The organism is Methanobrevibacter sp., from assembly GCF_045646045.1.
Taxonomy (GTDB): Archaea; Methanobacteriota; Methanobacteria; order Methanobacteriales; family Methanobacteriaceae; genus Methanocatella.
In genome coordinates, this window is sequence record NZ_JAZRJY010000087.1 from 1 (window position 1) to 57,671 (window position 57,671).

At 29.8% G+C, this 57,671-nt stretch carries 55 protein-coding genes and 1 riboswitch (1 of these 56 running past the window's edge); of the genes, 27 read left to right on the forward strand and 28 right to left on the reverse strand.

From position 1 onward, the window contains the following. Nucleotides 1-436: 436 nt before the first annotated feature. Nucleotides 437-2,551 (forward strand): right-handed parallel beta-helix repeat-containing protein, encoded by a 2,115-nt coding sequence (locus ACKI5C_RS05590; protein WP_407432193.1) that lies wholly within the window; start codon nt 437-439, stop codon nt 2,549-2,551. Nucleotides 2,552-2,912: 361 nt separating this feature from the next. Here ACKI5C_RS05590 and ACKI5C_RS05595 read toward each other — a convergent pair whose 3' ends face one another. From ACKI5C_RS05595 to ACKI5C_RS05605, 3 genes are read right to left on the reverse strand one after another with little or no spacing between them, the layout of a single operon-like run. Then, on the reverse strand, nt 2,913-3,446 hold the full coding sequence (locus tag ACKI5C_RS05595) for a nitroreductase (RefSeq protein ID WP_407432194.1): 534 nt from the start codon (nt 3,444-3,446) through the stop codon (nt 2,913-2,915). After that, nucleotides 3,443-3,859: a MarR family winged helix-turn-helix transcriptional regulator gene (locus ACKI5C_RS05600; RefSeq protein WP_407432195.1), complete on the reverse strand. Its 417-nt coding sequence runs from the start codon at nt 3,857-3,859 to the stop codon at nt 3,443-3,445. Before ACKI5C_RS05600 ends, ACKI5C_RS05595 begins: the two co-directional genes overlap by 4 nt. Continuing rightward, the gene (locus ACKI5C_RS05605; RefSeq protein WP_407432196.1) at nt 3,849-5,222 is read right to left on the reverse strand and encodes an MATE family efflux transporter; all 1,374 of its coding nucleotides are present in this window, start codon (nt 5,220-5,222) and stop codon (nt 3,849-3,851) included. Before ACKI5C_RS05605 ends, ACKI5C_RS05600 begins: the two co-directional genes overlap by 11 nt. Before the next feature lie 100 nt (nt 5,223-5,322). Here ACKI5C_RS05605 and purD point away from each other — a divergent pair, with 100 nt between their 5' ends. Beyond that, nucleotides 5,323-6,633: a phosphoribosylamine--glycine ligase gene (gene purD, locus ACKI5C_RS05610; protein WP_407432197.1), complete on the forward strand. Its 1,311-nt coding sequence runs from the start codon at nt 5,323-5,325 to the stop codon at nt 6,631-6,633. A 156-nt stretch (nt 6,634-6,789) separates the two neighbouring features. Beyond that, nucleotides 6,790-7,905: a helix-hairpin-helix domain-containing protein gene (locus ACKI5C_RS05615; RefSeq protein WP_407432198.1), complete on the forward strand. Its 1,116-nt coding sequence runs from the start codon at nt 6,790-6,792 to the stop codon at nt 7,903-7,905. 4 nt (nt 7,906-7,909) lie between these two features. Here the strand turns inward: ACKI5C_RS05615 and ACKI5C_RS05620 are convergent, their stop codons facing one another. The 3 genes from ACKI5C_RS05620 to ACKI5C_RS05630 all read right to left on the reverse strand — a co-directional run bounded on the left by ACKI5C_RS05620 (nt 7,910) and on the right by ACKI5C_RS05630 (nt 11,065). After that, entirely contained in the window at nt 7,910-8,422 is a 513-nt protein-coding gene (locus ACKI5C_RS05620) for an AAA family ATPase (protein WP_407432199.1), read from the reverse strand. 1 nt (nt 8,423) lies between these two features. Further along, complete coding sequence (locus ACKI5C_RS05625) at nt 8,424-9,200, reverse strand: ParA family protein (protein ID WP_407432200.1); 777 nt, start codon at nt 9,198-9,200, stop codon at nt 8,424-8,426. A gap of 563 nt (nt 9,201-9,763) precedes the next feature. Next, a complete protein-coding gene (locus ACKI5C_RS05630) occupies nt 9,764-11,065 on the reverse strand; it encodes a TrpB-like pyridoxal phosphate-dependent enzyme (protein WP_407432201.1) in 1,302 nt (433 codons plus the stop codon). Nucleotides 11,066-11,158: 93 nt separating this feature from the next. On the opposite strand from ACKI5C_RS05630, the gene ACKI5C_RS05635 reads away from it, so the two are divergent. Continuing rightward, nucleotides 11,159-12,196 carry a DUF1786 domain-containing protein gene (locus ACKI5C_RS05635; protein WP_407432202.1) on the forward strand — a complete coding sequence of 346 codons (1,038 nt, stop codon included), beginning with the start codon at nt 11,159-11,161 and terminating at the stop codon, nt 12,194-12,196. Beyond that, a complete protein-coding gene (locus tag ACKI5C_RS05640; protein WP_407432243.1) occupies nt 12,189-12,845 on the forward strand; it encodes a CehA/McbA family metallohydrolase in 657 nt (218 codons plus the stop codon). Before ACKI5C_RS05635 ends, ACKI5C_RS05640 begins: the two co-directional genes overlap by 8 nt. Here ACKI5C_RS05640 and albA read toward each other — a convergent pair whose 3' ends face one another. After that, complete coding sequence (gene albA, locus ACKI5C_RS05645) at nt 12,846-13,112, reverse strand: DNA-binding protein Alba (RefSeq protein WP_407432203.1); 267 nt, start codon at nt 13,110-13,112, stop codon at nt 12,846-12,848. A gap of 2 nt (nt 13,113-13,114) precedes the next feature. Further along, nucleotides 13,115-14,692: a 2-isopropylmalate synthase gene (locus tag ACKI5C_RS05650; RefSeq protein WP_407432204.1), complete on the reverse strand. Its 1,578-nt coding sequence runs from the start codon at nt 14,690-14,692 to the stop codon at nt 13,115-13,117. A gap of 307 nt (nt 14,693-14,999) precedes the next feature. Here ACKI5C_RS05650 and ACKI5C_RS05655 point away from each other — a divergent pair, with 307 nt between their 5' ends. The 3 genes from ACKI5C_RS05655 to ACKI5C_RS05665 all read left to right on the forward strand — a co-directional run bounded on the left by ACKI5C_RS05655 (nt 15,000) and on the right by ACKI5C_RS05665 (nt 17,652). After that, on the forward strand, nt 15,000-15,230 hold the full coding sequence (locus tag ACKI5C_RS05655) for an MATE family efflux transporter (RefSeq protein WP_407432244.1): 231 nt from the start codon (nt 15,000-15,002) through the stop codon (nt 15,228-15,230). Between the two features lie 142 nt (nt 15,231-15,372). After that, nucleotides 15,373-15,525: a hypothetical protein gene (locus ACKI5C_RS05660; RefSeq protein ID WP_407432205.1), complete on the forward strand. Its 153-nt coding sequence runs from the start codon at nt 15,373-15,375 to the stop codon at nt 15,523-15,525. Nucleotides 15,526-15,558: 33 nt separating this feature from the next. Next, nucleotides 15,559-17,652 (forward strand): hypothetical protein, encoded by a 2,094-nt coding sequence (locus ACKI5C_RS05665; RefSeq protein ID WP_407432206.1) that lies wholly within the window; start codon nt 15,559-15,561, stop codon nt 17,650-17,652. Between the two features lie 23 nt (nt 17,653-17,675). On the opposite strand, the gene ACKI5C_RS05670 is transcribed toward ACKI5C_RS05665, so the two are convergent. From ACKI5C_RS05670 to ACKI5C_RS05685, 4 genes are read right to left on the reverse strand one after another with little or no spacing between them, the layout of a single operon-like run. Next, on the reverse strand, nt 17,676-18,881 hold the full coding sequence (locus ACKI5C_RS05670) for a PQQ-binding-like beta-propeller repeat protein (protein WP_407432207.1): 1,206 nt from the start codon (nt 18,879-18,881) through the stop codon (nt 17,676-17,678). A gap of 11 nt (nt 18,882-18,892) precedes the next feature. Next, nucleotides 18,893-20,053: an ABC transporter permease gene (locus ACKI5C_RS05675; protein WP_407432208.1), complete on the reverse strand. Its 1,161-nt coding sequence runs from the start codon at nt 20,051-20,053 to the stop codon at nt 18,893-18,895. After that, a complete protein-coding gene (locus ACKI5C_RS05680; protein WP_407432209.1) occupies nt 20,040-21,083 on the reverse strand; it encodes an ATP-binding cassette domain-containing protein in 1,044 nt (347 codons plus the stop codon). The genes ACKI5C_RS05675 and ACKI5C_RS05680 overlap by 14 nt, the downstream gene beginning before the upstream one ends. Before the next feature lie 10 nt (nt 21,084-21,093). Next, nucleotides 21,094-21,483, reverse strand: coding sequence for a PadR family transcriptional regulator (locus tag ACKI5C_RS05685; protein ID WP_407432210.1), 390 nt, complete (start codon nt 21,481-21,483; stop codon nt 21,094-21,096). A 69-nt stretch (nt 21,484-21,552) separates the two neighbouring features. Here ACKI5C_RS05685 and ACKI5C_RS05690 point away from each other — a divergent pair, with 69 nt between their 5' ends. Then, nucleotides 21,553-22,275 (forward strand): sugar phosphate isomerase/epimerase family protein, encoded by a 723-nt coding sequence (locus ACKI5C_RS05690; protein ID WP_407432211.1) that lies wholly within the window; start codon nt 21,553-21,555, stop codon nt 22,273-22,275. Here ACKI5C_RS05690 and ACKI5C_RS05695 read toward each other — a convergent pair. Beyond that, entirely contained in the window at nt 22,272-23,066 is a 795-nt protein-coding gene (locus tag ACKI5C_RS05695; protein ID WP_407432212.1) for an HAD family hydrolase, read from the reverse strand. The two genes, ACKI5C_RS05690 and ACKI5C_RS05695, sit on opposite strands and share 4 nt — an antisense overlap. A gap of 166 nt (nt 23,067-23,232) precedes the next feature. Here ACKI5C_RS05695 and gatA point away from each other — a divergent pair, with 166 nt between their 5' ends. The 5 genes from gatA to ACKI5C_RS05720 all read left to right on the forward strand — a co-directional run bounded on the left by gatA (nt 23,233) and on the right by ACKI5C_RS05720 (nt 27,373). Beyond that, entirely contained in the window at nt 23,233-24,603 is a 1,371-nt protein-coding gene (gene gatA / locus ACKI5C_RS05700; RefSeq protein ID WP_407432213.1) for an Asp-tRNA(Asn)/Glu-tRNA(Gln) amidotransferase subunit GatA, read from the forward strand. A 168-nt stretch (nt 24,604-24,771) separates the two neighbouring features. Beyond that, nucleotides 24,772-24,912, forward strand: coding sequence for a hypothetical protein (locus ACKI5C_RS05705; protein ID WP_407432214.1), 141 nt, complete (start codon nt 24,772-24,774; stop codon nt 24,910-24,912). Next, nucleotides 24,878-25,333: a hypothetical protein gene (locus ACKI5C_RS05710; protein WP_407432215.1), complete on the forward strand. Its 456-nt coding sequence runs from the start codon at nt 24,878-24,880 to the stop codon at nt 25,331-25,333. The genes ACKI5C_RS05705 and ACKI5C_RS05710 overlap by 35 nt, the downstream gene beginning before the upstream one ends. A gap of 124 nt (nt 25,334-25,457) precedes the next feature. Next, nucleotides 25,458-26,948 (forward strand): cobyrinic acid a,c-diamide synthase, encoded by a 1,491-nt coding sequence (locus ACKI5C_RS05715; protein WP_407432216.1) that lies wholly within the window; start codon nt 25,458-25,460, stop codon nt 26,946-26,948. Further along, nucleotides 26,948-27,373, forward strand: a complete 426-nt coding sequence (locus ACKI5C_RS05720; protein WP_296794187.1) for a hypothetical protein — start codon at nt 26,948-26,950, stop codon at nt 27,371-27,373. Before ACKI5C_RS05715 ends, ACKI5C_RS05720 begins: the two co-directional genes overlap by 1 nt. On the opposite strand, the gene ribB is transcribed toward ACKI5C_RS05720, so the two are convergent. Next, nucleotides 27,370-28,056, reverse strand: a complete 687-nt coding sequence (gene ribB / locus ACKI5C_RS05725; RefSeq protein WP_407432217.1) for a 3,4-dihydroxy-2-butanone-4-phosphate synthase — start codon at nt 28,054-28,056, stop codon at nt 27,370-27,372. The genes ACKI5C_RS05720 and ribB overlap by 4 nt on opposite strands. Before the next feature lie 47 nt (nt 28,057-28,103). Continuing rightward, nucleotides 28,104-28,232, reverse strand: a riboswitch (FMN riboswitch). Nucleotides 28,233-28,270: 38 nt separating this feature from the next. Then, entirely contained in the window at nt 28,271-28,645 is a 375-nt protein-coding gene (locus tag ACKI5C_RS05730; RefSeq protein ID WP_407432218.1) for a DUF120 domain-containing protein, read from the reverse strand. Between the two features lie 94 nt (nt 28,646-28,739). On the opposite strand from ACKI5C_RS05730, the gene tfrA reads away from it, so the two are divergent. Then, on the forward strand, nt 28,740-30,383 hold the full coding sequence (gene tfrA / locus ACKI5C_RS05735) for a fumarate reductase (CoM/CoB) subunit TfrA (protein WP_407432219.1): 1,644 nt from the start codon (nt 28,740-28,742) through the stop codon (nt 30,381-30,383). Here the strand turns inward: tfrA and ACKI5C_RS05740 are convergent. Then, nucleotides 30,376-31,680: an amidohydrolase family protein gene (locus tag ACKI5C_RS05740; protein WP_407432220.1), complete on the reverse strand. Its 1,305-nt coding sequence runs from the start codon at nt 31,678-31,680 to the stop codon at nt 30,376-30,378. The genes tfrA and ACKI5C_RS05740 overlap by 8 nt on opposite strands. A 47-nt stretch (nt 31,681-31,727) precedes the next feature. Next, complete coding sequence (locus ACKI5C_RS05745) at nt 31,728-31,940, reverse strand: histone family protein (protein WP_296888026.1); 213 nt, start codon at nt 31,938-31,940, stop codon at nt 31,728-31,730. A gap of 184 nt (nt 31,941-32,124) precedes the next feature. On the opposite strand from ACKI5C_RS05745, the gene hisG reads away from it, so the two are divergent. Genes hisG through pyrB form a run of 3 tightly spaced genes read left to right on the forward strand, consistent with a single transcriptional unit; the run spans nt 32,125 to nt 34,401 of the window. After that, entirely contained in the window at nt 32,125-32,985 is an 861-nt protein-coding gene (hisG, locus tag ACKI5C_RS05750; protein WP_407432221.1) for an ATP phosphoribosyltransferase, read from the forward strand. Beyond that, nucleotides 32,982-33,473 (forward strand): flavodoxin domain-containing protein, encoded by a 492-nt coding sequence (locus ACKI5C_RS05755; RefSeq protein WP_407432222.1) that lies wholly within the window; start codon nt 32,982-32,984, stop codon nt 33,471-33,473. Before hisG ends, ACKI5C_RS05755 begins: the two co-directional genes overlap by 4 nt. Next, nucleotides 33,466-34,401 carry an aspartate carbamoyltransferase gene (gene pyrB, locus ACKI5C_RS05760; protein ID WP_407432245.1) on the forward strand — a complete coding sequence of 312 codons (936 nt, stop codon included), beginning with the start codon at nt 33,466-33,468 and terminating at the stop codon, nt 34,399-34,401. Before ACKI5C_RS05755 ends, pyrB begins: the two co-directional genes overlap by 8 nt. Here the strand turns inward: pyrB and ACKI5C_RS05765 are convergent. The 3 genes from ACKI5C_RS05765 to ACKI5C_RS05775 all read right to left on the reverse strand — a co-directional run bounded on the left by ACKI5C_RS05765 (nt 34,394) and on the right by ACKI5C_RS05775 (nt 37,457). Further along, complete coding sequence (locus tag ACKI5C_RS05765; RefSeq protein WP_407432223.1) at nt 34,394-35,548, reverse strand: Cdc6/Cdc18 family protein; 1,155 nt, start codon at nt 35,546-35,548, stop codon at nt 34,394-34,396. The genes pyrB and ACKI5C_RS05765 overlap by 8 nt on opposite strands. 453 nt (nt 35,549-36,001) lie before the next feature. Further along, nucleotides 36,002-36,520 carry a hypothetical protein gene (locus ACKI5C_RS05770; protein ID WP_407432224.1) on the reverse strand — a complete coding sequence of 173 codons (519 nt, stop codon included), beginning with the start codon at nt 36,518-36,520 and terminating at the stop codon, nt 36,002-36,004. 442 nt (nt 36,521-36,962) lie between these two features. After that, on the reverse strand, nt 36,963-37,457 hold the full coding sequence (locus tag ACKI5C_RS05775; protein ID WP_407432225.1) for a DUF2299 domain-containing protein: 495 nt from the start codon (nt 37,455-37,457) through the stop codon (nt 36,963-36,965). A 69-nt stretch (nt 37,458-37,526) separates the two neighbouring features. Here ACKI5C_RS05775 and ACKI5C_RS05780 point away from each other — a divergent pair, with 69 nt between their 5' ends. After that, nucleotides 37,527-38,498, forward strand: coding sequence for a cobalamin biosynthesis protein (locus ACKI5C_RS05780; protein ID WP_407432226.1), 972 nt, complete (start codon nt 37,527-37,529; stop codon nt 38,496-38,498). Nucleotides 38,499-38,558: 60 nt separating this feature from the next. Here ACKI5C_RS05780 and ACKI5C_RS05785 read toward each other — a convergent pair whose 3' ends face one another. Then, nucleotides 38,559-42,011: a C1 family peptidase gene (locus ACKI5C_RS05785; RefSeq protein ID WP_407432227.1), complete on the reverse strand. Its 3,453-nt coding sequence runs from the start codon at nt 42,009-42,011 to the stop codon at nt 38,559-38,561. Between the two features lie 361 nt (nt 42,012-42,372). Between ACKI5C_RS05785 and ACKI5C_RS05790 the strand changes: the two genes are divergently transcribed. Next, a complete protein-coding gene (locus ACKI5C_RS05790) occupies nt 42,373-43,401 on the forward strand; it encodes a cobalt-precorrin 5A hydrolase (RefSeq protein ID WP_407432228.1) in 1,029 nt (342 codons plus the stop codon). A 1-nt stretch (nt 43,402) separates the two neighbouring features. Here the strand turns inward: ACKI5C_RS05790 and ACKI5C_RS05795 are convergent, their stop codons facing one another. Further along, a complete protein-coding gene (locus ACKI5C_RS05795) occupies nt 43,403-43,651 on the reverse strand; it encodes a UPF0147 family protein (RefSeq protein WP_296794146.1) in 249 nt (82 codons plus the stop codon). A 144-nt stretch (nt 43,652-43,795) separates the two neighbouring features. Here ACKI5C_RS05795 and ACKI5C_RS05800 point away from each other — a divergent pair, with 144 nt between their 5' ends. Further along, on the forward strand, nt 43,796-43,951 hold the full coding sequence (locus ACKI5C_RS05800; protein ID WP_296794143.1) for a Met repressor: 156 nt from the start codon (nt 43,796-43,798) through the stop codon (nt 43,949-43,951). Nucleotides 43,952-43,953: 2 nt separating this feature from the next. On the opposite strand, the gene ACKI5C_RS05805 is transcribed toward ACKI5C_RS05800, so the two are convergent. From ACKI5C_RS05805 to ACKI5C_RS05820, 4 genes are all read right to left on the reverse strand, one after another. After that, nucleotides 43,954-44,526, reverse strand: a complete 573-nt coding sequence (locus ACKI5C_RS05805) for a class II aldolase/adducin family protein (protein ID WP_407432229.1) — start codon at nt 44,524-44,526, stop codon at nt 43,954-43,956. Between the two features lie 7 nt (nt 44,527-44,533). Beyond that, entirely contained in the window at nt 44,534-46,144 is a 1,611-nt protein-coding gene (locus ACKI5C_RS05810) for a DNA-directed DNA polymerase II small subunit (RefSeq protein WP_407432230.1), read from the reverse strand. A gap of 233 nt (nt 46,145-46,377) precedes the next feature. Then, nucleotides 46,378-47,787: a transposase gene (locus ACKI5C_RS05815; protein WP_407432231.1), complete on the reverse strand. Its 1,410-nt coding sequence runs from the start codon at nt 47,785-47,787 to the stop codon at nt 46,378-46,380. 340 nt (nt 47,788-48,127) lie between these two features. Beyond that, a complete protein-coding gene (locus ACKI5C_RS05820) occupies nt 48,128-49,339 on the reverse strand; it encodes an MATE family efflux transporter (protein ID WP_407432232.1) in 1,212 nt (403 codons plus the stop codon). 681 nt (nt 49,340-50,020) lie between these two features. Between ACKI5C_RS05820 and iorA the strand changes: the two genes are divergently transcribed. From iorA to ACKI5C_RS05835, 3 genes are read left to right on the forward strand one after another with little or no spacing between them, the layout of a single operon-like run. Then, nucleotides 50,021-51,913, forward strand: coding sequence for an indolepyruvate ferredoxin oxidoreductase subunit alpha (gene iorA / locus ACKI5C_RS05825; RefSeq protein ID WP_407432233.1), 1,893 nt, complete (start codon nt 50,021-50,023; stop codon nt 51,911-51,913). Then, nucleotides 51,910-52,488, forward strand: a complete 579-nt coding sequence (locus ACKI5C_RS05830) for an indolepyruvate oxidoreductase subunit beta (protein WP_407432234.1) — start codon at nt 51,910-51,912, stop codon at nt 52,486-52,488. The genes iorA and ACKI5C_RS05830 overlap by 4 nt, the downstream gene beginning before the upstream one ends. A gap of 55 nt (nt 52,489-52,543) precedes the next feature. Then, a complete protein-coding gene (locus ACKI5C_RS05835; RefSeq protein WP_296806418.1) occupies nt 52,544-52,822 on the forward strand; it encodes a hypothetical protein in 279 nt (92 codons plus the stop codon). 82 nt (nt 52,823-52,904) lie between these two features. Here ACKI5C_RS05835 and ACKI5C_RS05840 read toward each other — a convergent pair whose 3' ends face one another. Then, complete coding sequence (locus ACKI5C_RS05840; RefSeq protein ID WP_407432235.1) at nt 52,905-53,333, reverse strand: amino acid-binding protein; 429 nt, start codon at nt 53,331-53,333, stop codon at nt 52,905-52,907. A gap of 8 nt (nt 53,334-53,341) precedes the next feature. Then, nucleotides 53,342-54,640 carry a phenylacetate--CoA ligase family protein gene (locus tag ACKI5C_RS05845; RefSeq protein ID WP_407432236.1) on the reverse strand — a complete coding sequence of 433 codons (1,299 nt, stop codon included), beginning with the start codon at nt 54,638-54,640 and terminating at the stop codon, nt 53,342-53,344. Between the two features lie 251 nt (nt 54,641-54,891). Here ACKI5C_RS05845 and ACKI5C_RS05850 point away from each other — a divergent pair, with 251 nt between their 5' ends. The 3 genes in view from ACKI5C_RS05850 to ACKI5C_RS05860 are tightly spaced (at most 30 nt apart) and all read left to right on the forward strand, a layout consistent with a single transcriptional unit that may run on beyond the window. After that, nucleotides 54,892-56,502 (forward strand): sodium:solute symporter, encoded by a 1,611-nt coding sequence (locus tag ACKI5C_RS05850; RefSeq protein WP_407432237.1) that lies wholly within the window; start codon nt 54,892-54,894, stop codon nt 56,500-56,502. Beyond that, nucleotides 56,502-56,615 (forward strand): symporter small accessory protein, encoded by a 114-nt coding sequence (locus ACKI5C_RS05855; protein ID WP_407432238.1) that lies wholly within the window; start codon nt 56,502-56,504, stop codon nt 56,613-56,615. Before ACKI5C_RS05850 ends, ACKI5C_RS05855 begins: the two co-directional genes overlap by 1 nt. A gap of 30 nt (nt 56,616-56,645) precedes the next feature. Next, on the forward strand, nt 56,646-57,671 hold the 5' portion of the coding sequence (locus tag ACKI5C_RS05860; RefSeq protein ID WP_407432239.1) for an MFS transporter. The gene runs 153 nt beyond the window's last position; 1,026 of the gene's 1,179 nt are visible here — the first part of the coding sequence; its start codon is at nt 56,646-56,648; the stop codon falls past the right edge of the window.

Sequence of the window (57,671 nt, forward strand, 5' to 3'; positions counted from 1 at the left end):
ACTACGATAATAATATAAATATTATCTATATTTTATGGAGATAACAATGAAATACAAAAAAATTATAATGATTTCAATATTATTATTGATTTTATCAGTGACTGCTGTTTCAGCTGCTGATTTTGATAATAATTATGTAACTGAATCATAAGATGTTGATGGTTCTTTAAATTCGGAGGATTCTTTTTTAAAATCTTCAAAAATTCAAGATGCAAATGATTTAAGTGCTTCAACAGGTACTTTTGATGATCTTCAAATTGAGATAAATAATGCACCTGCAGGTTCTGTTTTAAATTTAACCAGGGATTATAATGGTGCTTATGGTTCTAGAATTCAATTCAATGAAGATTTAACTATTGATGGTCAAGGACATACACTTGATTGTTTAAACACTGAATGTACTGCTTTTTATTCCAGTAGTGGAAATATCACTCTAATGAATCTTAAAATAATAAATGGTCATAATGATGATAATTATAAAGGCGGTGCTATTCATATTGAAGGTTCTGCTCAATACACAATTATAAACTGTACTTTAAATAATAATTGGGCAGATGACTATGGTGGAGCAATATACAATGGTGTAAATAAACCTCTAACAATTATAAATTCTAGTTTCAATAATAATGAAGCTGACGATTATCATGGTGGAGCTATATACTCTGTAGGGGATGTATATCTTGAAAATTCAAGGTTTGAATCAAATCATGCAAATATTTATGGCGGTGCTATTTATTGTGAAAAAACTGTAAATATGAAAAAATCTATATTTAAATCCAATAAGGCATTAGGAAGCAGCGCGACTAATGAACGAGGCGGTGCAATAAATGCTAATGAAGTAAATATAATTAATTCTACATTTGAGAATAATTATGCAGAAGAGCATGGTGGAGTTATTAATGCTAAGGTCATAAATATCAATGTTAATCAAAGTAAAAATCAATCTTTCAATACATTTTTCATTAATAATGAAGCAGAAAATTATGCTGGTGGAGCAATAACTGGAATTGGAGCTACTGGAAATATATTTAATGCTGTATTTATTGGAAATAAAGCAGAAAGAAGTGGTGGAGCTATTGATATTGATAATTTAAATGTAACTCATTGTTTATTTAAATCTAATGTCGCATCAAGATTAGCTTATGAATCTGAGGGTGGGGCAATATATTCTATGATCAGACTAAATATTGATAACTGTACATTTGAGGATAATTATGCTTATGATAATGGTGGAGCAGTAAATGCTAGATATGTAAACATTAATGTTGGTCAAATTCCTGGAGAACCTTATTCTTCTTTCTTCATTAACAATAGAGCAGATGATGATGGTGGGGCTATTTTCTGCTGTGATAATGCCTATATAACTCATTGTTTATTTGATTCGAATAAAGCTGATGGAGCTATATCCGCCCAATCTGAAGGTGGAGCTATACACTGTAAAGATGATTTAACTGTTGAAAATTCCACATTCAAGAATAATTATGCTTATGATTATGGTGGAGCAATTTATGCAGACACTTTAGCATTAAAATCAAATTGTATTTTCGACAGCAACACCGCATATGACAACCATGGTGGAGCAATATGGGTTAACAAATTTAGAGAAGATGTAAAATATGCAACATTCATCAATAATAAAGCAGGTGAAGGTTCAACCGATGATGGTGGTGCGATATACATTGACGATGAAAACTGGTTGACTTTTTCACAGTGTGTCTTTGTTAACAATCATTGTAATGGTGAAGGAGGAGCAATTTATTTGGATTCCACTAGTTCTCATTTAACTTTATCTAATAACATTTTTGTCTCTAATTCTGCAGGTAAAAAAGGTCAAGTAGTATATAATTATGGTAAATATGATTCAATTTATGAGAATTGGTGGGGAGGAAAGAACCCTTCATCCAGTAATGATGAATTAATTGAATGGAAATTGATTTCAGATGACCACCATAGTGACAGCAGTCCTTTAAAATTGGCTTTAAAATTATCTAAAGATACTTGTAAAGTAAACACAGCAATATGTGCGACAGCAGGATTCTATAAAAATGATGGAAGCCTATCTTCTGGTGTAATGCGTACTGATTATATTTCATTCATGCCAATTTCAAATATTGAATTCTATAATAGAGTAGACAATAAATGCTATGTAGATACATTAGTATCACCTCAAAAAGCAGGACAATATACCATAACTGCTAATTTGTTTGGTCAATTCGCATCAGCCGTGTTGTCTGCTGTAGATGATTTCCAATTTTCAAATAACACACCACAAAATGCACCGATTAATTCCAATAAGGTAGCTGTTGATGGGTATTATAATGTTGGTTTCGATAGTGAATATGCTAGTGTAAATAATGGAAATACTAATCCATTAGATGGAATCCATAATGTAAATAATACCAATTCCACAAATAAAACTCCAAATAATAACACTGTTGCTAAAACCACTGCCAACAATTCAAATGGTGGTAATTTTAATTACCTTTGGGTTTTATTAGCGATAGTAATAGTTGCTGGAGCAGTTGTGTTAATCAGGAAATATAAAAATTAAATAACTATATAATGTAGCAGTACCCAATTTTTACTGTTACATTTTAATTTTTTACATTAATTAGGAAGTAATGTGTCTCTCAATTTAATTAGATTATCTATTTCTATTCTATTATTTTCCAATTTATCAAAAATCAGCTTTTGAATAGAAATGATATTTTATATTAGGATTGTTGAGTTTTTTTAAACTTATTTAGGATTTTTTCTGCTTGTTTTAAAGTTTTAAACTTGAAGAACGTGATTTATTTTTGTTTTTATTATTTTTAGAAGATTTTTGAATTTCTTTTATTGTTTCTTTGAATTCTAAAACTCAATAATTCTGCCAACACTCTAAACATTAAAAAAAAATATTGTAGAAAAAGTTAATCTACAAATTGAATATAATCTTCTTTTCTAGGTAACGGTTCCGGTGCTTCCATGTCAGGATAGCCTAATACTACATGACCGATTCCTTCATAAGTATCAGGAATACCCCATTCTTTTAAGAGTCCCTTTCCTTTAGAAGAAGCAAACTCATCTCTTGCACGATGAATCCAGCATGAACCTACGCCAACAGCATGAGCAGCATTGACCAATACGCATAATACGCTGGAACCGTCTTCAACATATGTTGGAAATTCACTATTTGCAAGAACTATCAATAATGTTTTAGCACCATATAACGGATCAAAATCTTCGGGAACATCAACAGGGAAATAGCTCCTGTTCCATGCTGAAAACTCTTTAATAGTATCTGGGTTTTGAATAACAACTATTTTTGGACTTTGTGCACCCTGACCGGTTGGCGCATAAGTACCTGCTTCCAAAATTGTTTTTAAATCTTCATCTGAAATTTGCTCATCCTTAAACTTACGGATACTTCTTCTTGATTTTAAATCTTCAATAGTTTGATTCATACTAGACCCTCACAAATTTTTATTAAAGTTTTTTTGAAGATATTATATTCCTCTTCACTTAAATCTTTTTTAATAATTTCATCCCATTTTTCATCATAATCCATAACCATTTTGGCAACTTTTTTACCTTCATCCGTAATAGTAATAATCTTTTTTCTTTTTTGAGGAGTTCTGATGATAAATCCTCTTTTTTCAAGTTTTTCAAGATTTCTAGTTACAGTACTTTCATTTAAATATAGAAGTTTAGCCAAATCCTCCTGGCTAATACCGTCATTATTATAAATTTCAATTAAAAAAGGAAATAAACCAAAGGTTAAGTTAACAGATTCCATTTTATTATTTAAATACTTGGCATGCTTTCTATAAATTAATGAAATAAAGGGATTGGTTGGCATCTCTTTTTTAAATTCCATGAGAATCTCTCCCTTTAATTAATTTATTAATGTATAATTCAATACATGAATAACATATTAGTGAACCTATTCCTCCACCTAAAAGCATTCCGCAATATATTCCAAACTCGCCCATGTTGAAGACAAAACCTAAAAGGTATGCAAATATTAATACAAGTATGAATTCCCTAAATAAAGTTAAAACAAAAGATATTGTTCCTTTTCCAACACCCTGGAATACGTTAGCCGCACTTGCACCAAATGGAACATATAAAATAAATAAACACATTATTTTAAGGAAATCGGCTATTAAAGGCTCTAGTTGTGCACTGTTTTCGGAATATGAGAATATAAATGCAATTTGATTTGAGAAGAAAAATAATATTATACAAACTATTATTGATGCTATTAAAGCAACTTTTACAGCATATCGTGCAGTAACTCTTAAATTTTCATATTTTCCTGCTCCGAAAGCAACTCCTGCAACAGAAATTGCTGCTGTTCCAACCCCTATTGCTGGAAGCATACCAATGTTTATTATTCTCCATCCTGCAGTATATACCGCTACTGAGATTGGTCCTGATACAATAGTAAGCATGTAATTAACAAAGATTGTTAAAACAGACAGTACCAACTGTTCCAAACTGGCCGGAATTCCAACAACCAAAATATCCTTATACATTCCCCAGTCGTTTGTAAAATCTTTTAAATTATATGATAGATAGGTATCTTTTTTCACAAATATCCAGTAGAACATTAAAAGTAAGCTAATAAATGGTCCTAGTGCTGTTGCCCAGGCAGCTCCGGCAATTCCCAAATTAAAAGTATAAATTAATATTGGGTCTAAAATCATATTAATAATGGCTGCAAGCGCTATTGGTAATGTAGCTCTTTTGATATCTCCTTCTGCTCTAAATGCTCCACCAACGATAGGAGGCATTAATATTGCAAAAGTCCATGAAAATATAATAAAACCATATTCCATTGAATAGTCAATTACACTGCTTGCTCCCATTATATTAAGCAATGACTCCATAGACAATATAAAAAGAATAGAAACTATAACTGATACAATGATACTTAAAATCAAATTGTGTATTGCTGCATTATTTGCAGAAGCTCTATCTTCTGCTCCAATATAACGTGAAATTAATGAATTACCACCTGCACCAATTCCATTTCCAAATCCAACAAGAACCATAAATAGTGGGGTAATATATCCAAGAGCAGCTAAAGGTTCTGGCCCCAATCCTGCTACCCAAATACTGTCAATAATATTATTTGCAAAAATTAAAAACATACTAGCAATAATAGGAATAGATAATTTGTTTATTGCTTTTTTAGGATTTCCCGTAATCATTTCTATATTTGAATTTTTTTCCATATTCTACCTCTCTTGCATATGCAACTATACACTTGTATATGCAAGTGTTAGTATATAAATATTTTTAAAGACATATATAAAAAATAAGGAGAATCTTATTATGAAAGTCTTAGTTGTTGGAACCGGAGCTCGTGAACATGCGATAGCTGATGGTTTAAAAGATGATGTTGACCTATACTGTTATATGAGTAAAGTAAACCCTGGAATGAGTAAAATTGCAGAGTTTAAACAAGGTAACGAAGGAGAAGTTGAAAAAGTAGCCGAATATGCTAAAGAAAATAATATTGACATTGCATTTATTGGTCCTGAAGCTCCCCTTGAAAAAGGAATCGTAGACGAGCTTGAAAAAAATGGAATTAAATGTGTCGGACCATGCAAAAGTGCAGCAAGAATAGAAACTGACAAATCCTTCATGAGAAAATTATTTGAAGATTATGATATCGAAGGATCATTAATCTACAGAGTATTTGATAACTACGATGATTTGAGTGCATTTTTAGATGATTTTGACCAGGATGTTGTCGTTAAGCCTGTAGGATTAACAGGTGGGAAAGGAGTTAAAATTGTTGGAGACCATTTGAAAGACAATGACGAAGCAAAAGAATATTCAAAAGAAGTTATTGATAATGCAATGGGTGGATTTGCACAGGTAATTATTGAGGAAAGAGCAATAGGTGAAGAATTTACTATCCAAGCATTTTGTGATGGTGAACACTTAGCTCCAATGCCTGCTGCTCAAGACCATCCTCATGCATTTGAAGGTGATGTCGGTGCAATTACTGGTGGAATGGGTTCATATTCAGATGCAAATGGATTATTACCATTTTTAACTCAAAAAGATTATGATAAAGCAGTTAAAATAATGGAAGACACAATAAAAGCTATTGCTAAAGAAGCAGAACCATATAAAGGTATCTTATATGGTCAATTTATGTTAACTGCTGACGGACCTCGTGTAATTGAATACAATGCAAGATTTGGTGATCCGGAAGCAATGAATGTATTGCCATTACTTAAAACTCCATTGATTGATGTTTGTCAGGCAATTGTTGATGGTACTTTAGACAAAGTGGAATTTGAACCAAAAGCAAGCGTGTGTAAATACATTGTACCTGACGGATATCCGGAAACAGAACATGCAGGCGAAATCATCGAAGTGGATGAAGAAGGTATAGGCGGCATGGGTGCAAAAGTATTTTATGCTGCAGTTGGTCTTGAAGATGATGGAATTCATTTATCAGGATCCAGAGCTCTTGGTATAGTTGCAAGCGGAAATACTATTGCTGAAGCCGAAAAAATCGCTGAAAAAGCATGTGACTGTGTTAAAGGTAACGTTTATCACAGAAGCGACGTTGGAACAGAAGCGTTAGTTCAAAAACGTGTCGAACATATGAAAGAAATTTTAAATTAAATTTCTTTTATTTAATTTTTTTTAAACCATCACTTAGGATTGATATCAAAATAATAACCCCAAAAAATATATTGTAAAAATATATTATTCCTGTAAGGAAAAAAGCAATATCAAATATTAAATGTTTTATATATTAAAAGCAATAAAATTATATTTATGAGTACTTTAGAGAAGATGAAAATTTTAACTGATTCAGCACAATATGATTTATGTGATTATGTAAATCATAACAAGAGCTCTCAAGTTAATCTACCAGGAATTTATCATGCAACTGGACATAATGGCTGTCAGATTCCTCTTTTCAAAACTCTTCTAACAAACAACTGTAAAAACGACTGTAAGTACTGCATTAACCAATCCAAAAGAAATTTTACAAGACTTGAACTTGCACCATCCGAACTTGCAAAAGCATTCCTTAGTTATTACAACAGAGGATTGGTAAACGGATTATTTTTAAGTTCAGGCATTGATAAAGATGAAGATCTCACAATGGAAAAGACAATAGAAACCATTAGAATATTAAGAAAAGATTATGGTTATGATGATTATATTCATTTAAAAGTTGTACCTGGAGCTTCTAAGGATTCAATAAAAAGAGCAATGGCTCTTGCAAATAGAGTAAGCATTAACATTGAAGCTGCAACACCATCAGGACTTGCAGAATTATCATCCACCAAAGACTATAATAAAGATATTTTAAAACGTCTGCATTGGATAGATAATTTACATGGAAAAAGTACAACCTACCCAAATTCTACTCACACCACACAATTAATTATCGGTGCAAATGATGAAAGTGATAGGGAAATTCTACACAGAATGGAAAAAATTTACAGTAAAACAAAATTAAAGAGGACATACTTCTCTGCATTTTCACCAATTAAAGAGACAGATTTTGAAAATAAAGAAGCATGCAGTACAGATAGAACTGCAAAATTATATAATGCCGATAGTTTACTCAATGATTATCATTTTAAATTAAATGAATTAGTATTTGATGAAAATAATCAACTTTCATTAACACAAGATCCGAAGATTTTAGCTGCAGAAAATATGGATATATTTCCTGTAGAAATTAACACGGCACCATTTGTAGAACTAATTCGTGTCCCTGGTATCGGTGTAAAATCTGCTAGAAAAATAATTTCTATTAGGAAAAAAATTCCTTTCAAAAATATAAATGAATTAAAAAAATTAGGTGTGGTTATAGATAGGGCTGAAAAGTATATTAGAATAGATGGAGCTTATCAAAGTCTATTAGAAAATTTCTAATATATTATAAATCATCAAATAATTCCCAGATTTCAGGGTATTTTTTAGATACTGCTTCATCAATTAATATGGAAGCTTCTCTACTAATACTAAATTCAGGCTCAGTTTTTCTAAGATATCTGAATACTGCAGCTGATCTTGAAGACCATAATGTAATCCTTGGATTCTTATCAACAATATCTAAAACTTCAGCTACATTTTCTTTTGTTTTGATGTCTTGTACATCTGATACGCTTTCTTTGCTGCGAATATCGCTAGAAACATCTTCGGATGTTTCGCTATCTTTATCGCCTTTTTTACCGGATGTTCTTTCTTCTTTCCTATCATTTTTATCATCAGTTATTATTTCTTCACTAGATTCTACTGTTTCATCAACGATATCATCTTTAGATTCATTTAAATTCTCTTTATCATCATTCAACATATCTTCTAATGATTGTGCCCCATTACTGTCAAAATTTTCATCATAAAACTCCGGAATTAAAGAATCTAATCCTTTACCAAGCCCACGAGTCATTCTAATCACTTCCATCTCTTTCTAAAATTTCTTTAGCCAAATTTAAATAAGATTTAGTTCCAGTACTTTCTGGATCGTAAATTAAACATGGCTTTCCAAAACTTGGTGCTTCTGCCAATCTAATATTTCTTGGAATGATTGTTTTAAAGAGTAAATTACTTTCACCGAAGTAAATTTTTAATTCTTTATAAACATCTTTACTTAACCTAGTCCTTCTATCATATAAAGTGAGTAAAACACCTTTAATAGGAGTAGGACTTTTAAGTCTTCGTTCTACAAGTTTAATAGTATCTATTAAATCAGCAACACCTTCAAGTGCATAATACTCTGCCTGAATAGGTATCAATACACTATCTGATGCAACTAATGCATTTACAGTTATTACTCCTAATGAAGGAGGTAAATCAATGAATATATAGTCAAATAACGGAATAACATCCTTAAGTGTTTCCTTTAAGATAATATGATAATTCTCTTTTTGGCTTAATTCAACACCTACACCACTTAAAGAAATATTACTCGGAATAATGAATAAATTTTTTATAAATGTAGGAATAGTAGCTTTTTTAACATTTATATCCCCAATAATTGCATCATAAATTGTATTATTTAAACTCTTTTTGTCAATTCCAAAACTTGTAGTTGCATTTGCTTGAGGATCCATATCTACTACTAAAACAGTTTTTCCCATTATAGCCAGTGAAGTTGCGGTATTTACAACAGTCGTTGTCTTTCCACATCCCCCTTTTTGATTCATTACTGCTATTACTTCACTCATTAATAATTCTCCTAATTAAAATGAATTTAAGTTAAAGAAGTATGACAAAAAGTCATACCCTCTAACTTAAATGAGATAAATTATAAGTTAACACGAATTTTAAGTTAAAAGGCATAACAATTAAGTTATACCTCCCAACTTGAGATAAATTATAAGTTAACACGAATTTTAAGTTAAAAGGCATAACAATTAAGTTATACCCCCTAACTTAAATGAGATAAATTATAAGTTAACATGAATAACTTCTTTATTTTACCTAAAAACTTCTAAGTTAGCAGGTATAACTTTTTTATTAAAAGTTAGACCCTCGAACTTAAAAGTGATAAATTTTAAGTTAACATGAATAAGTTATATGAAATAACTTCTAACATTTAAGTTATTATGAATAAGTTAAAAGATTTAAGTTTTAACTAATATGTTATAGTTTATAACTTCCACCTTATAAAGTATTTGTTTTCACAAATAAGTTATTAGTTATAAGTGATAAGTTAGAATGAAATAATATTATAAGTTATAAGTTATAACAATAAAAAAATAAAAAAAATAAAAGAGTGAAAATCACTCTATTTAGCGTTTTGCAATGTACCTTCAAAGTATGAAGCATAACCTTTTAAATCAAGCATTCCATGACCTGAGAAATTCATTACAATTGTTTTTTCTTCACCAGTCTCTTTACATTTCAATGCTTCATCTATAGTTGCTTTGATTGCATGAGTTGTTTCAGGTGCAGGCACTATTCCTTCACAGCGGGCAAATTTAATTCCTGCATCAAATGCATCTTTTTGATGAACTGCCCTAGGGGAGATATACCCTTCTTTAGATAAAAGTGAAACAATCGGAGACATACCATGATATCTTAATCCACCAGCATGAACAGATGGAGCAACAAAATCATGGCCTAAGGTAAACATCTTAAGCATTGGAGTAAAACCATTAATATCACCAAAATCATATTCATAACTACCTTTAGTTAAAGTAGGACAAGCATTAGGTTCTACTGCAATAAATTCAGTCTCAGAGTTGCCGTCAAGTTTATCTTTAAGCAATGGGAAAAATGATCCTGCTAAATTACTTCCACCACCGGCACAAGCAATCATTATATCAGGCTCTTCTTCAGCTTTTTCTAACTGTAATTTAATTTCCTGACCAATGATAGTTTGATGTAACATTACATGATTTAAAACACTACCTAAGGAGTATTTCACACCATCATTATTTAATGCCTCTTCCATAGCTTCTGAAATAGCAACACCTAAAGAACCGGGATGATCTGGATTTTCTTTTAATATTTGGCGTCCGATTTCAGTATTTTCACTAGGAGAAGCAAAAACCTGACTGTCATAAATACTCATAATATTTTTTCTGTCCGGTTTTTGATTAAAAGAAACTTTAACCATGTAAACGGTACAATCTAAATCTAACATATTACATGCAAGAGATAATGCTGTTCCCCATTGACCAGCCCCGGTTTCAGTAGTCAATCTTTCAACACCTTCTTTTTTAGCAAAATATGCTTGAGGAATAGCTGAGTTTAACTTATGTGATCCGGTAGGAGAAGTATCTTCTCTTTTATAATAAATTTTGGCGGGTGTATTTAAGAATTTTTCAAGCCTAGTAGCTCTAAATAAAGGAGAAGGTCTTCCAATTTGCATATAAATTTCTCTAACTTCATCAGGAATATCAATATATCTATCAGATGCAAATTCTTGAGCTAAAGCTCCTTTAGTAAAAGCTTTCTCTAAATCTCCAATCTGATTTTTACCCTCACTGTTTTTTGGTTCTGGAAGTGCAACAGGTAAGTCCGCCAGAATATTATACCACTTTTTTGGCACTTCATCAGAATCTAAAATAATCTTATAGTTCATGATAATATTTTAATAAGATGCACTATTTAAAGCTTTTTTGTACAAAAATGTACAATCAATATATTAATAAAATGAAATATAAAAAAAATTAACATGAGAATTTTAGCTATTGATGTGGGTACAGGAACACAAGACATAATGATATATGATGATGAAAAAGAATTAGAAAATTCAATTAAGTTAGTACTGCCTTCACCACACCTATTTATCTCCCAACAGGTAAGGGAAATTGAAAACGATTTGTATTTCAACGGAGAGATAATGGGTGGGGGAAAAATTAAAAAAACCCTACAGGAACATATGGAAAAAGGATATAAAGTTGTAATGGAAGAAATTCCAGCAAAAACGATAAGAGATAAAATATCACAGGTTGAAGCATTGGGAATTGAAATTGCATCACCTGAAAAAGAATACAAGGATTTTACAAAAATAACGCTTGGAGATATAAACATCACTAAATTATCTGAATTTTTACTGGGATATGACTTGGAATTTGATTTTGATGAAATAGCAATTGCTGTTCAAGACCATGGATATAATGAAAATATGGGAGATAGAGATTTCAGATTTGAAAAATTTCGTGAAAAATTGACAGAACCAATGAAACCTGAAGAATTCTCATTTAAAGGAAATGTTCCTGAATATTATACAAGAATGAAAGCCGTTGAAAGGTCATTGAAAAGGGAAGGAATTGAAACAGAACCATTATTAATGGATACGAAATTTGCATCAATAGCTGGAATGTGCTGGGATGAAATAGCAGCAAATTTAAAAAGCTTTATAGCAATAGACATTGGAAACGGCCATACTACAGCAGCATCAATAGAAAATGGCAAAATACAGGGAATATTTGAACATCACACATCCTCATTAACTCCAGAAAGTTTAGAAAATTATTTAAAACGCCTGGCAGATGGAATCATAACAAATGAAGAGGTTTATAATGATTATGGCCATGGTGCTCATGTAATAAATCCAATATCTGAAATTGAAAAAGTGATTGTAAGTGGCCCAAAACGTGAATTAATAGAAAAAACAAATCTAGATTGGCATCATGCCTGTCCTGGAGGAGATGTGATGATGACAGGAACAATAGGATTAATAAAAACATTAGAGGTGTATGATGTATAATATGGACACGCACATTCACAGCGAGTATTCCCCTGATTCAAAAGCAAAACTGGAAGATATTTTTAAAGTTGCTAAAAATAGGAATTTAGATATAATCGCAATTAGTGACCATAACACAGTTGACGGTTCAAAAGAAGCCCAAAGACTAACAAAAAATGATGATTTACTGGTAATTCCATCATTAGAAATATCTTCTCTTGAAGGGCATATTTTAGGTTTTGGATGCCAGGAAAACATAAAACGGGACCTGCCAGCAGCCGAAACTATAGATTTAGTTCATGAGCAGGGAGGCCTTGCAATAATACCTCATCCATACTGTTTTTATAGACATGGACTTTTATGTAAAGTGGATTATAAAGATTTAAAGATTGATGCAATTGAAACAAAAAACGCACGTTTTATAGTAGGTTATTGTAATAATAAAGCAAAAAATTTATCAAAAAAAGAAAATTTACCTGGACTTGGAGCAAGTGACGCCCATTACTTTAAATTCGTAGGTGACTGTTATTCTAAAATCGACTGTGAAAAAGATATTGACAGTGTATTAAAGTCTATTAAAAAAGGTAATGTAGAAGCCCTTGGAAAAGGAACTTCAAATATTCGATTAACCAAATATTTAATCAATTATAAAATATTAAAAAGAATTTAATTATTTTATTAGTTTAATTTCTATTATAGAAACATTAGTTTTTTCATTATTGTAGTTTTCAACTTCTTCTGTTGAAATTTGAATGTCAGCAACATCAGCCTCTTGAACAAAACTGTTTCTAACGATTTCTGCAGTATCAACAGCACGACTAATAGCTTTACCTCTAGCCCTTAAAGTAACAGTGTCATAGTCATTGAATTGTGTTACAACTGCTAATACATAGTTCATAACTGGTTTATTACCAATATAAATAGTGTTTTCTTCCATGATTATATCTCCTGTGATTGTTTTAATTTAATACTTAATTCTTCACTGGATCGTTTTATTAGTAACAGTTTATTGATAGAATCTAATACAGCTAAAATACTTGCCATTACAACATCATCATCAATAGCTCTTCCAGTTGATTTATTACCTTCTTTATCTGAAGATATAACAAAAACATCAGCTAAAGCATCGGTCCCACCATTTATAGCTTCCAAATTATATTCTTCAAGTTCAATGTGCATTGTATCCTTTATTAAATGACGAATAGCATTTAAAGAAGCATCTATTGGACCAACACCAGTTTCAGAAGTTTCTTTTTCAACTCCATCTATCTCTAATTTAACTGTTGCTGTAGGGGAAACAATATTTCCGCATAACAATCCTAATCCCTTTAATTTAATTGGAGTTTCGCGAGCTGAACTTAACTCTGTTAAAGCGATTGCCTTTAAATCATCATCAGTTACACATTTACCCTTATCGCCTAATTCTTTAATTTGAGAAAAAACCTTATCAAATTGATTATCGTTTAAATCAATATGATATTCTTCTAATTTTGATTTTAATGCATTAGCTCCAGTATGTTTACCTAAAATAATTTTTCTAGAATGACCTACAAGTTCTGGAGATATAGGTTCATATGTAGCTGAATTTTTTAAAATACCATGAACATGAATACCAGACTCATGGGCAAATGCATTATCTCCAACAATTGGTTTGTTTACTGGCATTTTAACACCAGTCAATCTGCCTACGAAATCTGATAGACTATATAATTGCGAAGTATCGATATTTAAATCAATTTGATATGCAGCATGAAGCGCAACAACAATTTCTTCAAGTGAAGAATTACCTGTCCGTTCACCCATACCATTAACCGTTACATGAGCTTGACAAGCTCCACATTCAATAGCGGTTAATGTATTGGCAGTAGCTAAACCGAAATCATTGTGAAAATGAACACTAATAGGAGTATTATATTTATATTTCATATAACTCATTAATTCTCTTGTCATTACTGGTGTAAGAATACCAACAGTATCTGGAACATTAATAAAATCAATTCCAGCATCAACAAGTTCATCATAAAAGCTAAATAAAAATTCTGCTTCGGTTCTGGTAGCATCTTCAGCGGAAAATTCAACACATAAACCATGGTCTTTTGCATATTCAACAGCTTCAACTGCAGTAGAAATAACTGTTTCTTTAGACATTTTTAATTTATAGTCTCTATGCAATGGAGATGTTCCAATAAAGATATGTATATAATCTATATCAGTATCTAATGCCGAATCAATATCACTTTTAACACAACGTGCCAAACCAACAGTAGTAGCGTCCAAATCCAATGATTTAATTTTTTTCACAGCTTTAAATTCACCACGAGAAGAAGCCGGAAAACCTGCTTCAATTTTATCAACACCCAAATCATCGAGTTTTTGAGCAATCTGTATTTTTTCATCTACTGTTAGAGCAACCCCTGGAGTTTGTTCACCATCTCTTAATGTTGTATCAAAAAAATAAATTTCTTCAGGAAGATTCATGTAATCTCTTTTTAGAATATTGATGTCTTGACGATACATAAAAATAAATCTCCATTTGGTATAATTATATAATTATTTTCAGTAATTTAAATACTTATCGTTTAATTTTTTTAATTTATAATCGTATAATGTACTAATCATAACATTAACCAGAAAAATAATGTATATAATAATGAAAATTTTATATTATAAAATATTAAGTATATATTGAATAATGAATGAGAAAATTGACTTGGTTTCACTACCTAAAAAATCTTTCTGGAAATTGAGTCTACCTATCATAGCTTTTTTGTATTTTTGATGCTATTTATGGTATTGTTGATAGGTATAGATATCTAAAATAAGTATTGAAGCCTTTTTTGCAATTGGTATTTCAATACCTTTTGTTTCTCTTATTTTTTCATTCGGTGATTCTATTGGTCAGGGAACTAATTCAATCATGTCTCGTTTTATAGGATTATGGGATTATGAAAGTGCATATAATTCATTAATTCACGGCATGATACTATCCAATATAATTATGTGTTATTATAATTATTATGTGCTTTATTCGCCCAAGGTATATTATTTCACATAGATCAGGCTCACAAATATGTTATGGTCTTTGATTATTTAATTCCTATTGTGATTTTTGCATACATATTCATTTTTGTTAATTTATTTTCTGAAACTTTACAGGCGAAAAGAAATTCAAGAACTCCAACCATAGTAATGATATCATGCAATATTTCTGTATTGGATTTATTGTATCTGCTGTCATACTTTTCGTATTTATGGGCAAATATGGTAATATATCCACTCTTTTATTTATAGTTACTGCAGTCTTAATAGTCTATATTAAATTAATCGTGCAAAAATTGAAAGACAAATAAAAATTAAATATTATAAATAAAAAAGATTAAAATATGAATTTAAATAATAATCAGAAATATTTATTCTCATTTGTAACAGCACTTTTAATTTCATTTTTTGTAGAAGCTTATTTGACTGCTGTTACCTGCAGTTTAAATATTAATGATTTTTTTCCTTTATTTTCATTTAAAAAACTTATAGTATTATTTATTTTATCATTTATACTGTTTAGAATACTATATGATAATGAGTTAAGACAAAAAGTATTGGATTTTATTTATAAATACAGATATTACTTATCAGTATTAATTATTGCAGTTTGTGTAATTTTTCAAATTCATGGCTCTTCTATTAACGAGCTTAATATTTTCGGGATAAATCACAATTTAATAGCTGGTATTTCTAGATCAATTAGATCAGATGAATATTTGGTTAACACGATGTTTGCATTTTCCCAATACCATAACGGATTCGGTTATTTTTCCGATATTGTTAGAGCAGCGCCAACTGACATGTTTATAATATATGGTCAGACCGTTTTAGATATAGCTGTTATTTTTAGGCCGTTCAATATTGGATACTTATTTTTAAATCAGGGGATGGGTTTATCCTTTTTCTGGGTAAGCAGATTTGTTGTTTTGACATTGGTTTCATTTGAAATGGGAATGCTGTTAACCAATAAAAATAAAATTTTATCCTTATCTTATGCAATTTTGGTTATATTATCTCCACTGGTTCAATGGTGGTTTGCAATCAATGGTTTGGTTGAACAATTAATATTCGGTCAGCTGGGAGTTGTGTTAATTAACTTCTATATGAATACAATTGATTATAGAAAAAGAATTTTATCTGCACTGTTGATGATAATCTGTATTGGCGGATTTTTAGTTGTATTTTATCCCTCCTGGCAAATTCCTTTCGCTTACGTATTCATATTACTTGCAATTTGGATATTTTTAAAAAATAGAAATAATTTTTCATACGATAAAAAAGATTTATTAATTATTTTCACTTCATTAATTATTTTGGGATTGTTAATGCTTCATATCCTGAATAATTCACTTGATACAATAAAAATAATAATGAATACTGCATATCCTGGCGGTGAAAGATTTAACGGTGCTGGTGAATGGGAATATTTCTTTAATTATTTAGCCTCAATATTTTTCCCATTGACGGATGTTAATCTTCCAATAAATGCTGTTGAACATTCTGTATTTATTGATTTCTTCCCAGTTCCTATAATAATATCAATAATAGTTCTCGTTATTCAAAAAACAAAAGATAAATTATTATTAGGTCTTTTAGCATTATATTTAATTTTCATAATATTTTATTTCATTCCACTGCCTGACCCTATAATATCTCTTACTTTAAGAGATCATATGAAAACAACAAGGCTTTTTGATGTTATTTCATTTATCAGTCTTTTGATTTTAATTAGGTCACTGGCCAGTCTAAAAGAAATAAAAGCTAAAAAACTGCTTATTATTGCATCAGCAATACTGTCAGTTATTGTAGTTTATTTATCTACATTGTACTATCATAATTATTATCATCTTTGGATGATAATTGCATTAGTCATTATTTATGCAATAACATTCAGTTCAATTTTTACAGCACATTCAGAAAAGGGAAAAATAATATTCTTAATTTGTGTTATTTTCATTTCATTTACAGCCGGAGCATTGGTTAATCCGATAGACCATGGGACGGATGTTGTTTTAGAAAATGATTATAGCCATGAAGTTGAATCAATCGTTCATCAGGACCCCAATGGAAAATGGATAGTTAGTGAACTACGAACAAATTATATAATTGCGACAGGAGCAAAAACGATTAGTTCAGTAAATGTTTATCCTGATTTAGATAAATGGCATGTTATAGACCCTAACGGCCAATATGAAGACGTTTATAATAGATATGCACATTTTATAGTAGATTTCCAAAACGAAACAAACACAACCTTTAATCTTGTTTCAGCAGATTTGATTCATATTAATATGAATGTAAATGATTTAGAAAAATTAAATGTAAGTTATATTTCAACACCAAAGGATTTAGAGCAATTTTCCAATGGAAATATTACATTTGAAAAAATATATGAAAAAGATTCTTATAAAATATATCATTTAAAATATAATTAAAAAAATTAGTCATAAAGACTAATTTATTTTTTAATTTTTCGAATTACCACAATAGCTATCACTAAAACAATCAGTAAAATAGCTAATGAGTAATATAAAAATATGGAAGTTGGAACTTCATGTTTATCAATATTAAGAGAATATAGATATCCATCATTTCCTGCAACGAATAAGCTGTTTCCGTTAATTGCTGGTGAAGAAGTAATTGGAGAGTTGAATAATATAGTTCCAGGATTATAGCTAAACTCTTCCAAGCCTGTGTATTTATTTAAAACATATGCGTTTCCATTATTGGATCCGAATGCAATTAAATTTTCTTTAAGTGCAGGTGTTGATTGAATAGCTCCACCAACAGAATGACTCCATTTTGTTATTCCATCCCTAATATCCAAACACGTCATGTTTCCTTCATCAGAACCTATGAAAACATTATTATCATGCTCATCTACTGTTGGAGATGACCTAACCCTGTTGTTTAAATCAACTTTCCATTCCAATTTTCCATCAGATTCATTGACCGCATAAAAATTACCGTCATCACTTCCGAAAAATATTTTTTCATCGCCATAGGATGGTGAAGAATATACTGCATCTCCTGTTGTATATTCCCAATCGATATTTTTAGAATTAATGTCTACAGCATATAATTTTCCATTTGTAGATCCAATATAAGCTGTGTCATTAATAACAATTGGAGAAGACTTTAACTTTCCATCTAAATCAACATCGAATTTTACATCACCTGTTTCATTATCAAATCCGTACAAATGTCCATCGTCACATCCCACATAAACTACATTCTCATATAAATATGGAGTTGAGCTTATTGGGGATGAAGTTGAATATTCCCATATGACATTATGATTTTCTACATTAATTGCACTAAAAGAATCTTCACTACCTATATACAATGTTTTATTATACACAATTGGTGTAGCATTAGTGGCAGATTTTAAATCCACGTTCCAGTTTTCACTACCATCTTCCATATCTATTGATTTTAATTGACCATTACTTGAAGATAAGTATAGGTAGTCACCGGAGATTGCAGGAGATGAAAAAATCGGTGAACCAAAATTAAAATTCCATAAGTTAGTAACAAAGTCAGACTCATCATTAACAAATCCTGCATGTGTATAATCATGACCAAAAGAAATCCAATCTGCACCTGCAATTGGAGTTAAACAAATTAATACAATAATTACAGCTATACTAAACTTTTTATACATTTTTAAACCTCCTAAACATCTCTGTTAAATCTTTTTACTCCAATTATAAAGAATACTAAAGTATAACCTAAAAGAATAACTAAATCAAACCAAACATCACCTAATGATTGACCTTTAAGCATAATTCCACGCATCGCATCATTTAAATAAGTCAATGGGAAAATATAAGCTAATTTTTGTAAAATCCAAGGCATTGTTTCAATCGGATAAAATACTCCTGAAACAAACATCATAGGCATTGAAAAAGGCATGACAATTTGAGCATAATCTTCTTGAGTTTTGGTTCTTGCAGACAACATTATACCAAAACCAACAAAACACAGAGCTCCAAATACTAAAACAATAAATGTCTGTAATACACCACCCTTTATACTTACATGGAATAACAGTATAGCCATGAAAATTAATATTAATGCCCTTACAAGTTCAATAAGTAATTTTGCAGCAATTTTTCCACCAATAACTGTGGCGACTGAAGTCGGCGTCATGAATAAACGTGCCAGTTCACCGGTTTCCCTTTCACCGGCAATAGTTGCACCCATACCCATCATACAACTCATCATAATAGTCATACCTAAAATTGCAGGTACTAAAAAGTCAATATACTTAATATTTCCATAGATTCTATTAATATGAAGACTAATATCATCTTTAAAATTATTTAATTGATGGGAAAAAGTTGGAGTAGCTGTTGAATTTTCACTAATGGCAGTAACAGAGCCTGATGCAACCATGTTGGATAATCTATAAAATATTGACTGAGTTGAAGAATCCAAAATTTGCGAAGCCATCTGATCAGAGGAATCCAAATACAGCGTTACCGCTTTTTGATTCGACGAGTTTGTATCATCATAATCTTTAGGCATTATAATGGCCGCCTTAACTTCACCATTATCCACCATTTTTTCTGCTTTTTCCTGGTCATCCATTACTTTAACAACATGATACGTTTCTGTTGATTTAATAGTATCCAATGTTAAATCTGTTAAATTACCATGAGACTGACTTACAACAACAATAGGTAAATCCGTCATGTCTCCACCCATTCCATAACCAAAAAGCAAAATCATGATTATTGGAAATGCAATAATAGAAACCAAACGAGCAGGATGTCTTTTAAGTGAAATTAACTCCTTTTTTATCATCCATCCAAATTTATTAAACTCTATCATCTTCATTCACCTCAGATGTGGATTTAATAAAAACATCCTCAAGGGACGGTTCTTCTGTTGTAATAGATTTAATTACGCCATTCGAATTAATTACGCTATCTAAAATACTGTTAACAGCATTATCATCAAAATAATCTATTCTTAAATTTATACGACCATTATGAGCAATTTCAATACTTTTAACATGAGAATTTTGTTTTAATGAATTAATTATATTATCATCATTGCTTTTAAGTAAAAAAGACAATTTTCTTAAAGATAAATTTTCAACATCTTCTTTTGTAGAAGTATTTACATCGCTTTCATCTGAAATTTGAGATAAAGTATCTGAAATTTCTCTTTTGTTTGACTCCAAAAGTGCATCTTTAAGACCCTGCGGTGTGTCATAAGCCACTAAATTACCTGTATTGATGATTCCAACATTATCACATAACATGTCAACTTCATGCATATCATGAGAACATAAGATTATAGTATGTCCATTATCGTTCAATTCCCGGATTAAATCCCATAATGTTCTTTTAGTTGTGGGATCAAGTCCGATAGTCGGTTCATCTAAAAATAATATTTTAGGTCTGTGAACTAGACTAGCTACAAGGGAAGCTTTTTGCTTTTGGCCTCCAGATAGCTGTGAAACTAATTTATCTTTTGCATATTTAATATCAACAAGTTCCATTAAATCTTCAATACGAGAATCCCTTTCATTAGGATTAATTCCATAGTAGTCAGCGCATAGTTGAGAGTTTTCCATAACTGTTAAATCCTTGTATAAACTAACCTGTTGAGGCACCATACCTAAAAGACTTCTAACTTCATCTGGATTTTTCTTAATATCGTAACCTCCAACAGTAGCTTCACCAGAAGTTGGTTGGATTAAACAAGTTAACATTTTGATTGTTGTAGTTTTACCGGCACCATTTGGACCTAACATTCCAAAAATGGTATTATCAGGAATCTCTAAATTTAGGGAATTTACTGCAGTGAAATCTTTATAAACTTTGGTAAGGTTTTTTGTTTCAATTGCGTTCATTTAAATTCTCCTATTTAACTTTTCTTCCAGTCATATCTTCAATAAAGGATAACCATGATGGATTTTCCAATACATTTATCATATTACTTTTAATATGATTTAAAACAATTTCTCCATCTTCCGTAATAGAATAATACTTTACCCTTTTGTTATTGACAGTCTGCCATTCACCAAGGATAAGACCATTACTTTCCATTTTTCTCAAAATTGGATAAACCTTACTGGAGGAAGATTTTAACTCACAATCATCACTTCCAAAGTCAAAGAAATCATCCAATTTTTTCATGATTCCATATCCATGAATGGATCCTTTGGAAATAATCCATAAGATTAAATTATGAGTTATACCATTGGAAAAATGTTTTAAAATCTTTATATGACTTTCACTTAATTCTTTCATAACTTATCACTTATGTAAAATTTTGACATATATCAACATTTATTATATATGATAATCTAATATATAAATATGAAAGTAGGTTTCACAACACTGTCTATGTTTATGGATGACAACTTAGAAATCATCAGAAAAGCACATAAATATAACTTCGATATGATAGAAATACTTGGAGAATCACCATTTTTTAAAAAGGAAAATACAATGGCCTTTAAAGACTGCGGTCTAGAAATGTGTATCCATGCTCCTACTGTGGATATCAATATAGCCAGTTTGAATGAAGGCATTAGGGCTGAAAGTGTAAAACAAATGAAAGAATGTATAGATTACGCAGAAAAAATTAACGCTCATGCAATAACCCTTCATGCAGGAAAAATCGGCAGAAACGACCCGCCACTTAGAAAAGCGGCACTGGAACTTGCATGTGAAAGTATTTCCGATTTAGTTGATTATGCTGATAATGTAATAATTTCTGTTGAAAATCTACCTGTTCGCCGAGCATTTCTTGGAAACAAAATAGAAGAACTTGAAATGATTAAAAGCGAATGCGGATGTAATTTAACCATAGATGTAGGGCATGGAAATACAACAGGAAATACAGAGGAATTGCTGAACCTAAAAGATATAACTTATTGCCATTTAAACGATAATGATGGAATAAAAGACCAGCATATTACATTAGGTGAAGGTACTCTAGATTTAGAATTGCTTAAAAAAGTTAAAAAAGGAATTATAGAGCTGAATAATTTTGATAATATTTTAAAAAGCAAAAAAGTAATTGAAAACATTATTTAAAAATCAATATCTTTAATTTCACGAATGCTTTCAATGATATAGTCAGTTTTATCCATTAGTTTAGGTGAGACTTCTTCCTGCTGTTCAATGGTTAATACACTAACATCAGCTTGTTGAAACGCTAAAATATCATTTAAACCGTCTCCAACCATCATTACTTTATATCCCTTATTTTGAAGAGATTTAACAACTTCACATTTTCCGCGAGTAGAAACACTGCCATGAGCATTATCCTTACTAATATTCAGCATATCAGCGAGCCTGTTAATAGCACCTTTTCTATCTCCAGAAGCTAAAAATATTTCATGACCTTGAGATTTCAAATAATTGACAGTATCAACAACACCATCAAATAAATGGCCTGCTGAAGTAATCGTATAAGCTATAGTTTCAATATCTACATCAATTATAACAGCTGATCCATTGCATAGCTCCATATGAGAAACTTTTTTTTCTAAAATAGGAAAGCCATCGGTAATGTCTGATACAACAGCTGATTTTTCATTTAACAGTATTTTCCTAATCTCATCTTTAGTGGTTTCAAAGTTAGTGAAACTTACATCAAAGTCTATATCATATTCCTTGATAACATCTGAAATCAGTGTATTGGAATCTAAATCCAGCAATTTATTTGTATTGTATTGAAGCACAACCAAAGCTAAAGAGTCATTTTGATCTATTAAATCCAGCGAATTAATATCAGTGAAAATATTTCCTGACATAACATCCTTAATAACCCTATAACGCTCAATTAATGTCCCAGAATTATCGAATACAACAGCCTTTTTCATATTTAATAATACAATCTTGTTAATATTTAAAATTTTTGAGTTGTTATAAGTTATAAGTTATACGAGAAAAATTATACTTATAAGTTATAAGTTATAATTAAAAAACTAACTTATATAAACATTGAAAAATAAAACTATATCTATTATATTTATCTAAGGTGTTTTAATGAATGTTATTGAAAAATTAAATTCCATCAAAAATGGAGAATTAACCGCTAAGGAAAATGTTGAACACTTCCTTAAAGTTATTGAAGAAAAAAATGACTCCATTAATGCTTTCATAGAATTAAACGAAGAAAATGCATTGAAACAAGCTGAAGCAGTTGATGCAAAAATAGCTAATGGAGAAGAAGTTGGAAGCTTAGCAGGTTTAGTGTTTGGTATTAAGGCAAACATTAATGTAGAAGACTTGATTATTTCTGCAGCTTCAAAAACATTGGAAAATTATTTAGGAAGTTACAATGCAACCGTAGTGGATTATATATTAGCAGAAGATGGAATAATTATTGGTATTACAAATATGGATGAATTTGCAGCAGGCAGTTCAACTGAAACTTCTTATTATGGACCAACTCAAAATCCTAATGCTTTAGGTAGAATTCCTGGTGGATCATCAGGCGGTAGTGCAGCAGCTGTTGCAGCTCAAATGTGTGATATTGCATTAGGTTCAGATACTGGTGGATCCATTAGAAACCCTGCATCACACTGTGGTGTTATTGGATTTAAACCAACTTATGGTGCAGTATCAAGACAAGGTTTACTTGATTTATCAATGAGTTTAGACCAAATTGGTCCTTTTGCAGAAGATGTTAGTGGAATTGCACTCGCATTAAATACAATTGTTGACTATGATGAAACCGAATGTACCACATTAAACTGGGATAAACCGGACTTCAGTGAATGTTTGGAAGAAAAATCCCTTGAAGGAATGAAAATAGCTATCTGTAATGATTTTATTGAAGTAACAGATGATGAAATTAACAAAACTGTAAATAAAGCTATTAATAAATTAGTTGATGCTGGTGCTGAACTTGTAGAAGTTTCATTTAACCATATTGACTTATGTTTACCTACATATTACTTGATTAACTATGTTGAATTCTTCTCAGCTACAAGAAAATATGACGGAAGAGATTACGGATACAGAATTGAAGAAGTTTGTGGAGATGAAGTTTTAAGAAGAATTAAAATTGGTTCTCACATTGCACAAGCTGAATTCAGTGGAAAATACTATAAAAAAGCTCTCAAAGCAAGGTCACTTATTCGTAATGAAATCAACTCAATGCTTGAAAATGTTGACTTGATTGTAGGTCCTACTGTTCCTAAACTTCCTCACGAAATTGGTGAAGAATTGGACCCAATGGAAATGTATGCTTATGACGTTTTAACTGTTATTGCAAACCTTGCAGGTATTCCGGCAGGAAGTATCCCAGCAGGTACAGTTAACGATATTCCAGTAGGTCTTCAAATACAAGCCAAACCTTTAGATGATGAAAAAATCATCAAGGCTATGAGTGTATTTGAAAATACTCAATAAATAGGGTTATTTAACCCTAACCACTTATTTTTTTATTAATCCTCGATTTTTAAGATTCAAAAAATAACCACCAAATAATAAATGTTAATAACACATTTTGTTATAAATTTAAACAATAAAGGTACACTGGTGGTTAAAATTAAAAAATCGATAAAATATATAATTTTATTGTCAATTATTGCACTATTTTTAAGCATGACCTATGTTTCAGCAGAAAATGTTACAATAACTGATAATGATAAAAATGCAGAAAATATAAACATTGAAACACAGGATGTTACAATGTATTATAAATGGTTCACGACTTAATGTTGAACTGTCTGACAGTGATAACAATCTAATTTCAAATAATAATGTTACAATAGACATTAATGGAGAAAATTATACAAAAACAACTGATTCAGATGGTAAAACATCATTAGCAATAAATTTAAATCCTGGAAAATATTTAGCTAATATCGCTTTTTTAGGAAATGACAAATACTTAAATGCTAATACAACTGCAAATGTAGATGTTTTATCTACAATAATAGCAAATAACTTAACGAAATACTACAAAAGTAATTCACAATTTGAAGCTAAATTTTTAGATGGTAAAGGTAATCCATTAAGCTATGACGAACTATTCAATGATGCTCAAACTGCTTTAAATTCTAATGGAAATGGAGTTATTCCATTTAGATGGGGAGTAACAAACTTTTTGAACTTTAATGATTTAACAACACTTTAGTAGTTATTTTTTATAACTACATTTTTTTTCTTTTTTATATTGACCTTAAAAATTTTACACTTGAAATGCATGTCAAAAAAAGTTTAAAAATAATTAAAATCATATTATAAGTGAGGTTATTTTTATGACAAAAATTGGACTTGCATATGTTAAAGGTGCTGTTCCTGGATTTGAAGAGTTTGGAAAATTGCCAACAGATATAGTAAAGGAAAACGGTTTAGTTAATGGAAATAAAGCAAGTGAAGAACTTGATGCATTAATTATACCTGGTGGAACCTTAATTGAATCAAATGACATTAATATGGATTTAAATAAGGAAATCCTGAAAATGGCAAAAATGGGAAAACCAATTATTGGAATCTGTGCCGGTTTTCAGCTGCTTTCAAATCAAATAGACATCGGGAGAAAATCTGAAGTGCCAATTGTAAAGGATGGCCTTGGATTGATAGATGTTGAATTTTCACCTTTGATTACAAGTGACAGAGTAATAGCTAAAGTATATGATAACTCATTTTTAACTAAAAACCAAACTGAAGACGTAAACGGTTTTCACACACATACATACGGAAAGGTAGTGGGTGATGCCAAGCCATTATTCTACTCAAAAGTCCAAAGAATGAATTATGGAGATACAAATAAAGCTGGAGATTATAATATATTCTCTGGAGCATGTAATGATGACGGAAATGTTATTGGAACAATGATACATAATATATTGGATGAAAATCCGATATTGGTAGAAAATCTCCTAAATCAGATAGATGCAAATGATATTGATGATATTTACAATAGAAACAAAGATGTTAAAGAATATATTCAAAGAGAAGTGGGAATAGGAACCGGTATAAAAATACCTCAAAAAAAGATTAACAATAAGCCTAAATTTTTAATGATTGGAAGTAACGGATCTGATTCAGGAAAGACATTCATTTTAACGGGTCTGGCAGGTGCACTTAGAAAAAGAGGATATAAGGTGGCTCTTTTAAAAGTTGGTCCTGACGTTAGAGACATTATTCCAGGATTATACTTGACAAAAGATTACATGAATGAATTCAGTTCCATTAAAATCGGACATTTAGGCTGGATGGATATTGAATCTACAATAGCTAAATTAAACTCATCAGATTATGATATTGTATTAATTGAAGGCGTTATGAGTGTTTTTACTGGTCTATTAAATGAAAAAGTTCCATTTTCAGCTGCTGAAATTGCAATGTCATCAAACATTCCGATGCTGTTAATTTCAGGCGTTAACAAAGGTGGAATTGAATCCGCAGCAGTTGATTTAACAGCACATGCAAATATGTTGGAAAAGTTTGGTGTAAATGTTAAGGCAATATTATTAAATAAAGTATATAATCAAAATATATTTGATAATGTTGTTCCTTATATTAGAAACAATACCAAAGTAGATGATATATTAAGTGTCGGAAAACTTAAATTGGAAACAAGAGGTTTCACACCAGAAATAGAAATCAGATATGACTTATTTACAAAAGCGGCACTAGATTTAGTAGAAGAATCAATAGATGTAGAAAAAATAGCCAATATGGCAAGTGAAGTTGAATTTAATCGTATAATTCCATTTAATGAAATAAAAGATAAGGTGATATAATGGCTCTTAACTTAAGCCCAGAACAAGGTGTTAAATTAACAAAAAAAGATAGGCATCAGGTAGCAAAAAAAATAAAACAGGGCTGGAAAGCAACTTGTTTAATTCCTGATTATGTATTTGATGAAAATGGAGATATTCAAATAGCTTCTCCAAAAAACCGCCGTGTAGTTAAAAAAGTTAAAATAATGGATGATGGAATCCATTTTGAAAAAGCGCTTAAAAGTAAAACACTGAGAATTACATGGGATAAAATATCTCAAGTAGAACCTACAAAAGAAATACGTGACGGTTTAAAAATAGGAATGCATGACGGAAAATATGTTGTATTCAGCATTTATAACTCATACAAGATACAACAGATTACCCAATTTATAATTAACTATATTCAAAATAAAAGGATGGATAATACTAACATGTATAGTTAGTATTCATCTAAATATTTATTTATGATGTCTTCGCCTCTAAGCAAGACTAATCCATTTTTTTCAGCATATTTACGAGCATCAGCAATTGAAGTAGCTTGTCCGGTTTCACCATCCATCATCTCACAAACTACACAAACTGGAGTAACACCTGCCATCTCACATAATGCAAGACCGATTTCAGTGTGTCCTCTTCTGTTTTTTACAAGACCATCTGCTCCTCTTAAAAGACAAACATGACCTGGTGATCTAAATGTTGCACCAAATTCATCAAATCTTTCGTCTTTCATCATTTTAGCCATTTCACTAATTGTCATTGCCCTATCGTGGTCTGTTACACCAGTGAAAGATTTTCTATGGTTAGTCCATATGGAAAATGAAGATCTTTCATCATAAGGAATGTCAGTAGGTGCCAATTTTGCTAATTCGGGATATTTTTCAGTTGCTGCTTTCATAATATCCACCATGAATGGTAAATGAATAGCTTCACAGAAATCTGCATGTAAACAATTACAGATTAAACCACCGGCATCGTTTCTCATAGTAGCAATGGATTTTGGGGTTACAAATTCTGAAGCGATAATCATATCAACTTCTCCTTCCCTATCATCATCGTCATAAACTAGAACGAATTCACCATTTTTAATAGCTTCTAAAGCCTTATCTAAATTTGTTTCTTGATTCATAGTAATGTCTCCTTGTGTACTAGAACCAGGGCTAAAAAAAATAATTTACTTATTCTCTTCCATCCGGACTATCACCGTCGGTTTTGGAATCTCACCAAATCAACACTTTTTTGTGCTCGTGGACTTATATAAAAATCACCACCGGTGGAGAATTTCACTCCGCCCTGAGAACGTATAAAAAAATATATCAATTATTATATAAAATACTTTTGATTTAAAATTCTAAACTTACAATGTCGCCGTCTTTTAAATTTAGTTCATCTCTTAGTTTTTTTTCAGCAATAAATTCCAAATAATTTTCAGTATGTTCAGTTTTTGCTGGAAAAACAATAGCTCCATTAACTTTATCATTCAAAGTAGCATCAATATATTTTACAGCACCAAAACCCTCTTCCGGTTTGATAATATTTTCACAACTATTTTTAACTTCATTAATCTGGTCTAAATGTTCTTCCGAAATAATAACATTCAGAGTTCCGGGATATGGCTTAAAACCACATTTTTTAATGAAATTATCAACATAAAAATCCTGTGAAAGGAAAAAAGCTGCTTTTCCCAAACCACTTGTAACTTCACCATAAAGTTTCATGATATTACCTCTATATAATGATTGTTATTTATTTACATATTTATATTAATTATTAAAAACAAAAATAATAATATAAATTTTGAAAGGTATAAAAATGGAAGTTAAGAAAATTGAAACAGATGTTTTAATTGTCGGATCAGGTGGTGCTGGTTCAAGAGCAGCTATTGAAGTAGATAAAGCTGGAGTTAAAGCTACAATTGTATCAAAAGGACTGTCATTTAGGTCAGGCTGTACTGGAATGGCAGAAGGTGGATATAATGCTGTTTTTAAAGCTGTAGATGAAGAAGATTCAATTGATGCACATATCAAAGATACACTAGAAGGTGGAAAATACCTTAATGATAAAAAGTTAGTCAATATATTAGTCGAAGAATCCCCCAAAAGACTAATAGACTTGGAAAACTATGGTGCATTATTTGACAGGCAGGAAAACGGCAAAATTGCACAAAGACCTTTTGGTGGTCAAACCTATAGAAGAACATGCTTTGAAGGAGATCGTACCGGCGCCGAATTACTAAACGCACTGAAAGAAGAAATCATTAAAAGAGACATTGAATGCATTGAAGAAGTAATGATAACTTCTCTTATTCAAGATGGTCTTCAAGTAATCGGAGCGACAGGATTCGATCTGAAAGATTCCAGCATGATTTACTTTAAGGCTAAAGCTGTTATATTTGCTAGTGGCGGAGCCGGCCAATTATATCCTGTAACTTCCAATACCTTTCAAAAAAATGGAGACGGCTTTGCAATAGCTTACAGAGCCGGTGCAAATCTTATAGATATGGAGCAAGTACAATTTCACCCAACGGGAATGGTAAGTCCAAAATCTAAAAGAGGAGTTTTAGTGACTGAAGCTGTAAGAGCGGAAGGTGGAATTTTATTAAACAAAGATGGTGAACGTTTCATGAAAAAATATTCACCTGAAAAAATGGAATTGTCAACCCGTGATGTAGTTGCAAGATCAATTTATCAAGAAATCATTGAAGGAAGAGGAAGCGAACATGGCGGAGTATATCTTGATATTTCACATGTAGATGATGAAATAATTGAAGAAGAATTAGACACAATGGTTTTACAATTCAAAAATGTTGGTGTAGATATTAAAAATGAACCTATAGAAGTAGCTCCAACAGCACATCATTTTATGGGCGGTATTAAAATAAATACTGATGGTTCAACATCAATTCCTAATTTATTTGCTTGTGGAGAAGTATCCGGTGGAGTTCATGGAGCAAATCGTTTAGGTGGAAATGCTCTTGCTGATACTCAGGTATTTGGAAAAATAGCTGGTGAAAATGCAGCTAAAAAAGCTAAAGAAACTTCTTTAAAGACAAATGATGAAATGTTTTTAGCTGAAAAAGAAAGAATCGAAGGTTTAATTAAGCCTGGATCAATTAAACCATTAGAATTTAAAGAAAACATTAAAAACTTAATGTGGGAAAAAGTAGCTATTGTGCGTGAAGAAAAAACATTGAATGAAGCTTTACGGGAATTACAACAAATGCAGAAAGACTTAGATAAGTTGGATGTATGTGATGAAAATCAATATAATACTGAATTGTTAACTGCTCTTGAAGTAATTAATATGGTTGAAATCTGTATATTAGTTGTAAAATCAGCTATATTACGTCGTGAAAGTAGAGGAGCACACTTTAGAAGCGATTTCCCAGAAACTACAGATGCTTGGAAAAGAAGCATAATAATAAATAAAAATAAAATAAAATTTGAAGCTAGATAGCTTTTTTAAGCTGATCTATTGCTTCTCTTGCTTTTTGATAAACTTTATCTTCATCTAATGTAGTTAATTTCTTATTTTCCATTAATATTACACCATTACAAATAGTTGTATCTACATTAGACCCATTTGCAGAATAAATAACATTAGAACTTAATTTAGAACTGTCCGGAACCATATTAGCATTATTGGTATCAATTAAAATTAAATCTGCTTTTTTACCAACCTCTATGCTTCCAATTTCATCATCCAAACCAAGTGCTATTGCACCATTGATAGTTCCCATGGCTATTGCTTCATCAGAGGTTAAAACCTTTGGATCAAGAGTTGATACCTTTTGTAGTAAACTGGCGGTTTTTAACTCTTCAATAATATCCAGATTATTATTTGATGATGCACCATCAGTTCCAATAGCAACACAAATATCATTTTCAAGTAATTTTGATACAGGAGCTATTCCTGATGCTAATTTCATATTACTGCATGGATTATGTGAAATTTTAACATCATGTTTTTTGATTATTTCGATTTCCTCATCACTTAGCCATACACTGTGAGCACATACAACATCAGGACCTAAAAATCCAATGGAATCCAAATATTCAAATGGTCTTAGACCTTTTTCAGAGCTAACATCATTAATTTCTTTTTGAGTTTCACTGACATGTATGTGAATTTTAATATCATTTTCATCAGCCAGTTTTCTAACTTCTTTTAATAGTTCTTCAGAAGCTGTGTATGGTGAATGCGGTCCGAAAAATACTTTAATTCTTCCGTCAGCTGTATTATGACAGTTCTTAAATAATCTCATGTTTTGTTCGATTTCGGCTTTTCTTTTTTCTTCATCACCAAAATCTATCATACCATATGATAAAGCTGCCCTTATTCCTGACTCTTCTACAGCCTTTGCAACATCTTCCATGTAAAAGTACATATCTGAAAATGTTGTAGTTCCGGATTTAATTAATTCGACTGCTCCTAAAAGAGCTCCAATATAACAATAATTTCCATTAAGATTAGCTTCCATAGGCCATATATTATCATTTAACCATTCATCAAGAGCTAAATCATCAGCAAGACCCCTAAATAATGTCATTGATAAATGGGTATGAGTATTTACAAAACCCGGAAGTAAAATTTTATCAGTTGCATCGATAACCTTATCTACATTATTATCTGTAATTTCATCGTTTATTTCAAAAATCAAATCATTTTTAATTAATACATCCTTTTTTCCTTTGATTTCATTTACAGAATTTAAAATAGATGCATTTTTAATTAATATTGTATTATCTGCCATAATAACACCTTAAAAAATAAAAATAAAAAAAGTAGGACTTATAAAAATTATAAGTCTAATTCATTTACTGCGAATTTAATATCTTCAGCTTTAATAGTTTTACGTTTTGCTAATCTTGCAGCTTCGTTAGCTTTGATAGCAATGTTACGTGCGATTTCTTCTAATGCATCAGCTAATTCAGTTTTTGCATCTTCACTTACTCTTTCTGCACCAGTATCTTTAATGATTCTAGCAATAGGAGCTTTTGGGATTTCAGACATAATTTTCACCTCACTTAAATTCAATCATTAACTTATGAGGATAATTGATTTATCATAAGTTATTCTAATGTATTAACTGATTAAATATTTAAATATTTTGGAATTTTAAGGATTACCTAAAAAAATTTTGATGAAAAAAAGTATTTTAAACATAATATATATAAAAAAAATAAGTGGTGTTGAAATGAAATTAAAAATTGCAGTTCCATCAAAAGGAAGAATAAGTAATCCATCAATAAATATATTAGAAAAAGCTGGATTAGGTTTAAAGTATAATAATAATCGAAAATTAGTCTCAAAAACTCATAATAAAAATATTGATGTAATGTTTGCAAGAGCATCAGATATCCCGGAATTTGTATCTGACGGAATTGTTGACATGGGAATATCTGGTATTGATTTAATAAAAGAAAGTGAAAGCAAAGTAATTGAATTAACTGATTTGAACTTCGGCAAAACAAAACTCGTTTTAGCATCTCCAGAAGATTCAAAAATAAATTCAATTAATGATGTAACCTCAGAAATGACAATTGCAACTGAATTTCCTACACTAACAAAAAAATACTTTAAAAATCATGGTTTAGAACCAAAAATCGTTAAATTAAGTGGTTCAACTGAAATTGCACCGTTTATTGGTGTTGCTGACTTGATTACTGATTTAACCAGTACAGGAACTACACTAAAAATGAACCATTTAAAGATTATTGATACAATTTTAGAAAGTACAATAGTTTTAATTACAAATAAAGAATCACTTGAAAATAAAAAACCTCTTGTAGAAGCTGTAAGCAGTAGTGTTAAAGGAGTAATTGATGCATTGGGTAAAAAACTTATAATGATGAATGTTAGAAGAAAAGATTTAGATGCAGTAAGAAAATTAATGCCTTCAATGGAAGGACCTACAGTTTCTGAAGTTTTATCAAAAGAAAAAACAGTTGCTATTCAGGCTGTTGTTGATGAAGATGAAGTATTTGAACTTGTTAATAATTTAAGAAATGCCGGTGCTAAAGACATTCTTGTTGTACCGATTGAAAGAATAATATGAAAATTGCAATTATTTATTCAACATTGATAGATGATACTAAAAAATCAGCTAAAATACTGAAAGAGTTGATTAATGCAGAAGTAGTGTTAATATCAATAGATAATGTGAAAGACATTTGTCTTTTAAAATACAACTTTATAATTTTAGGTGCATCAACCTATTATAAAGTTCAGGGATCTTTTAAACAATTCATTTCAAGAAATACCAAAACACTGCTTGAGAAACCCTATGCATTATATGTAAATAGTGATGAAAATTTAGACATAGTTATAAATTTGAATAAAGTATTTTCAACGGAAATTATAGAATCTTCAAGACTATGTTCAAACTTCGGTTATAATATCAACACAGATATAGGAAACTTCATCCAAAGAAGAAAATCTAAAAAAATTATAGAAAATAATGAAACAATACCTTCATTGAACAAAGATAAAATAGAAGAATTTGCAAAAATAATTAATGAGTTAATTGAAAAAAGGGTTGATTAAAATTTTTGAGCTAAAAAACATAATATCAATTAAAGATTTTAAAAGATCAGATATTGATTATATTTTAAATGAAGCATCTACATTAGAAAATGTTGCCCAATCTAAAGAAATTTCAGAAGAATTAAAAGGAAAAATATTGGGATTAATGTTTTTTGAACCATCCACAAGAACAAAAATGTCTTTTGAAACAGCTATGAAACGTCTAAGCGGACAATGTATAGGTTTTGAAAATACCGGTTCTTCAAGCGTGTCAAAAGGCGAAAGCATAGCAGACACTGCAAAAATGTATGAGGGATACTGTGATGCATTAGTAATAAGACATGAAATGGAAGGAGTATCCAAATTTATATCTGATGTGGTAGACGTTCCCGTAATAAATGCAGGTGACGGTGCAGGCCAACACCCAACCCAAACATTGTTAGATTTATACACCATCAAAAAAGAAATCGGCAATATCGATAACATAAAAATAGCATTAATTGGTGACTTAAAATATGGCCGTACAGTCCATTCATTAGCTAATGCTTTAACTTTATATGATAATGTAGAGCTTTATTTTGTATCACCGGCTGAATTAAAAATGCCTCAAGAAATTCTTCATGATTTGGATAAAGTCGGAATGTCATATACGGAAGTTTCCAATATTTCAGAGATTATTGATAAAGTAAATGTTTTATATGTTACAAGAATTCAAAAAGAACGCTTTGGAGATATTGATGATTATTTAAAAATAAAAGGCGCTTACATCATTAACAAAAAAATGTTAGAAGGTAAAGATTTAATAGTTATGCATCCTTTACCTAGAATAGATGAAATAGATTGTGATGTGGATGATACTAAATATAACAAGTATTTCACCCAAGCAGCTAATGCTGTTCCTGTGAGAATGGCTATTTTAAAAACATTAATTAAGAACAACCCTAAATAGGAGAATATAAACTTGATTCAAGTAAGTCTTCATCACATTGAAGCTTGATGATATTGGTTCTGCCTTTTCCACGACCACGTGAAACAGTATTGGTTGAAATAATACCTAACATTTCAAGTTCATTTATAAAATCAAATATTCTTCTATAAGTAACAGCATCTTTTTTGGATACTTCTGTATAAGTTTCATATAACTTACCTGAAGTAATCTCTTCATTTTCATTAGTTAATCTTAAAATAGCTTCTAAAACTCTTTGCTGTTGAGTTGGAAGTGTTTTAACGACATCTACAAATTTATCATGTTCAATTCTGTCTTTAGCCATTCTGACATGATCACTTTTAATGGATTGTGAACCTTCTTCTTCAGCAATAAAACCTGATGTTTTCAATAAGTCCAGAGCAAATCTTGCATCCCCTTCCTCTTTAGCAGCCATTGCAGAACACAATGGTATTACATCGCTTTCAACAACTCCTTCATTAAAAGCCAACTTAGCCCTTTCGTTTAAAATATCAGTTAACTGATTAGCACCATATGGTGGAAATACAATCTCCTTATCATTTAAACTGCTTGTAACTCTTGATTTAATTAATCCTTTAAAGTCCAAGAAATTACTGATTGATAAAATGGAAACATTATCCGTTCTGGTTAATGTATATAATATCCCATCTCCATCCTTATTAAGTAAAATATCGATTTCGTCCAAAATAACAATTAAAATAAGTTTTTTTCCAAATGCATTAGTTCTAAATATATCTCGGAAAGTGTTTACAACTTCCGCTTTTGTCCATCCCCTGTGGGGGACGTCACGACCAAGCTTTTGACATAATTGAGCTAAAACCTGATACTCTGTTGTATAGTCAGTACACCTAATATATTCAATCTTGATAAAGACATCCTGGTCTGCTGAAAATTCCAATAATTGTGAACGTGCAAATTTTGCAGCAGCAGTTTTTCCTGTACCTGTTTTACCATAAATGGTAATATTTGATGGTGTTACATCATTTAGGGCATCAACCCAATATCGCGCTATCTGCGTCACCTGATCTTCTCTGTGCAATAATTTTTCAGGTAAAAACCTATGATCCAAAGGTTGTTTATCCTTGAAAATTACATTTTCCTTCTGAATGTTTTCAAAAATATTCGCCATTTCCTCACCCATATAAAAAATTATGAAAAATAGAAAAAATTACATAAGTATAATTTCCAGTGTTAATATTTAAACAAGGTATTAAATAAACTTTTTCATTGAACAACTTTTAAAATTTTATATGATGTAAAAAATTAAATACATAATAACTGTTTTTTTAAATATAAAACAAACGATAAGTATTATTTCATCAGAAAAATTAGATAATAATTCTTTATTTTTAATATAATGACTAATTATTAATTTATGTTTTTAAGAAAAATAGAGTACCATTTCAATTATAAAAGTAGTATTTCAAATGTAAAAATTAATGATAAGAGGTGAAAATTGTTGTCTAACATTTGTATAGAAAAAATTTAGCAAGAAAATATTTCACACCATGTATTTTCATGAAAAAATAGATGAAAGTAGATTTAAAAAAATAAGCATATAACATAATTATAAGCTTAAATGTTACATTATATCTACTTTAACTCTTGAATCTTCAGGATTTTCATTTAATGATGAAACAATTTCATTATCATCTTCATTCTCATTTTCTAAATCCATGTTATTGAGTTCATCTTTAAATGATTTAGCATTTTCAATTTTTTCTCGGACTTTAAATAATTCATGTTCTAAATTCCTTTCATCATTTAAAAGGGATTTGATTAATGCATCAGCATTATGGTTGAAATTTTCATATACCTCAAGTACTTCATCAGCACTTAAAATTGAATTGTCTTTAAAGAATTCTTTTGTCTGTGCTTTAACAAAAACAGTTAAAGGTTTTAATTCATTTGAACTTAACCTTTCACCATATTGTATAAGTCCAGAACCTAATTCATAGAGAGATCCTATACCTCCTCTAACCATTTCTTCTAATTCTTCAGAAATTTCACTGTCTACAATTATATCTACTTTAGCAGGAGTATATTTTACAGCTAATTTTTGATCACCATTTTTTAACTCAATATTATATTTTCCAAACATTTTAAAAACTCCTTGATGTATACTTTTTTAGGATTTGTGTACCTAAATAATTAATGGAATGTTATAGTATATAAATGTTTGTATTCATAATTAAAAAAAGTATACAAAATATAAATTATAAATTCAAAAATAAAAAAAGTATACTTAATAAGAATAAAATACTCCATACATTTATCTTAATTATGAGAGAGTGAGAGGAGCATTTCAAGTGTAATCAAATTTTGTAAAAAAACAAAATCATGACATGTATTTCAAGTGTAAATAAAAAATTAAGTTTTTAAAAACATGTTTAAATTAAAAATAAATAAAAATAAAGTCTTTACATTAAAATTAGAGCAAAAAAAATTAAGGTGTTTTTCAAGTGTATTTTTCACTTGAAATATACCTCTTCATTCAAAATATACCTTCGTTTAGCTTTCACTTGAAATATATGTCCCTCTCTCTAGATGAACATTGAATTTTCATTTGAAGGTTCGGTAGTTGTAGGAGCACCTACAGTACCAAAAGTTCTTTCAATCATCCATACACATTGTATTTTAGCTTTGAAAACCCTTTTAAGTGCATCAAATAAAGCATTTTTAGATATTCCATCTTCAAAAATCTGATAAGTGATAACATACTGTTGTAATAAGTTAGTATTTTGATCAACAGCTAATTGACAGTCAACTAAAAATTGATTGATTGACATGTTTAAATCTAATAAAAATTCAGTTCTTTCTTTAGGAGAACTAGTATTCATTAATTCTAAATGTTGTGGTGAAACCTGTGTTGCACAAGCCATTACAATAAAATCTTTTCCTTTTGGTTTAACAATATCCATTATATTGTCTTTTGGAAACTCAATAATATAATGAAAATCAGCATTATCATCAAATTTTTTTTCTCTAAATAATCCTTCATCTACTATCCAATTTTTTATTGTTTCTTCATCTATCATTTTTATCACTATTTTATTATTAAATTAAATAATAAAATATTTATTTTTTTATTATAAATAGTTTATATTATGTTAGAAGTTTACGAATTTATTATTATATCATTAGTTTTTAGTTTATTAATTGATGCAATTTTTGGTGAACTTCCAACTAAAATCCATCCTGTTGTCATAATAGGAAAAATCATTGATTTTTTCAAGAATATATTCATAGGGTTAAATAGCAGATGGTCTGGCTTTTTTACAACATTATTTACTATTTTTGTTTCATGTTTATTTTTAGTATTAATAATGATTTTATTTTCATTTAATTATTATTTATTTATCATATTTTATTCTATTATATTGTCATCAACATTTTCAATTAAAATGTTATTGTCAACGGCTAAAGATATTGAAAAAGACCTGAAAGAAGATCTTGATAAAGCAAGAAAATCAGTATCATACCTGGTCAGTCGTGATACTGATGAGTTAACGGAAAGTTTTATTGTTTCTGCAACAATCGAAAGTATGACAGAAAACATAACTGATTCTTATATTGCTCCAATTTTTTATTTTTTCATCGTTTCAATAGTATTATTGTTATTTAACGTTGATTATTATATTATTTTATTATTGGTTCCATTTATATATAGAATATCAAATACTCTCGATGCAATGCTTGGATACAAAACAGATGAACTGAATAAAATAGGTTTTGTACCGGCAATTTTAGATGATATCTTAAATTATATTCCTGCCAGAATATCAGGTATCTTTGTTATAATATCCGCTTATTTATTAAAATATAATGGAAAAAATGCATATAAAATAATGAAACGAGATGCAAGAAATTGTCCCAGTCCAAATTCAGGTTATACAATGGCCACAGCAGCAGGTGCACTTGATATTCAGTTAATAAAAAAAGGTACCTATGTTTTAGGAGATAATAATCATGAAATCAGTGTTTTGGATATTTCAAAAGCAATTAGATTAACATCTCTGACAATAAGATTATTTACATTATTTATAATATTAATATTAACAATAGTTTATATAATATGAAATTATGATTTTTTCAAAAGTTGTTGCTATAAAAAAAGAATAAAGGAAGGATTAAATAATTTAATCCTTAATGATTATTGTATTTGCAATTTTCATTTCATCATACTGTGAAGTAATGATGTATTCACCAGCCATTAAATTAATGTTTAACTTAGCTATACCTTTGGAATCCGTGTATCTTGTGTAGAATACTCCGTTGATATTGAATGTAACTCCAACTTCTGCTAATGGATTTCCTTTACCATCTAAAACAGTAACATTAAATGTTGAACCATCTTTATATTTCATCTCCAAGTCAGTGGCGTTTAGGGTAGGCAATACTGTAATGTTATATGACATTTGAAGACCGGTCAATGGATCAATTGCCGTTAATATATAGTCACCAGGATTCAAGTTAATGTTTAATTTTGCTGTTCCGTTTTCATTGGTTGTACGATTGTAAAATACACCATTAATGTTCATTGTAATGTTAACACCAGGTACTGATTTACCTTGACCATCAATTAATGAAATGTAGAATTGTGATTCATTTTTGAAGTACTTTACTAGGTTGTCGGCTATTAATGTTGGCAATACTGTAATAGTATTTTCAACTGTATTATTATTGTAGGTTGTTTTTATTGTGTAGTTGCCTGGATTTAAGTTGATTGCTATAGAAGCAGCTCCATTTTCATCACTTACTCTGGTATAATTTCTGCCATTGATTTCAAAGGTTACAGTTTCGTTAGCAACGTCTATTTCTGCAACAAAATTGGATTCATTTTTATATATTTTAACTAAATCTTGGGTGTAAATAGGTAAATCAAATGCGTAGACTTTTAAACAAACGGTTCTATTTAATGAAGAATAATCAATCCAATTTTCACCATCTGAACTTACAAAGCTGGTATTTTCCTTGTAATGTTGTCTTGATTTGAATTGATAAGGAATCATGTTATTTTTAAGGACCACTTTAAATGTATCATTTTCTTTAACTGGGATATATTCATTTAATTTAATAGTTTTAAATCCTGGAAATTCGCTTGTACCATTTTGTGTGATTTTTAACTCATCATTAACGTATATTTTAAGTTCATAATCTATGTTTGAATCGTTAAAGTAAGTACCAACTCCACCTAAAAGGTTATTAGAAATGGCAGTGTATTCATTTGAATAATATGTGTAATTTTTATCTGTTTCTCTAAGTCCCATTAAATCAGTCTGGTAATTATATTTGTAATTTTCAGTATTTTCAAATATAAATGCTATTCCATATACTGGTTTATAATGTGTTAATAGTGTAGTATCATAATATGAAATGTATTGATATCCATTTTCGCCTATATCGGTACCCCAACTGTTTTTTAATATCCAAGCACCATCACCTGGAGGTGTAATATTGAATTTATCTTTACTATAGTTATCATCCCATCCAACTAAAGAAACAAGGTGGTTACATTGGTAAATATCCTTATGATATATGGAAACATCATCATCAAAGTACTGTCCGTCACCAAGGTCCATTACTGCTACAGCACCGTATTTTAGTATTGCTTGTTTGATTAAATTATTTGTTTCATTAGAATTAATGCGATCAGCAGTTTTTTTTACAGGAATTAAAACCGCATCTTGAACATGGATTTTATTCACATCAAATATAACATCAGATATTTTTCCCTTTTCATCATAAGTATCATATTCTTCAGGTATTGGCCCAAACCAATTTAATATAAATCCTAACGCAGTTGTTGAAAGACCTCCTTCAATATTTTCATCGTTTCCATATCTACTATAGATTATTCCGTTATTTCCTATATTGTTTTCTGAAAAATCATATTCCACACCAGTTGCTTTTAATAAAGCAGATTCTAAACTGGCTAATGTACCAAAAACCCAGCAATAACCCTTATCTAATTGATCTTTAACAGGACTAACCCATCCCCATTCACGCAAATCAAATTTGGCGGGGAGGTTTGCAACATCAATGCTATTATTTATTAACTCGATTTTTATTCCTTCATTAACAACTACCTGTGGATAAATTTTATTGTCCCAACTAAATTCATCATTATTTACAGTGTTATTCTCATCAAGATATTTGACAGTGAAAAATGAAGAAATACTGTACTTAGAATTGTTAAAAAATGAATTTTTAATATATGAACTGGAATCATAAGCATAAATCGTGCAGGGATTTAATAAACTACTATTTTCAACTTTATTTCCAATAAAGCACACATTATCAATAGTTAAATTTGATAATTCAGCGTAAATTGCTCCGCCATTTTTAAAAGCAGAATTATTAATAAACTCACTATTTTTTAAGGTAAAATTTGTCAAAGAAGTATATATTGCCCCAGCACTTACACCTGCATTATTATTGATAAATTTAGATTCTTCAATATTTAGTTTACCATTTAACTGTAATATAACACCGCCAAATTCACTATTACAATTAATGAAAGTTGTATTAACTACATTAATGCCTTTTGAATTATCTTCAGCCTCTGCACATATTACTCCACCATTTTTCTGAGATTTGACATTTATAAAGTTACAATTTTCGATATTAATGTCATCTAAAGACTTATAGATTATTGCACCTCCGGTTTTCAATGCAGTCAAGTTAACAAAATCACAATTTATAATTTTTCCACTAGTTTTAATAGAATAAATTATACTAGAATAATTACTAGTTATATTTGCAAAAGTAGTATTTTCAATATAAATTAAAGAATTTCCCAAGTAAAATAAACCCCAATTCAATTCATTATCACTGATAATTGTAGCATTCTTCAAGTTAAATATAGCATCATCTATTGAAAGAGCATTTCCCTGTTCACCTGCTTTGTTGTTGCCAAGTATTATGTTGTTTATTGTGACCTTACTTTTTTTATCATCCGTATCTATATTAACGTATATTGCTCCACCATAGCTGGTGGCTTTGTTGTTGGTGAGTGTTGTGTTGTTTATTATAATATTGCCTCTTGCATATATTGCTCCACCATATTTGGCTTGGTTGTTGGTGAATGTGGCATTGTTTATTGTTAAATTATTTTCTGTGCTTATTGCTCCACCATATTTGGCTTGGTTGTTGGCGAATTTTACATTGTTTAATGTGATTGATACATTTGAAAAAATCGCTCCGGCATCACCATCACTCATATTTCCATTAATAAAAATAAGATTATTGATTGTTATGTTATTTCCGCTAATGTTGAATATTCTTGATTGGTTTTTCCCATCAATTGTGTGGCCGTTACCGTTAAGGATAAAATTATCCTTATTAATTAAAATTCCTGTATTTTTATCAGTTACATTGTTGAAGGCATAATCTTGATTCAAATCTAAAGATGTACCTGCATTTTCTATTTCATCACTTAAATTTGTGAATGAAGCTTCATTAGTTGTATAAACTTCATTTTGAGAATTTTCTGTACTTATAACATCTTCAGCACAGTTTTCGGCTACACAAACAAAACCAACAGATAGGATTAAAATAAGTACCACAATCATGATTTTTAAAATCTTCATATTTATCTCCATTTATTTAACATGTAAAGAAATATTATTAATAATTATACATTTTATACAGTTAATTGATATTTATTACAAATTATTCAAAAAGAGGTGGACATAAGTGTTTTAATATTTTTCTTATTTTTTATCATTTAATTATTTACACTAGGAAGTATAATCTATTATTATACTTAATTAACTTTTTAATCGTGTTTTTTAGGGTTTTAAGAGAGGATAAACTTGGTCAGCAATTATTAATTTTTTTGGACTTGAAAGAGAGACTTACTCCATAAATGTTAATTACCAAAATGATAAATATGTTAGTATAGAAGGTGGAGAGATAAGGTATTAAGTAATTGATATATTTTGTGATATTATGAAAATAGCTATTTTATCTGTTTCAAAAAAAGGTTTAGATTTGTCCTTTAAAATAAAAGATTTATTAGATAAAGATTCTACAATAATTAAATGTGATGTTTATCACAAAGATGTAAAAAACACTTTTAATTTATTATTTTATGAATATGATGCTATTATTGCTATTATGGCTTCCGGCATATTGATAAGAAGTATTTCACATTTACTCGAATCCAAAACAACAGATCCTGCTATTTTAAACATTGATGACAATGGGAATTTTGTCATCAGTATGCTTTCAGGCCATCTTGGCGGAGCAAATCAATTGACATCTAAAATTTCTACTTTAATTAATGCAACACCTGTTATAACAACTTCTACTGATGTTAATAAAAAATTAGGAATTGATGTTTTGGCAAAAGATTTGTATTTATCTATTGATAATACAAAAGAGATTTTACATTTTAATAAATCAATTTTAGAAGGTAAAGAAGTTTCTTTTACAGTCAATAGTAATGGAAATTATGATTATTTATTTGAATATCTAAATGATAATACACTTGAAATGGATGTTTCAATTTATTTTTCAAGTAGGATAAATGATAATGAAATTGAAGCAGAATGCGACAATCACAAAATTATATTAAGACCTCGCAAAATTGTCTTTGGAATAGGATGTAAGCGTGGTAAATCATCTTCTGAAATAAAAAAAGCAATTGATAAAGTATTAAATGATTTAAATATGGATATTTCTAGAATTAATATGCTTTCATCAGCTGAAATTAAAAAAGATGAAAAAGGTATACTGGATTTATCAAAAGAATTGAATATTCCTGTTAACTTTGTAGAAATAGATAAACTAAAGTTATTCAAATCAGATGATATTCAAAAATCAGATTTTGTCATGTCAAAGTTTGGAATTCCTGGCGTATGTGAACCGTCAGCATTGATTACAGCAGGATATGATTCAAAATTAATATATAAAAAAACAGCTTTTGATGGTGTTACAGTTTCGGTGGCATTGTCAAATAAAAAAATAATTAAATAAATTAGATTGCTTCTAATTTAGATAATACTTCCCAGATTAAGGTTCTAGCATGAACTGGGATGTTTGGATCATTACTGATTTCATCTAATTTTCCTAAAACAGTACTTATTCTTACGGATTGGTCTTTTTCTTCATCTTTTAAGAGTTTACTTGATTCGTTAGCTGCTTCTCTAATATTACGTGGAACACTATTTTCATTTGTGATATATTCTAGTATTTCACATACTTCGTCAATATTTTGATTGCTCATAAAAACTCCTCCTATAAATAAATAAAAATTAGTTTTTAAATATTATAAAATAATATGTTAAATCTAATATTTAATTGTTTGTAGTATTTCGAATATTTTTTTCATAGAAAAATATATATTAAGTTAAAAAATAACCTATATAACATGTCAGATGTAAGCAAAACTACAATAAATTTACCAAGTGATTTGAAAAAAGAACTTAAAATTATGGCTATTCGCGAAGATACTTCATTATCCGGATTAATATTAAAAATGATTAATGAAGGATATGAAGCCAGAACAAAAGATTCAGTTGAATGATATTAAATATCTTTCACTGAATTCAACATATAAGCTACGAATTGAGTTTTTGCAGATTCTTCAATGAATACAGCGAGAGATTCAGTTTCTTTTAGATTTTTACCAACACATATAAAACCATGATTTTTTAAAATAAGCACATCTTCTTTTTTAATGCCCTCGGATGCTTTTTCAGCAAGATCTTTACTTCCCGGTTTTTCGTATTCAATACTTGATAAATATTGATTTTTAATTTCACCAAAACCTTCTAATCTTTTAATTTTTTTATTGCTAAAAGCAAATCCAGTTGTATATGGAGAATGAGTATGAATAATTGCATTAACATCTTTTCTTTTATTATAAATTCCTAAATGCATTCCAATTTCGGATGAAGGGTTACCTTTAGTCAATATATTGGATTTCATATCAACCAAAACTATATCTTCTTCATTTAATCCATTAATGGCTTTTAAAGTAGGTGTAATAGCAATATAGTCTCCAAGCCTAATACTTACATTACCTGATTTTCCTGAAACTAATTGTTTGTCGTAAAGATTGTTGCATACTTCTATTAATTTTGAAACATTATCATACATAATATCACTAATCTATAAATCTAAATAGCTTATATTCCCCTTTGTGTATTACAGGAACCTGAGCAGGAGTAGGTTCGATGTTTTTTATTTTCTGGTATTCCGTTTGAGTCTGGAAAGTACCTGAGTTAATTAAATGTATTCCATTGTATTTTTTATAAGAATTAATGTGAATGTGGCCTGTATGGAAAATATCAGGAACATGTTCTATAACTAAGTAATCTTCTAATTCAGAAGCTAAAGGAGTTCTTTCACCATAAATAGGAGCTAAATGTCTCTTTCTTAAAAGTTCAACCATCATTTCTTCATTTTTCTCGTAACTTAAACCTTTAATAGCCATTGGCAATTCATTGAAACTTTCTCCGTGGTAAATTAACACGTTAATACCATCTAGAGACACTACAGCCGGATTACTTACAAATTCAACGTTATTTAATTGGTACAGTGATTTAGCATACTCTTCAGGAACAGCAGGCTGTGGTTCAGCAAGTCTTGAAGCATCGTGGTTTCCCGGAGTTATAATAATTTTAATGTCACTTCTTACATTTCCTAAAAATCTTGCAGCTTCTTCATATTGTTGACGAATATCTTTAATGGACAGTTCTTTGTCCTGATTAGGATAGACACCAATACCGTCAACAATATCTCCTGCGATAATCAAATATTTAATATCTTCGGCGATTTTTCTTTGTTCTTCATTACCAAATTCACAGTTAATCCAGTCAATGAACTTTTGAAATGCATCTTCAAGGAAAGTTAAACTTCCAATGTGAACATCAGATAAAAATACCACTCCAAAATCCATTTTCTTTTCTTCAATTCTTAAAACACCAGGATAAATTAACTGATTAGCTATAACGAAGTCATTATCTTTATTTGCAATTACTCCAACAACTTCATCTCTAACGAGTTTTTCGGCTTCGGCAAATAGCTCTTCATTTTTATTAGAAAATAATATTGATATAGATCCAGTATCATCTTCAAATTCAACAAATTTATGTCCATTTTTTGTGGATCTTATTTCTTTAACCATTAAAATTAAATTCAATGTTGTTTGACCGTCTTCAATATCAGCTACTTTTGTGGTCATTTTTAAATCAGGTCTTTGCCTTAATATTTTACTTAATTTTTCATATCTTGATTGGAAATAGGTAATTAAGTCTCCAATTTCTCCACTTGTATAGGATTTATTAGAACTGTCCTGCAGGACTTCAAAATCATATTCAACATCGATTTTCTCTAAATTTCTTTTAAATTCTATTTTTGTATCTTCTACTTTTTCAGATTCATCAATTTTTATTATACCTTCTGATTTTGATTCTTCTTTTTTATCTTCATTTGGAGTTGGTTCAATTGCTTCATCTGTTTTTACTTCAGCTTCTGTTTTCTTTTGAACTTCACTTGTAGTTTCTTCACTTGAAGCCACATTGCCAGTAATTACATCAATTGTTTTACCATCAACTGCTATTAAATCTACAGCCTTAAAATCGCTACTTTTAAGCTTTACAATTAATTCAGAAGCAAAATTTGTAGGATTGTCTGATTGCATTACTTTTTTATAAGCATCAGGTGATAAATTAATTCCTTTTTTTGCAAATTTAAGTAAAATATTATTTGACATATTAGTTAAAATTTTAATTTTCAATGTTTATAAACTTTGAGAATATGAAAAGGTTATATTTCCTGGGAAGGTAATTTTCAAAAATGTGATAAAAAATAGATAAAAAATAAAGATGTTTTTAATCCTTGGATTTAACGCAATGTATTTAGTATTTTTTTTTTAAAATGATGGAGTGTTGGCGGAAATTATTTAATTTTGAACATTTTTCATTTTCTCCATTTTATTTTCTTATATTAAGTTAATGATATGAATTTTATTGCACTAATAACTGAATTTAAATCCATTTTATTTATTTTTATTAGATTAAATAATCTTATTAGATTGTATGAGGCTACAATGGCAAACATTAGGTTTTGTACTCTTTTTAAACCAATTATTGGAATATGGTCATAATCATAGATTCTTTTGAAAGTTCCGTTGTGTGCTTCTACAGTCTTTGAACGTAGTTTATAGTCTTTTATTCCATCTTCAGTGGACATTAATCGCTCTACTTTGTATGTGACGTCGTGAACGTATCTTGTTATTGTTCTGTGGTTTGTTGTGTAGCAGGTTCCTTTATGTTTGCATTTTTTGCAAGCTTGGTAGTTGGAATAGACTAATTTGATTTTATTTCCTCCCCCTTTTTCTTGTGGTGCGGGATATGCACCGTCAAGTGTTAATTCTTGTTTTTCTGGACAAATAAAAACATTTTTATATTCATTAAAAACAAAATAATCTATAGCAAAATGATTATCAGGTAGATTACCTGAATTCTCTCTATTTTGCTGTTTTGTTGGAATTAAGGCAGTGATACCTAATTCTTCGAGATATTGCAAATTTGCTAGTGTTGAATATATTGTATCCGCGCTAATTTTTTCGGGTTTAATTTTTAAATTAACGAGGATTTGATTCATTAATGCAGGAATTTGATAATGGTCTGTGGGATTTTGAACTGCATTAACTCCACAAATCAACTTTGATTTTGTATCAGTCCCCAATTGTATATTATATGCAAATTTAGGATATTTTTGTCCTTTATCTTTAATTTTCATTAATCGAGCATCATGATCATTCAAAGCCAACGACACCTGACCAGAATAATCCAACAACTGCCACCAATGAAACAAAATATCAACTTTTTCTTCGTCAGATACTGATTCATCCATTAAAAAATTTCTTGCTGTTCTTCTAAGCTGTTTAATTTCATCTTTTGACAATTCTTCAACCATATAATGCTTAATTAATAGCCTAATGTCTTTTTCTTTAATTATATTAAATGGTGAATTATATGCCTTTTTTATTGTCCCATCAACCGCAATATGTTTAAAATCAGTTAAACCCAGTTTATTAGCCATAATTAGAATAAAATTCATAATTAACTGGAAAATTCCTTGAAAATACTCACGATAATCCCGAATAGTTCGATCTTTTGGTTCAATACCTTGTGAAATTAAATTATACAAATAATTAAATTTAGCATTATAAGCCAAGACTACAGAACTTGTTATTTTATTAATATAACCATAAAAAATTAGTTTAATCATATCTTTAAGTTCAAATGGAGGTTTTCCTTTACCAGACGTTATTCGTTCAATTTTAAAGAAATTAAAAGCACCATCCACAATAACAGATGCAAGATACATAAGCCGAAATTCTTCATCCATTTTATCAATTTCCCTACTTTTATCACTTAGAATCAGTGAATTTAAAATCATATAAATCAAAACCCCATATAATTAATTAAATAATTATAGAATTAACTATAATTAATTATATATTTGTAATTTATAATATAAATAAATTTTAATAACTTATAGTTAGAATAAAAAATAAATAACTAATATTATCAAATATTAACAATAATTTAAATAGTATAAAAAAAATTGAAGTTAAAAATCCCAAGAAATGAAAAAAATAAGAAAAAATCAAGCAAAAAAATTGAAAGTTTATAATTGAACTTTATTTAAAATTAATGTAAAAAATTAGTAAAAAATTGAACTGTTATTAATAACTAATAATTTCCGCCAACACTCCTTCTATAATTTCGACTTTTTCTTCCATAATTACAATTTCTTCTTCCATAAAATTATCGCCGTTTAAAATAGTTTTTGCTACAGAATAAGTGATAATGGAAAATACTACTTCACTTATTGCCATTCCAATCAAAACACCTACTCCTGAAGTAAAAATTTGGGATAACAATGCAATGATTATTATTTCAAAAATTATCAAACCATTTGTTAATACTAATGAATGATAACTTTTTCCAATTCCATCTAACATTTTATTTGATATTATCGTTATCTCTTGAGCGGATATTATGAAAATACCAAATAATGCAATATAAAATACTGATGTTTCAGCTCCTGTAATGGAAAATAAAGCAAATCCATAATCTCTTATGAAGAAGAATACTATAGTAGTAATTAGGGAAATAATTAATGAATATTTGAGTGTGTAATTATACATTTCCTTTAATTTATTGAGTTTTTTTGCACCAAATAACTGTCCACAAATAGTTACTATTGATTTACTGAATGCTTTTTGTGGTGTTGAGATTAATGTTTGAATTTGTGATGCTGTTGAATATAGTAATACTCCAATTTGACCAAGTTGGACAATTAAAATTTTATTAATATACATCATGTAAAAACTCCATAACATGTTCATGATAAAATTTGGAATAGCTACTATAAATATTTCATAAACAATTCCCACTTTGAAATATTTTAAGTTTAAAACAACTTGGGTTTTTCCACTTAAATATAAATATAAGAAACAAATGACAGAAATTGCTGTAGATACTACTGTTGCATATGCTACACCTAAAATTCCCCAATTAAAAACAAAAATAAAAAGAGGATCCAAAATTAAATTTATAATATTTGTTATAATAATTATGATAGTTGGCGTTCTAGTATTTCCTTCTGCTTGAAGGGTACTTACAAATAAATTTGAAATAAGAATTATAAATGAAAATATAAATATTGGAGTTAAATAAGTTATTGCTAAATCAATAGATTTGGTAACACCCATTATATTCAATATATCTTTTAAAAAGGGTATAGCTAATATTAAAACTACACCTAGTATGATACAAGTCAGAATACCGTGCAAAATTGAATTATATGAATCATCATAGTCTTTTTCACCTATTTCTCTTGATATTATTGAATTAGTTCCAATCCCTAATGATTCTCCAAATCCTAATATCATTAAAGTAATGGGTGGGCAACACCAATTGCGAAAAATGCTTCAGGACTTAATTGTGATACCCAAAATAAATCAATTATAGAATAAAGTGAATTAAAAAGTGAAAGAAGAAAAATTGGGGTAGAAAGTTTCCATAATGCATTCTTTGAATTATTTATTATATCTATATTTTCAGTCATTAATCATTAATTTGTTTAATTTTATATAAATAATTTATTTCAATAATAAGAGGTATTGATTTAATTCTTTAACAGGTTAATAATATGATTATTCACAGAATCCATTATATAATTGATTGCGATATTTAAAATTTTTTTTTCTTTTAGTTTTTTACTTATTTTAATTTAAATCAAAGATTTGAGTGTTTTTTTTTGGTTGTTAAACATATTATTGGTAGAATATTTTCATTGTTTTCTTAAGAAATAGGATAATGTATTTTTTCCAATTTTGTTCTTATTTTTTAAAGTACTTAAAAGATAAACATATTAGTACTAAGATTAACAAATAAATATAATAAGATAGGGTAAATTTAAGTAAAATTTTCTCTTAAAAAATAAATGAAATTTAATAAATTATTTTAAGAGAATAATTGGTTTAAACTTAGTAAAATTACAAAATACAGTTAAATATTAATTTTACAAATGTTTGCCAACATCTCTATTAATAGTATTTTGAGGAAAGTATATGAATTTGAAAGAATTAGTCACAGGAGAATCAGGTGATAAACAATTTTTATTAGGTAATGAAGCTGCCGTAAGGGGTGTAATCGAAGCAGGTATCTCTATTGCGGCCACTTATCCCGGTACTCCTTCATCAGAAATTGGAAATATATTATCTGTCTTAGCTAAAGATGCAAATATTTATTTTGAATTTTCCACTAATGAAAAAGTCGCAATGGAGGTAGCAGCAACAGCTGCAGCTTCTGGGCTTCGTTCATTTACATTCATGAAGCATGTTGGAATGAATGTGGCTGCAGATTCATTCATGACTACGGCATATACTGGCGTAAATGGTGGAATGGTAATTTTAAGTGCAGATGATCCTTCACTCTTTTCATCACAGAATGAACAGGATACACGTAATTATGCACGTTTGGCAAATGTCCCTGTTTTAGAACCTTCTAATTGCCAGGAAGTTAAGGACATGGTTAAATATGCATTTGATTTATCAGAAGAATTTAATTTGCCTGTTATTGTAAGAACAACTACTCGTGTATCACATATGCGTGGTGTAGTCGAATTTGGTGATGTTAAAGAGAATTCATCTAATAATGATAATCATTGGATGAGAGGTCATTTTGATAAAGACCCGTCCAAATATGTTCCTGTTCCTGCATTTGCAGGTAAAATGCATGAAAGATTATGTGATAAAATCAGTAAAATTAACAATGAAACAAACAATTCCAATTTTAATGATTCAACATCATTTGCTGATGATAAAAAATATGGTGTGATTTCTTCAGGAAGTGCATTCAATTATGCTTTTGATGTTATTAAATATCATAATTTGGATATGGATATCTTAAAAATCGGATTTTCCTACCCATTTCCGGATAAAAAAGTATTGGAATTTATTAAAGATTTGGATGAAGTCTTTATTGTTGAAGAAGTTGATCCTATAATGGAAAAAGAAGTTTTAGCTATTATTGGTCGTGAAAATCTTGATATCACTGTTCATGGTAAATTGGATGGAACTTTACCTCAATGTTATGAATTCAACTCTGATATTGTAAGTAAAGGTTTTAATAATGTTTTAAACTTCTTAAATAATGAAAATATTACTTTTACGGATAATTTAAATGAATTAATTAATACTATTCCATCAAGAGCCCCTGTATTATGTGCAGGATGTCCTCACAGAGCAATGTATTATGGAATTAATATAGCTATTGATGAATTAGGTTTAAAAACTTCTGATGTTGTTTTTGCATCTGATATTGGATGTTATACATTAGGTATTAATCCTCCGTACAATGCTGCAGATTATTTATTATCTATGGGTTCCAGTGTGGGAGATGGCTGTGGATTTTCAGTTTCAACTGATCAAAAAGTAGCAAGTTTCATTGGAGATTCTACATTTTTCCACAGTGGTATTTCACCATTAATCAATGCAGTTCACAATAAACATAATTTTGTATTGACTGTTTTGGATAATAGGATTACTGCAATGACTGGTGGTCAGCCAAATCCTGGTATTCCTGTAGATGGAATGGGTGATGAAGCACCGGAAATATCTATTCGTAAATTAGCTCTAGCTTGTGGTGTAGATTATGTTCGTGTAATTAATCCGTTTAACTTGGAGCAGGTTGTCAAAACATATAAGGAAGCTTTTGAAAGGGATGATACTGCAGTAATTATATCAAAAGCACCATGTACTCTAATTAAAGGTTTAACTAAAAAACCTCCAGTTAATTTGGTTGAATCTAATTGTAATCATTGTGATAAATGTGTAAATGAACTTGCATGTCCTGCTATTTCAAAAGTCGCTGGAAAAATTGAAATTGATAAGTCATCATGTGATGGATGTGGTGTCTGTATTCAGGTTTGTAAATATGGTGCATTGGAGGTGGGAAAATGAGCTACAGTATTTACATTTGTGGTGTAGGAGGTCAAGGAATTATTAAAACCTCTGTTATTATTGGTGAAGCAGCAATGAATCAAGGTTTGAATGTTGTAATGAGTGAAATTCATGGAATGTCACAAAGGGGAGGATCCGTATCAACTGAACTTAAAATAGGTGATTTTAATAGTTCAATCATTCCTGATACAACTGCAGATATGTTGCTTTCATTTGAACCTGTAGAAACGATTCGTGGATTGCATAAAGTAAATAAGGATAGTAAAATTGTATATAATACTCATCCGATTATTCCATCTTCAACAAATGAAGCTTATCCTGCTGTTGATAGTATTACAAATGCTTTAAAAGAGAATTTTACTCATGTTATTCCTATTGATGCTACTGATTTAGCTTTAGATGCTGGAAATATATTGTCTTTAAATATGGTACTTTTAGGTGCAGTAACTGCTGATGATAATTTCCCATTATCAAAAGATTCAGTAATTGATGCAATGAAAAATAACTTGCATCCAAAATTTCATGAGTTAAATTTGAACGCTATTGAAAAGGGATACAATTCAATCAAAGGTTAAATATTTATATATTATTATGATTAAATCTTTAAACAGATAGAAAAGTTGGGATATTATGGCTTACCAAATAGATAATGCTATTGTGAAAAAAGATAGGACTGGAAAATTAACACTAATTGACCCTGAAGGTCATTTTCAAGATGAAGATGCTTTCATAGCAGTTAAAAGTGATGATTTAATTACAATTCAACTTTTAATTAACAGTATCTTAAACAATGATTTTAAAAGCTGGAGAGAACTCGGTACAATTCCAGATTCAGAACCAGTTAAAAGTTTACTTCCACGTTTAGGATACTCTAGAGATGATATTGCTAAATTATTAAAAGAATTCTAATTCTTTTGGTAATTTTTACTTTTTTTTTTAAAATTTTAATTAATATTAGGTTTGTGGTGTTTAAAAAATAATAAGAAAAGATTTAAATCTTTTCTATATCGTATTTTGTAAGTATTTTTATATTATTTTTCTTAAAGACACCTTTTGCTTTTGCAGTGTCTTCTACTTTCATTGCCACAACAGCTTCACCAGGTTCATTACCTACGAATGCATAGATATATTCTAAGTTAATGTCTGCATCATCTAGAAGTGCCAATACTGAATTTAATCCATTTGGTTTGTCTTGAATTATTGCTACAACAACTTCACTTCCTTTTACAATGAATCCATCATCTTCAAGTGCTTTAGTTGCTTTTTCGTTATCTGATACAATCAATCTTAAAATTCCATATTTGGTTGTATCTGCAACAGATAATGCACGTATATTTATCCCTGCTTTTGCTAATGTATCAATAGCTTTTCTGATTCTTCCTTCTTTGTTTTCGATAAATACTGAAATTTGAATTGCCATGTTATCACCTATAACTCTCTTTCATCAATTACACGAACAGCTTTTCCTTCACTTCTTGGGAGTGATTCAGGTTCGCATAATGTAACATCTACTCTTAATCCGGTTTCTGATCTGATTGATGCTTGTATTTGTTTTTCTAATTTTTCCATTTTTCTGATTTCACTTGAGAATAATTCTTTTGATGCTTCGACTTTAACTTCCACTTCATCAAGAATGTCTGGTCTTGTTACATGTATTAAATAGTTTGGAGTACTTCCACTAACTTTAAGCAATGCTTTTTCGATTTGTGATGGGAATACCATAACACCTTTGATTTTTAACATGTCATCGCTTCTTCCAGTGATTCTAGTCATTCTAACAGTTGTTCTTCCACATTCACATTTTTCATCAATCAATGAAGTTAAATCTTTGGTTCTAAATCTTAAAATAGGCATTCCTGTTTTGGTAAGGGAAGTTAATACTAATTCTCCATTTTCACCAGACTCTAATGTTTCTCCTGTTTTTGGGTTTATTATTTCAGGATAAAAATGATCGTCTTGTATGTGCATTCCGTTTTGTTCATCACATTCCTGTGCAACTCCGGGACCCATTACTTCAGTTAATCCATAAATATTGTGAGTTTTTATTCCGAGGGATGATTCGATTCTTTTTCTCATTTCATTTGTCCACATTTCTGCTCCATGGATTCCTATTTTTAAATTAATATCTTCTAAAGGGATTCCTGCTTTTTCTCTAGATTCTCCAAGATACATTGCATAAGAAGGAGTACATGTTAAAATGTCACTTTGAAAGTCTACCATTGTATCTAATTGCCTTTGTGTGTTTCCGGCAGAAATTGGTATTGTAATTGCACCCATTTTGTTTCCACCATGATGTATTCCAAATCCTCCTGTAAATAATCCGTATCCATATGCATTTTGGATAATATAATCTTTTTCGGCACCTGCCATTTTCAATCCACGTGCAATGCATTCTCCCCATATTTCCAGGTCGTTTTGTGTATATGCAGTTACGGTAGGTTTTCCGGTAGTTCCTGAAGATGCATGGATTTCTACAATTTCTTCACGTGGAACTGCCAAAAGTCCAAGTGGATATGCTTGTCTTAAGTCACTTTTTGTTGTAAATGGTATTTTTTCAATATCTTTTAAAGTTTTTATATCTTCTGGTTTTAATCCAATTTCGTCAAATCGTTTTTTATAAAATTCTACATTGTTGTATGCTAACTCAACGGTCTTTTGCAATCGTTCAAGTTGAACCTTTTCTTTTTCTTCTTTATTCATACATTCTGCTTTTTCATCCCAAAACATATTAATCCCTATATTATTTTTTTATACATTAATAATTGGTTTTTCATATAATATAAAGATTTTTTAATTGTACAATTGTGTACTATCCATATCATGTTTAAAAATGCCTTTTCATTGCTTTTTCATTATTAAAAAATTTTTGAATGAATAATTATTTGTGGAAATTGTATTTTAATGAAAATTTTCAATGAAATAGTTTAAATAAATTAGGTAATATATAGTTAATAGTAATATGATTTAGAGGTTTATTTATGGACGTAATGATTTTAGCTATTGTTTTTATAATCTATATTTTTGCATTAGTTTTTGTAGGTTATTATGCATACAAAAAAACTAATTCCTCTGAAGATTTTATGATAGCTGGTAAAGATACTCATCCATTTATTATGGCAATGAGTTATGGTGCTACTTTTATATCGACAGCAGCTATTGTAGGTTTCGGTGGAGTTGCTGGTGAATATGGGATGAGTGTTTTATGGTTGGCATTCTTAAATATTATTATTGGTGTATTCATCGCATTTGTATTTTTAGGAAAAAGAACCCGTAGAATGGGGCATGCTTTGGAATCCTTAACATTTCCGGAGTTTTTAGGAAAGCGTTTTGATTCTAAATTTATCCATTATTTCTCAGGTTTAGTTATTTTTTGTGCAATGCCGTTATATGCTGCGGTAGTTTTAATTGGGGCTGCAAGATTTTTAGAATCTTCACTTTTAATTGATTTTAGTATTGCATTGCTTATACTATCTATTATTATCACATTTTATGTATTGTTTGGAGGAATCCGTGGTGTAATGTATACTGATGCATTACAGGGAACTATTATGGTAATTGCAATGATATTTTTACTTGTGTTCGTTTATTGGTTACTTGGAGGAGTTACACATGCAAACACAGCCCTTACAAATATGGTAAACTTATATCCTGCGGAGGCCACAGCCACAGGTGGTACGGGATGGACGAGTTTTCCGACGTTTGGAACTACATTCTGGTGGTCATTAGTATCATCCACACTTATTGGTGTAGGTATTGGTGTACTTGCCCAACCTTCATTGATTGTAAGGTTCATGACTGTTAAATCAGATAAAGAATTAAATCGTTCTGTTTTAATTGGTGGTATTTTCATTGCAGTCATGCCAACAACGGCTTATATCGTAGGTTCATTATCAAATGTTTATTTCTATCAGAAATTGGGTAAAATAGCTGTGGATGTTGTCCAGGGAAATATTGATAAAATTATTCCTACATTCATTACATCAGCATTGCCTGAATGGTTTGTATATATCTTTTTATTATCATTAATTGCGGCTGCTATGTCAACAATATCTTCACAATTGCATACTCAGGGAACAGCATTCGGTGTAGATATCTACGGTACAATAAGAAACAAATCCAAACAGAAATTGGATCAGGTTTCTATTTCTAGAATAGGTATTTTACTTGCAATTATTCTAGCTTTAGTAATGGCATTTTCATTACCTGGAAGTGTAGTTGCTCTTGGTACAAGCCTTTTCTTTGAAATCTGTGCTGCTGCATTTTTACCTGTATTTTTAGGTGCACTGTACTGGAAAGGAATTACAAGGCCGGGAGCTATTGCAGGAATTCTATCTGGAACATTGGTAAGTTTATTCTGGATGATATTTGTATTTAAAAAGACTGCTGTAGGATTAGGTATTTGTAAATTTATATTTGGTGTAGAAACTTTATTGCCTAATGCACCTTGGCCATTTATTGATGTAATGTTGATAGCTGTGCCTGTATCTGCAATACTTACTATTGTTGTAAGTTTACTCACCAAACCTCCGGCTGAAGAGGTCATTGATAAAGCATTTTCAAATATAGATGCTAAAGGAAGTGATGCATAATGGTGGTTTTTGGTATTGAAGATCCATGGATTTGGGGAGTATATATTGGAATTATATTATCCACACTTTTATGTATTGTTTATGGTGTTATAAACTGGAATAAAGGAGATTAATTTCTTCTTTTCATATTTTTTTTAAGAATTATGAATGCAAATTATGATGAAAGGATATTTACCAAATCCTTTTTCTTAATTTTTGGAGCATTATTGTTTACTGCTCTTGTGATGTATGCATTGATGTCAACTGTTACAGAGTATGCAACTTCAATGGGATCATCTGCTACAATTGCAGGTCTTGTATCTGGAATATATGTCTTTGGTGGACTTTTGTCAAGAATATATTCTGGAAATGCTCTTGAAAGGATAGGCTGGAGAAAAATAGCATTAATTTTTATGTCCATTCATTTTTTAGCTTGTTTTTTGTATTTTTTTGTTCATGATGTCAGCTTTTTCATCGTTGTGAGATTTATCCATGGTATTGGCTTTGGAGCATCTGCAAATGCAATAGTTACAATAGCTAGTGCCATACTTCCTGAAAAGAGATTTGGCGAAGCATTCGGATATTTCATGCTGGGAACTACTATTGCTATCGGTTTGGGTCCTTATATTGGGGGATATCTTTATGATAATTTTTCTTCTTTTGGCTGTTTTGTGGCTGCTATGGTCTTTTCAGCTATCGCATTATTATGTGTGGCTTTCATTGACATCAATAAATATGATTCTAAACACAAATCTAATGATAAAGAAGAAAATAATTATTCATTTTTAGAAAAAATTTTTGAGATTAAAGCGATTCCCGTTTCTTTTTTCACAGCATTAACGGCTTTAGGTTATGTTTCAATTCTATCTTTCTATAGATTGTATGCGGTCGAAGTTAATTTGGTTGATGCATTTTCATGGTTTTTTGTAATCTATTCAATCTGTCTGGTTCTGTCAAGACCTGTTGCAGGTAGAATTCAGGATAATGGCGGAGATTTAATTGTATGTGTTGTTGGAATTGTTGCACAAAGTATTGGAATTTTTTTAATTGCATTTTCACCATCTTATATTACTGTTTTCATTTGTGCAGTTTGTTTGGCTTTGGGTTTTGGTACTTTAAATTCTGCAGCCACCATTATTGTTACAAGAAATGCCTCTGAAAATCGTCGCTCTTATGCACTTTCGACATTT

Bases quoted from the DNA above. Each gene is read 5' to 3' on its own strand.
- ACKI5C_RS05590 (WP_407432193.1), top strand. From the start codon at position 437: ATGAATCTTAAAATAATAAATGGTCATAATGATGATAATTATAAAGGC.
- ACKI5C_RS05595 (WP_407432194.1), bottom strand. From the start codon at position 3,446: ATGAATCAAACTATTGAAGATTTAAAATCAAGAAGAAGTATCCGTAAG.
- ACKI5C_RS05600 (WP_407432195.1), bottom strand. From the start codon at position 3,859: ATGGAATTTAAAAAAGAGATGCCAACCAATCCCTTTATTTCATTAATT.
- ACKI5C_RS05605 (WP_407432196.1), bottom strand. From the start codon at position 5,222: ATGGAAAAAAATTCAAATATAGAAATGATTACGGGAAATCCTAAAAAA.
- purD (WP_407432197.1), top strand. From the start codon at position 5,323: ATGAAAGTCTTAGTTGTTGGAACCGGAGCTCGTGAACATGCGATAGCT.
- ACKI5C_RS05615 (WP_407432198.1), top strand. From the start codon at position 6,790: ATGAGTACTTTAGAGAAGATGAAAATTTTAACTGATTCAGCACAATAT.
- ACKI5C_RS05620 (WP_407432199.1), bottom strand. From the start codon at position 8,422: ATGACTCGTGGGCTTGGTAAAGGATTAGATTCTTTAATTCCGGAGTTT.
- ACKI5C_RS05625 (WP_407432200.1), bottom strand. From the start codon at position 9,200: ATGAGTGAAGTAATAGCAGTAATGAATCAAAAAGGGGGATGTGGAAAG.
- ACKI5C_RS05630 (WP_407432201.1), bottom strand. From the start codon at position 11,065: ATGAACTATAAGATTATTTTAGATTCTGATGAAGTGCCAAAAAAGTGG.
- ACKI5C_RS05635 (WP_407432202.1), top strand. From the start codon at position 11,159: ATGAGAATTTTAGCTATTGATGTGGGTACAGGAACACAAGACATAATG.
- ACKI5C_RS05640 (WP_407432243.1), top strand. From the start codon at position 12,189: ATGTATAATATGGACACGCACATTCACAGCGAGTATTCCCCTGATTCA.
- albA (WP_407432203.1), bottom strand. From the start codon at position 13,112: ATGGAAGAAAACACTATTTATATTGGTAATAAACCAGTTATGAACTAT.
- ACKI5C_RS05650 (WP_407432204.1), bottom strand. From the start codon at position 14,692: ATGTATCGTCAAGACATCAATATTCTAAAAAGAGATTACATGAATCTT.
- ACKI5C_RS05660 (WP_407432205.1), top strand. From the start codon at position 15,373: ATGCAATATTTCTGTATTGGATTTATTGTATCTGCTGTCATACTTTTC.
- ACKI5C_RS05665 (WP_407432206.1), top strand. From the start codon at position 15,559: ATGAATTTAAATAATAATCAGAAATATTTATTCTCATTTGTAACAGCA.
- ACKI5C_RS05670 (WP_407432207.1), bottom strand. From the start codon at position 18,881: ATGTATAAAAAGTTTAGTATAGCTGTAATTATTGTATTAATTTGTTTA.
- ACKI5C_RS05675 (WP_407432208.1), bottom strand. From the start codon at position 20,053: ATGATAGAGTTTAATAAATTTGGATGGATGATAAAAAAGGAGTTAATT.
- ACKI5C_RS05680 (WP_407432209.1), bottom strand. From the start codon at position 21,083: ATGAACGCAATTGAAACAAAAAACCTTACCAAAGTTTATAAAGATTTC.
- ACKI5C_RS05685 (WP_407432210.1), bottom strand. From the start codon at position 21,483: ATGAAAGAATTAAGTGAAAGTCATATAAAGATTTTAAAACATTTTTCC.
- ACKI5C_RS05690 (WP_407432211.1), top strand. From the start codon at position 21,553: ATGAAAGTAGGTTTCACAACACTGTCTATGTTTATGGATGACAACTTA.
- ACKI5C_RS05695 (WP_407432212.1), bottom strand. From the start codon at position 23,066: ATGAAAAAGGCTGTTGTATTCGATAATTCTGGGACATTAATTGAGCGT.
- gatA (WP_407432213.1), top strand. From the start codon at position 23,233: ATGAATGTTATTGAAAAATTAAATTCCATCAAAAATGGAGAATTAACC.
- ACKI5C_RS05710 (WP_407432215.1), top strand. From the start codon at position 24,878: ATGTTACAATGTATTATAAATGGTTCACGACTTAATGTTGAACTGTCT.
- ACKI5C_RS05715 (WP_407432216.1), top strand. From the start codon at position 25,458: ATGACAAAAATTGGACTTGCATATGTTAAAGGTGCTGTTCCTGGATTT.
- ACKI5C_RS05720 (WP_296794187.1), top strand. From the start codon at position 26,948: ATGGCTCTTAACTTAAGCCCAGAACAAGGTGTTAAATTAACAAAAAAA.
- ribB (WP_407432217.1), bottom strand. From the start codon at position 28,056: ATGAATCAAGAAACAAATTTAGATAAGGCTTTAGAAGCTATTAAAAAT.
- ACKI5C_RS05730 (WP_407432218.1), bottom strand. From the start codon at position 28,645: ATGAAACTTTATGGTGAAGTTACAAGTGGTTTGGGAAAAGCAGCTTTT.
- tfrA (WP_407432219.1), top strand. From the start codon at position 28,740: ATGGAAGTTAAGAAAATTGAAACAGATGTTTTAATTGTCGGATCAGGT.
- ACKI5C_RS05740 (WP_407432220.1), bottom strand. From the start codon at position 31,680: ATGGCAGATAATACAATATTAATTAAAAATGCATCTATTTTAAATTCT.
- ACKI5C_RS05745 (WP_296888026.1), bottom strand. From the start codon at position 31,940: ATGTCTGAAATCCCAAAAGCTCCTATTGCTAGAATCATTAAAGATACT.
- hisG (WP_407432221.1), top strand. From the start codon at position 32,125: ATGAAATTAAAAATTGCAGTTCCATCAAAAGGAAGAATAAGTAATCCA.
- ACKI5C_RS05755 (WP_407432222.1), top strand. From the start codon at position 32,982: ATGAAAATTGCAATTATTTATTCAACATTGATAGATGATACTAAAAAA.
- ACKI5C_RS05765 (WP_407432223.1), bottom strand. From the start codon at position 35,548: ATGGCGAATATTTTTGAAAACATTCAGAAGGAAAATGTAATTTTCAAG.
- ACKI5C_RS05770 (WP_407432224.1), bottom strand. From the start codon at position 36,520: ATGTTTGGAAAATATAATATTGAGTTAAAAAATGGTGATCAAAAATTA.
- ACKI5C_RS05775 (WP_407432225.1), bottom strand. From the start codon at position 37,457: ATGATAGATGAAGAAACAATAAAAAATTGGATAGTAGATGAAGGATTA.
- ACKI5C_RS05780 (WP_407432226.1), top strand. From the start codon at position 37,527: ATGTTAGAAGTTTACGAATTTATTATTATATCATTAGTTTTTAGTTTA.
- ACKI5C_RS05785 (WP_407432227.1), bottom strand. From the start codon at position 42,011: ATGAAGATTTTAAAAATCATGATTGTGGTACTTATTTTAATCCTATCT.
- ACKI5C_RS05790 (WP_407432228.1), top strand. From the start codon at position 42,373: ATGAAAATAGCTATTTTATCTGTTTCAAAAAAAGGTTTAGATTTGTCC.
- ACKI5C_RS05795 (WP_296794146.1), bottom strand. From the start codon at position 43,651: ATGAGCAATCAAAATATTGACGAAGTATGTGAAATACTAGAATATATC.
- ACKI5C_RS05800 (WP_296794143.1), top strand. From the start codon at position 43,796: ATGTCAGATGTAAGCAAAACTACAATAAATTTACCAAGTGATTTGAAA.
- ACKI5C_RS05805 (WP_407432229.1), bottom strand. From the start codon at position 44,526: ATGTATGATAATGTTTCAAAATTAATAGAAGTATGCAACAATCTTTAC.
- ACKI5C_RS05810 (WP_407432230.1), bottom strand. From the start codon at position 46,144: ATGTCAAATAATATTTTACTTAAATTTGCAAAAAAAGGAATTAATTTA.
- ACKI5C_RS05815 (WP_407432231.1), bottom strand. From the start codon at position 47,787: ATGGATGAAGAATTTCGGCTTATGTATCTTGCATCTGTTATTGTGGAT.
- ACKI5C_RS05820 (WP_407432232.1), bottom strand. From the start codon at position 49,339: ATGATATTAGGATTTGGAGAATCATTAGGGATTGGAACTAATTCAATA.
- iorA (WP_407432233.1), top strand. From the start codon at position 50,021: ATGAATTTGAAAGAATTAGTCACAGGAGAATCAGGTGATAAACAATTT.
- ACKI5C_RS05830 (WP_407432234.1), top strand. From the start codon at position 51,910: ATGAGCTACAGTATTTACATTTGTGGTGTAGGAGGTCAAGGAATTATT.
- ACKI5C_RS05835 (WP_296806418.1), top strand. From the start codon at position 52,544: ATGGCTTACCAAATAGATAATGCTATTGTGAAAAAAGATAGGACTGGA.
- ACKI5C_RS05840 (WP_407432235.1), bottom strand. From the start codon at position 53,333: ATGGCAATTCAAATTTCAGTATTTATCGAAAACAAAGAAGGAAGAATC.
- ACKI5C_RS05845 (WP_407432236.1), bottom strand. From the start codon at position 54,640: ATGTTTTGGGATGAAAAAGCAGAATGTATGAATAAAGAAGAAAAAGAA.
- ACKI5C_RS05850 (WP_407432237.1), top strand. From the start codon at position 54,892: ATGGACGTAATGATTTTAGCTATTGTTTTTATAATCTATATTTTTGCA.
- ACKI5C_RS05855 (WP_407432238.1), top strand. From the start codon at position 56,502: ATGGTGGTTTTTGGTATTGAAGATCCATGGATTTGGGGAGTATATATT.